This is a genomic window from Rhodanobacter sp. G1 (genome assembly GCF_055397855.1).
Genome location: NZ_AP039674.1, coordinates 3,093,343 through 3,148,684, shown reverse-complemented (window position 1 = coordinate 3,148,684; position 55,342 = coordinate 3,093,343). Strand labels below are relative to the sequence as shown.

General features: G+C 68.8%; 50 protein-coding genes and 1 tRNA gene (2 of these 51 running past the window's edge). 33 read left to right on the top strand and 18 right to left on the bottom strand.

The window, feature by feature from the left end:
* From ACZ5Z2_RS13985 to ACZ5Z2_RS13925, 13 genes are all read left to right on the top strand, one after another.
* Window positions 1–861, top strand: the final stretch of a protein-coding gene (locus ACZ5Z2_RS13985) for a potassium transporter Kup (protein WP_464759209.1). 1,062 nt of this gene lie to the left of the window's left edge; the window shows 861 of its 1,923 coding nt (coding positions 1,063–1,923); the start codon falls outside the window, past its left edge; its stop codon occupies window positions 859–861.
* A gap of 26 nt (window positions 862–887) precedes the next feature.
* On the top strand, window positions 888–2,783 hold the full coding sequence (locus ACZ5Z2_RS13980; RefSeq protein ID WP_464759208.1) for a potassium transporter Kup: 1,896 nt from the start codon (window positions 888–890) through the stop codon (window positions 2,781–2,783).
* 58 nt (window positions 2,784–2,841) lie between these two features.
* Window positions 2,842–3,891: a Holliday junction branch migration DNA helicase RuvB gene (ruvB, locus tag ACZ5Z2_RS13975; protein ID WP_464759207.1), complete on the top strand. Its 1,050-nt coding sequence runs from the start codon at window positions 2,842–2,844 to the stop codon at window positions 3,889–3,891.
* Window positions 3,884–4,294: a tol-pal system-associated acyl-CoA thioesterase gene (gene ybgC, locus ACZ5Z2_RS13970; protein ID WP_464759206.1), complete on the top strand. Its 411-nt coding sequence runs from the start codon at window positions 3,884–3,886 to the stop codon at window positions 4,292–4,294. The genes ruvB and ybgC overlap by 8 nt, the downstream gene beginning before the upstream one ends.
* 31 nt (window positions 4,295–4,325) lie before the next feature.
* Window positions 4,326–5,009, top strand: coding sequence for a protein TolQ (gene tolQ, locus ACZ5Z2_RS13965; RefSeq protein WP_464759205.1), 684 nt, complete (start codon window positions 4,326–4,328; stop codon window positions 5,007–5,009).
* Between the two features lie 12 nt (window positions 5,010–5,021).
* Window positions 5,022–5,483, top strand: a complete 462-nt coding sequence (gene tolR / locus ACZ5Z2_RS13960; protein WP_464759204.1) for a protein TolR — start codon at window positions 5,022–5,024, stop codon at window positions 5,481–5,483.
* A complete protein-coding gene (locus tag ACZ5Z2_RS13955; RefSeq protein ID WP_464759203.1) occupies window positions 5,470–6,414 on the top strand; it encodes a cell envelope integrity TolA family protein in 945 nt (314 codons plus the stop codon). Before tolR ends, ACZ5Z2_RS13955 begins: the two co-directional genes overlap by 14 nt.
* An 8-nt stretch (window positions 6,415–6,422) precedes the next feature.
* A complete protein-coding gene (tolB, locus tag ACZ5Z2_RS13950; protein ID WP_464759202.1) occupies window positions 6,423–7,745 on the top strand; it encodes a Tol-Pal system beta propeller repeat protein TolB in 1,323 nt (440 codons plus the stop codon).
* Window positions 7,746–7,985: 240 nt separating this feature from the next.
* On the top strand, window positions 7,986–8,495 hold the full coding sequence (gene pal / locus ACZ5Z2_RS13945; RefSeq protein ID WP_464759201.1) for a peptidoglycan-associated lipoprotein Pal: 510 nt from the start codon (window positions 7,986–7,988) through the stop codon (window positions 8,493–8,495).
* Between the two features lie 66 nt (window positions 8,496–8,561).
* Window positions 8,562–9,356 carry a tol-pal system protein YbgF gene (gene ybgF, locus ACZ5Z2_RS13940; protein WP_464759200.1) on the top strand — a complete coding sequence of 265 codons (795 nt, stop codon included), beginning with the start codon at window positions 8,562–8,564 and terminating at the stop codon, window positions 9,354–9,356.
* A 10-nt stretch (window positions 9,357–9,366) separates the two neighbouring features.
* Window positions 9,367–10,056, top strand: coding sequence for a 7-carboxy-7-deazaguanine synthase QueE (gene queE, locus ACZ5Z2_RS13935; protein WP_464759199.1), 690 nt, complete (start codon window positions 9,367–9,369; stop codon window positions 10,054–10,056).
* Window positions 10,057–10,126: 70 nt separating this feature from the next.
* Window positions 10,127–10,822 (top strand): 7-cyano-7-deazaguanine synthase QueC, encoded by a 696-nt coding sequence (gene queC / locus ACZ5Z2_RS13930; RefSeq protein WP_464759198.1) that lies wholly within the window; start codon window positions 10,127–10,129, stop codon window positions 10,820–10,822.
* Window positions 10,823–10,883: 61 nt separating this feature from the next.
* Window positions 10,884–10,959, top strand: a tRNA-Lys gene (locus ACZ5Z2_RS13925).
* A gap of 47 nt (window positions 10,960–11,006) precedes the next feature.
* Here the strand turns inward: ACZ5Z2_RS13925 and ACZ5Z2_RS13920 are convergent.
* On the bottom strand, window positions 11,007–11,141 hold the full coding sequence (locus ACZ5Z2_RS13920; RefSeq protein ID WP_464759197.1) for a hypothetical protein: 135 nt from the start codon (window positions 11,139–11,141) through the stop codon (window positions 11,007–11,009).
* Between the two features lie 250 nt (window positions 11,142–11,391).
* Here ACZ5Z2_RS13920 and ACZ5Z2_RS13915 point away from each other — a divergent pair, with 250 nt between their 5' ends.
* A complete protein-coding gene (locus tag ACZ5Z2_RS13915; RefSeq protein ID WP_464759196.1) occupies window positions 11,392–13,440 on the top strand; it encodes an acyltransferase family protein in 2,049 nt (682 codons plus the stop codon).
* A gap of 11 nt (window positions 13,441–13,451) precedes the next feature.
* Here ACZ5Z2_RS13915 and ACZ5Z2_RS13910 read toward each other — a convergent pair whose 3' ends face one another.
* From ACZ5Z2_RS13910 to ACZ5Z2_RS13895, 4 genes are all read right to left on the bottom strand, one after another.
* Window positions 13,452–14,168 carry a TVP38/TMEM64 family protein gene (locus ACZ5Z2_RS13910; RefSeq protein ID WP_464759195.1) on the bottom strand — a complete coding sequence of 239 codons (717 nt, stop codon included), beginning with the start codon at window positions 14,166–14,168 and terminating at the stop codon, window positions 13,452–13,454.
* The gene (locus tag ACZ5Z2_RS13905; RefSeq protein WP_464759194.1) at window positions 14,165–14,725 is read right to left on the bottom strand and encodes a nucleoside deaminase; all 561 of its coding nucleotides are present in this window, start codon (window positions 14,723–14,725) and stop codon (window positions 14,165–14,167) included. The genes ACZ5Z2_RS13910 and ACZ5Z2_RS13905 overlap by 4 nt, the downstream gene beginning before the upstream one ends.
* A gap of 4 nt (window positions 14,726–14,729) precedes the next feature.
* Window positions 14,730–16,484, bottom strand: a complete 1,755-nt coding sequence (locus tag ACZ5Z2_RS13900) for a glutamine--tRNA ligase/YqeY domain fusion protein (RefSeq protein WP_464759193.1) — start codon at window positions 16,482–16,484, stop codon at window positions 14,730–14,732.
* Between the two features lie 78 nt (window positions 16,485–16,562).
* Window positions 16,563–17,621: a diguanylate cyclase gene (locus ACZ5Z2_RS13895; RefSeq protein WP_464759192.1), complete on the bottom strand. Its 1,059-nt coding sequence runs from the start codon at window positions 17,619–17,621 to the stop codon at window positions 16,563–16,565.
* A gap of 86 nt (window positions 17,622–17,707) precedes the next feature.
* On the opposite strand from ACZ5Z2_RS13895, the gene ACZ5Z2_RS13890 reads away from it, so the two are divergent.
* Window positions 17,708–17,986 carry a putative signal transducing protein gene (locus ACZ5Z2_RS13890; RefSeq protein WP_464759191.1) on the top strand — a complete coding sequence of 93 codons (279 nt, stop codon included), beginning with the start codon at window positions 17,708–17,710 and terminating at the stop codon, window positions 17,984–17,986.
* A gap of 14 nt (window positions 17,987–18,000) precedes the next feature.
* Window positions 18,001–18,519 (top strand): adenine phosphoribosyltransferase, encoded by a 519-nt coding sequence (locus ACZ5Z2_RS13885; protein WP_464759190.1) that lies wholly within the window; start codon window positions 18,001–18,003, stop codon window positions 18,517–18,519.
* Between the two features lie 101 nt (window positions 18,520–18,620).
* Here the strand turns inward: ACZ5Z2_RS13885 and ACZ5Z2_RS13880 are convergent, their stop codons facing one another.
* Both ACZ5Z2_RS13880 and oxyR read right to left on the bottom strand, forming a co-directional pair.
* Complete coding sequence (locus tag ACZ5Z2_RS13880) at window positions 18,621–19,253, bottom strand: hypothetical protein (protein ID WP_464759189.1); 633 nt, start codon at window positions 19,251–19,253, stop codon at window positions 18,621–18,623.
* A gap of 28 nt (window positions 19,254–19,281) precedes the next feature.
* Window positions 19,282–20,226, bottom strand: coding sequence for a DNA-binding transcriptional regulator OxyR (gene oxyR / locus ACZ5Z2_RS13875; RefSeq protein WP_464759188.1), 945 nt, complete (start codon window positions 20,224–20,226; stop codon window positions 19,282–19,284).
* 150 nt (window positions 20,227–20,376) lie between these two features.
* Between oxyR and ACZ5Z2_RS13870 the strand changes: the two genes are divergently transcribed.
* The 4 genes from ACZ5Z2_RS13870 (at window position 20,377) to prmC (ending at window position 29,298) form a co-directional block, all read left to right on the top strand.
* On the top strand, window positions 20,377–23,058 hold the full coding sequence (locus tag ACZ5Z2_RS13870; protein ID WP_464759187.1) for a M1 family metallopeptidase: 2,682 nt from the start codon (window positions 20,377–20,379) through the stop codon (window positions 23,056–23,058).
* Window positions 23,059–23,333: 275 nt separating this feature from the next.
* On the top strand, window positions 23,334–24,284 hold the full coding sequence (locus ACZ5Z2_RS13865; RefSeq protein WP_464759185.1) for a hypothetical protein: 951 nt from the start codon (window positions 23,334–23,336) through the stop codon (window positions 24,282–24,284).
* A gap of 51 nt (window positions 24,285–24,335) precedes the next feature.
* Window positions 24,336–28,475 (top strand): hypothetical protein, encoded by a 4,140-nt coding sequence (locus ACZ5Z2_RS13860; RefSeq protein ID WP_464759184.1) that lies wholly within the window; start codon window positions 24,336–24,338, stop codon window positions 28,473–28,475.
* On the top strand, window positions 28,468–29,298 hold the full coding sequence (prmC, locus tag ACZ5Z2_RS13855; RefSeq protein ID WP_464759183.1) for a peptide chain release factor N(5)-glutamine methyltransferase: 831 nt from the start codon (window positions 28,468–28,470) through the stop codon (window positions 29,296–29,298). The genes ACZ5Z2_RS13860 and prmC overlap by 8 nt, the downstream gene beginning before the upstream one ends.
* Before the next feature lie 158 nt (window positions 29,299–29,456).
* On the opposite strand, the gene ACZ5Z2_RS13850 is transcribed toward prmC, so the two are convergent.
* The 5 genes from ACZ5Z2_RS13850 to ACZ5Z2_RS13830 form a co-directional block, all read right to left on the bottom strand.
* Window positions 29,457–29,621: a DUF1328 domain-containing protein gene (locus tag ACZ5Z2_RS13850; RefSeq protein WP_464759182.1), complete on the bottom strand. Its 165-nt coding sequence runs from the start codon at window positions 29,619–29,621 to the stop codon at window positions 29,457–29,459.
* Between the two features lie 144 nt (window positions 29,622–29,765).
* On the bottom strand, window positions 29,766–29,963 hold the full coding sequence (locus ACZ5Z2_RS13845; protein WP_464759181.1) for a CsbD family protein: 198 nt from the start codon (window positions 29,961–29,963) through the stop codon (window positions 29,766–29,768).
* Between the two features lie 25 nt (window positions 29,964–29,988).
* Window positions 29,989–30,327 carry a BON domain-containing protein gene (locus ACZ5Z2_RS13840; RefSeq protein WP_464759180.1) on the bottom strand — a complete coding sequence of 113 codons (339 nt, stop codon included), beginning with the start codon at window positions 30,325–30,327 and terminating at the stop codon, window positions 29,989–29,991.
* A 487-nt stretch (window positions 30,328–30,814) separates the two neighbouring features.
* Window positions 30,815–32,707: a 1-deoxy-D-xylulose-5-phosphate synthase gene (gene dxs / locus ACZ5Z2_RS13835; protein WP_464759179.1), complete on the bottom strand. Its 1,893-nt coding sequence runs from the start codon at window positions 32,705–32,707 to the stop codon at window positions 30,815–30,817.
* Window positions 32,708–32,944: 237 nt separating this feature from the next.
* The gene (locus ACZ5Z2_RS13830; RefSeq protein WP_464759178.1) at window positions 32,945–33,544 is read right to left on the bottom strand and encodes an HNH endonuclease; all 600 of its coding nucleotides are present in this window, start codon (window positions 33,542–33,544) and stop codon (window positions 32,945–32,947) included.
* A 244-nt stretch (window positions 33,545–33,788) separates the two neighbouring features.
* On the opposite strand from ACZ5Z2_RS13830, the gene ACZ5Z2_RS13825 reads away from it, so the two are divergent.
* Window positions 33,789–34,556, top strand: coding sequence for a SapC family protein (locus tag ACZ5Z2_RS13825; protein ID WP_464759177.1), 768 nt, complete (start codon window positions 33,789–33,791; stop codon window positions 34,554–34,556).
* A 233-nt stretch (window positions 34,557–34,789) separates the two neighbouring features.
* On the opposite strand, the gene ACZ5Z2_RS13820 is transcribed toward ACZ5Z2_RS13825, so the two are convergent.
* Both ACZ5Z2_RS13820 and ACZ5Z2_RS13815 read right to left on the bottom strand, forming a co-directional pair.
* On the bottom strand, window positions 34,790–36,760 hold the full coding sequence (locus ACZ5Z2_RS13820; RefSeq protein WP_464759175.1) for a CocE/NonD family hydrolase: 1,971 nt from the start codon (window positions 36,758–36,760) through the stop codon (window positions 34,790–34,792).
* A 55-nt stretch (window positions 36,761–36,815) separates the two neighbouring features.
* Entirely contained in the window at window positions 36,816–37,289 is a 474-nt protein-coding gene (locus tag ACZ5Z2_RS13815) for a GNAT family N-acetyltransferase (RefSeq protein WP_464759174.1), read from the bottom strand.
* A gap of 91 nt (window positions 37,290–37,380) precedes the next feature.
* Between ACZ5Z2_RS13815 and ACZ5Z2_RS13810 the strand changes: the two genes are divergently transcribed.
* Window positions 37,381–38,835, top strand: coding sequence for an RNB domain-containing ribonuclease (locus ACZ5Z2_RS13810; protein ID WP_464759173.1), 1,455 nt, complete (start codon window positions 37,381–37,383; stop codon window positions 38,833–38,835).
* 222 nt (window positions 38,836–39,057) lie between these two features.
* On the top strand, window positions 39,058–42,324 hold the full coding sequence (locus ACZ5Z2_RS13805; protein WP_464759172.1) for an EAL domain-containing protein: 3,267 nt from the start codon (window positions 39,058–39,060) through the stop codon (window positions 42,322–42,324).
* On the opposite strand, the gene ACZ5Z2_RS13800 is transcribed toward ACZ5Z2_RS13805, so the two are convergent.
* The gene (locus tag ACZ5Z2_RS13800; protein WP_464759171.1) at window positions 42,316–43,320 is read right to left on the bottom strand and encodes an Lnb N-terminal periplasmic domain-containing protein; all 1,005 of its coding nucleotides are present in this window, start codon (window positions 43,318–43,320) and stop codon (window positions 42,316–42,318) included. The two genes, ACZ5Z2_RS13805 and ACZ5Z2_RS13800, sit on opposite strands and share 9 nt — an antisense overlap.
* A 115-nt stretch (window positions 43,321–43,435) precedes the next feature.
* Here ACZ5Z2_RS13800 and ACZ5Z2_RS13795 point away from each other — a divergent pair, with 115 nt between their 5' ends.
* Entirely contained in the window at window positions 43,436–45,340 is a 1,905-nt protein-coding gene (locus tag ACZ5Z2_RS13795) for an esterase/lipase family protein (RefSeq protein WP_464759170.1), read from the top strand.
* 109 nt (window positions 45,341–45,449) lie between these two features.
* Here the strand turns inward: ACZ5Z2_RS13795 and ACZ5Z2_RS13790 are convergent, their stop codons facing one another.
* The 3 genes from ACZ5Z2_RS13790 to ACZ5Z2_RS13780 form a co-directional block, all read right to left on the bottom strand.
* Window positions 45,450–46,058: an OmpA family protein gene (locus ACZ5Z2_RS13790; protein ID WP_464759169.1), complete on the bottom strand. Its 609-nt coding sequence runs from the start codon at window positions 46,056–46,058 to the stop codon at window positions 45,450–45,452.
* A 258-nt stretch (window positions 46,059–46,316) separates the two neighbouring features.
* Window positions 46,317–48,092, bottom strand: coding sequence for an acyl-CoA dehydrogenase C-terminal domain-containing protein (locus ACZ5Z2_RS13785; RefSeq protein ID WP_464759168.1), 1,776 nt, complete (start codon window positions 48,090–48,092; stop codon window positions 46,317–46,319).
* A 25-nt stretch (window positions 48,093–48,117) separates the two neighbouring features.
* Window positions 48,118–48,612, bottom strand: coding sequence for a hypothetical protein (locus ACZ5Z2_RS13780; RefSeq protein ID WP_464761712.1), 495 nt, complete (start codon window positions 48,610–48,612; stop codon window positions 48,118–48,120).
* A gap of 141 nt (window positions 48,613–48,753) precedes the next feature.
* On the opposite strand from ACZ5Z2_RS13780, the gene ACZ5Z2_RS13775 reads away from it, so the two are divergent.
* From ACZ5Z2_RS13775 to ACZ5Z2_RS13735, 9 genes are all read left to right on the top strand, one after another.
* Window positions 48,754–49,221: an SET domain-containing protein gene (locus ACZ5Z2_RS13775; protein ID WP_464759167.1), complete on the top strand. Its 468-nt coding sequence runs from the start codon at window positions 48,754–48,756 to the stop codon at window positions 49,219–49,221.
* Between the two features lie 107 nt (window positions 49,222–49,328).
* The gene (locus ACZ5Z2_RS13770; RefSeq protein WP_464759166.1) at window positions 49,329–49,646 is read left to right on the top strand and encodes a type II toxin-antitoxin system RelE/ParE family toxin; all 318 of its coding nucleotides are present in this window, start codon (window positions 49,329–49,331) and stop codon (window positions 49,644–49,646) included.
* Between the two features lie 3 nt (window positions 49,647–49,649).
* Entirely contained in the window at window positions 49,650–49,964 is a 315-nt protein-coding gene (locus ACZ5Z2_RS13765) for a helix-turn-helix domain-containing protein (RefSeq protein WP_464759165.1), read from the top strand.
* 166 nt (window positions 49,965–50,130) lie between these two features.
* On the top strand, window positions 50,131–50,652 hold the full coding sequence (locus ACZ5Z2_RS13760; RefSeq protein ID WP_464759163.1) for an RDD family protein: 522 nt from the start codon (window positions 50,131–50,133) through the stop codon (window positions 50,650–50,652).
* A complete protein-coding gene (locus ACZ5Z2_RS13755; protein ID WP_464759161.1) occupies window positions 50,652–51,332 on the top strand; it encodes an RDD family protein in 681 nt (226 codons plus the stop codon). The genes ACZ5Z2_RS13760 and ACZ5Z2_RS13755 overlap by 1 nt, the downstream gene beginning before the upstream one ends.
* Window positions 51,329–52,306, top strand: coding sequence for a stage II sporulation protein M (locus ACZ5Z2_RS13750; protein WP_464759160.1), 978 nt, complete (start codon window positions 51,329–51,331; stop codon window positions 52,304–52,306). The genes ACZ5Z2_RS13755 and ACZ5Z2_RS13750 overlap by 4 nt, the downstream gene beginning before the upstream one ends.
* Complete coding sequence (locus ACZ5Z2_RS13745) at window positions 52,296–53,798, top strand: DUF4129 domain-containing protein (RefSeq protein ID WP_464759159.1); 1,503 nt, start codon at window positions 52,296–52,298, stop codon at window positions 53,796–53,798. The genes ACZ5Z2_RS13750 and ACZ5Z2_RS13745 overlap by 11 nt, the downstream gene beginning before the upstream one ends.
* On the top strand, window positions 53,795–54,898 hold the full coding sequence (locus ACZ5Z2_RS13740) for a hypothetical protein (protein WP_464759158.1): 1,104 nt from the start codon (window positions 53,795–53,797) through the stop codon (window positions 54,896–54,898). Before ACZ5Z2_RS13745 ends, ACZ5Z2_RS13740 begins: the two co-directional genes overlap by 4 nt.
* A protein-coding gene (locus ACZ5Z2_RS13735; RefSeq protein WP_464759157.1) for an AAA family ATPase crosses the window boundary here: on the top strand, window positions 54,895–55,342 show its 5' end (the start). 554 nt of this gene lie beyond the right edge of the window; 448 of the gene's 1,002 nt are visible here — the first part of the coding sequence; the start codon lies at window positions 54,895–54,897; its stop codon lies off the right edge, out of view. Before ACZ5Z2_RS13740 ends, ACZ5Z2_RS13735 begins: the two co-directional genes overlap by 4 nt.

Below are 55,342 nucleotides of genomic sequence, written 5' to 3'. Positions count from 1 at the left end.
TTCCTGCCGTGGGTGAACCGTTCGCTGATGGTGACGGTGATCGCCACGGTGGTCAGCTTCGGCTCGTCCAACGCACTGGCCGGCGCCTACGGCATCGCGGTGACCGGCACGATGGCGATCGACACCACGCTGACCATGATCGTGGCGCGCCGCATGTGGCACTGGAACCGCGCGCTGGTGATCGTCGTTGCGTTGCTGTTCCTGTGCATCGACCTCAGCTACTTCGGCGCCAACACGCTGAAGATCCCCGACGGCGGCTGGTTCCCGCTGGTGCTGGGGCTGGCGATGTTCGTGATGATGACCACCTGGCACCGCGGGCGCGAGCTGGTGGTGCGCGAGATTAAGCAGGGCGGGCTGGCGCTGGCGCCGTTCATCGAAACCATGCAGAAGCATTCGCCGCTGCGCGTGCCGGGCACGGCGGTGTTCCTCACCGCCGACCAGGATGCGGTGCCGCACGCGTTGCTGCACAACCTCAAGCACAACAAGGTGCTGCACGAGCGCAACGTGCTGCTGACGGTGGAAGTGCTGGAAACCCCGGTCGCCGAGGCCGGGGAGCGTATCCTGATCAAGAACCTGGGCTGCGAGTTCTACGGCCTGGAACTGCGCTTCGGCTTTGCCGAGGATCCGAACGTGCCGCTGGCGCTGTCGCAATGCGCGCGCGCCGGGCTGCCGTTCGACATGATGGACACCACCTTCTTCCTGTCGCGCGAGAACATCGTGGCCGACAAGCGCCGCCCCGGTATGGCGCTGTGGCGCGACAAGCTGTTCGCCTTCCTGGCGCGCAATGCCCTGCCGGCCACAGCGTTCTTCCAGATTCCGGGCAACCGGCTGATCGAGCTGGGCGCGCAGGTCGAGATCTGATCGAACCCAACCGGACTCCGTCCACCATGAACCCCACTGCATCTCCGTCGGGCACTTCGCCCTCGCCGCGCCTGGCCGCGCTGGTGTTGGGCGCGGTCGGCATCGTCTATGGCGACATCGGCACCAGCCCGCTGTACACGTTCAAATCCACCTTGAGCCACGACGGCCTGCAGCCGACCACGGCCAGCATCTACGGCGTGCTGTCGCTGATCTTCTGGGCGCTGATCCTGGTGGTGTCGCTGAAGTACGTGGTGTTCATCATGCGCGCCGACAACAAGGGCGAAGGCGGCATCATGGCGCTGATGGCGCTGGCCCAGCGCTGCGTGCGCGAGCAGCCCAGGCTGCGCTGGGTGCTGGTCACGCTGGGCATCTTCGGCGCCGCGCTGTTCTATGGCGATGGCGTGATCACGCCGGCGGTCACCACGCTGGGCGCCGTGGAGGGCGTGAAAGTCGTCTCGCCGGAGCTGGGCGAGTGGGTGGTGCCGATCACCGTGGCGGTGCTGATCTTCCTGTTCGTGTTGCAGAAGCACGGCACCGAGCGCGTGGGCAGGCTGTTCGGCCCGGTGATGGTGCTGTGGTTCGTGGTCATCGCCCTGCTCGGCGTGAGCATGATCGTGCGCCACCCGCAGGTGCTGCTGGCGCTCAACCCCTGGTACGGAGTGAGGTTCTTCTTCAGCCACGGCCTGCAGGCCTTCGTCGCGCTGGGCGGCGTGGTGCTGGCGCTGACCGGCGCCGAGGCGCTGTACGCGGACATGGGCCATTTCGGCAAGAAGCCCATACGCATGGCCTGGTTCAGCTTCGTGCTGCCGGCGCTGGTGCTGAACTATTTCGGCCAGGGCGCGCTGCTGCTGGTGCATCCGGAGGCGATCGACAACCCGTTCTTCAAGCTGGTGCCGCCGCCGCTGCTGTACCCGATGATCGCGCTGGCCGCCGCCGCGGCGGTGATCGCCTCGCAGGCGGTGATTTCCGGCGCGTTCTCGATGACCCGAGAGGCGATGTCGCTGGGCTATTCCATGCGCATGCCGGTGGTGCACACCTCGCGCGAGATGTCGGGGCAGATCTTCGTGCCGTGGGTGAACAATTTCCTGCTGGTGATGGTGCTGTTCGCGGTGCTGCACTTCGGCAGCTCCGACCGGCTGAGCGCGGCCTACGGCATCGCGGTGACCGGCACCATGAGCATCACCACGGTGCTGGCGCTGATCGTGGCGCGCCGGCAGTGGGGCTGGAAGCTGCCGGCGGTGGTCGCGGCGGGCGTGCTGTTCCTGGTGATCGACCTGTCGTTCTTCGGCGCCAACCTGATCAAGGTCGAATACGGCGGCTGGTTTCCGCTGGTGCTGGCCATGGCGGTGTTCACGGTGATGACCACCTGGCGCCGCGGTCGCGAGCTGGTGGTGCGCGAGATCAAGCAGGGCGGGCTGGCGCTGGCGCCGTTCATCGAGTCCATGCAGAAGCACTCGCCGCTGCGCGTGCCGGGCACGGCGGTGTTCCTCACCGCCAACCAGAACGCGGTGCCGCACGCGCTGCTGCACAACCTCAAGCACAACAAGGTGCTGCACGAGCGCAACGTGCTGCTCACGGTGGAGATCATCGAGGCGCCCGTGGCGGAGGCGGAGGAGCGTCTCCACATCGATACGCTGGGCGGCGGGTTCTACGGGCTCGAACTGCGCTTCGGCTTCGCCGAGGATCCGAACATTCCGCTGTCGCTGTCGCAATGCGGGCGCGCCGGGCTGCCGTTCGACATGATGGACACCACCTTCTTCCTGTCGCGCGAAAACGTGGTGGCCGACAAGCGCCGCCCCGGCATGGCGTTGTGGCGCGACAAGCTGTTCGCCTTCATGGCGCGCAATGCGTTGCCGGCCACCGCTTATTTCCAGATCCCCGGGAACCGTCTGATCGAACTCGGGGCGCAAGTGGAAATCTGATCCGCGAGCGGATCGGATTTCCGTCCCACACCGGAACCCAACCCGCCATAATGGCGTCATGACCGAACCCCGCATCGTGACCCCCGTCTCCCAGCTCGACGACGATGCGCTGGAGGCGACGATCCGTCCGCGCCGTTTCGCCGAATATCTCGGCCAGCAGGCGGTGCGCGAGCAGTTGGCCATCTATATCGAGGCGGCGCGCAGGCGCGGCGGCGCACTGGATCACGTGCTGATCTTCGGCCCGCCCGGCCTCGGCAAGACCACGCTCAGCCACGTCATCGCCAACGAGCTGGGCGTGAACCTGCGTTCCACCTCCGGCCCGGTGCTGGAGCGCGCCGGCGACCTCGCCGCGCTGCTCACCAACCTGCAGGCCAACGACGTGCTGTTCGTGGACGAGATCCACCGGCTGTCGCCCGCGGTGGAGGAGGTGCTCTATCCGGCGATGGAGGACTTCCAGATCGACATCATGATCGGCGAAGGCCCGGCCGCGCGCTCGATCAAGCTCGACCTGCCGCCGTTCACCCTGATCGGAGCCACCACGCGGGCCGGGATGCTCACCGCGCCGCTGCGCGACCGCTTCGGCATCGTGCAGCGGCTGGAGTTCTACACCGTCGACGAGCTCACCGCGATCGTGCGCCGCGCCGCGAAGATCCTCGGCATCGCCTGCGAGATCGACGGCGCGCAGGAGATCGCCCGCCGCTCGCGCGGCACGCCGCGCATCGCCAACCGCCTGCTGCGCCGCGTGCGCGACTACGCCGAGGTGCGCGCGGCCGGCCAGATCACCCTGGCCGCGGCGCAGGCCGCGCTGGACATGCTCAAGATCGACCCCGACGGCCTCGACGAGCTGGATCGCCGCATGCTCGGCACCATCATCGAGAGCTTCGACGGCGGCCCGGTGGGCGTGGAATCGCTGGCCGCCGCGCTCAGCGAGGATCGCGGCACGCTGGAGGACGTGGTCGAGCCCTACCTGATCCAGCAGGGCTACCTGGTGCGCACCGCGCGCGGCCGCATGGCCAGCGCGCGGGCCTGGCGCCACCTGGGCCTGAACCCGCCGCCGCGCCAGCCGCAGGCGGCCGACCTGTTCGCGGGGGATGCTCTGGATGGCTGAGCGCGAACCTTTCCGCTGGCCGGTGCGGGTGTACTGGGAAGACACCGACGCCGGCGGCGTGGTCTACCACGCCAGCTACCTGCGCTTCCTGGAGCGTGCCCGCAGCGAGTGGCTGCGCGCGCTGGGCGTCAACCAGATGGCCTACAAGGAAAGCACCGGGCTGGCCTTCCTGGTGCGCGAGATGCAACTGGACTTCCTGCGCGCCGCCCTGCTGGACGATGAATTGTCGGTCAGCGTGGCCGTCAAGGAACGGCGCGCAGCCAGTATCCTGTTCGCCCAGACGATAGACCGTCCCGATGGCGCCTGCCTGGTTCGCGCCAGCGTGCGCGTGGCCTGCGTGGACACCCGGCGCATGCGCGCCGTGGCCATGCCCGCGGGCCTGTTCCCCGAATCCACCACCTGACCCCCTTGCCGACGCGGAGTGCCCCAAGCCAATGAACGGCGGACTCAATGTTTTCGACCTGATCGCCAACTCCAGCCTGCCGGTGAAGGGCGTGCTGCTGATCCTGGTAATCTTCTCCTTCATGTCGTGGGTCATCATCATCCGCAAGTACGGCCAGACCAAGGCGGCGATGGAGAACGCCGAGGGCTTCGAGGAGCGTTTCTGGTCCGGCGGCGACCTGGCGCAGCTGTTCCGCGAGGTCAGCCACCGCGGCGCCGAGGGCGGCCTGGAAACCATCTTCGAGTCGGGCTTCCGCGAATTCGCCCGCCAGCGCCAGCGCAAGACGCACGACACGCGCGGCGTGATCGAGGGCGCCGAGCGCGCGATGCAGGTGGCCAGCACCCGCGAGATCGGCGCGCTGGAGCGTAGCCTGGAGTTTCTCGCCAACGTCGGCTCGATCAGCCCGTACGTGGGCCTGTTCGGCACGGTGTGGGGCATCATGGGCGCGTTCCAGGGCCTGGGCGACATGAAGGACGTCACCATCGCCGTGGTCGCGCCGCACATCTCCGAGGCGCTGATCGCCACCGCGATGGGCCTGTTCGCCGCGATTCCCGCGCAGTGGGCCTACAACCGCTACGCCACCAAGGTGGAGCGCATCGCCTCGCGCTACGACGTGTTCCAGGAGGAGTTCTCCTCGGTGCTGCAGCGGCAGATCCAGGCCGACGACGCGGCCTGACGGAGCCCTGCCATGCGCAACGCGAAGCGCCCCAAGCGCTACAAGCTGAAATCCGAGATCAACGTCGTTCCCTACATCGACGTGATGCTGGTGCTGCTGATCATCTTCATGGTCACCACGCCGATGCTGAACTCCAACGTCGACGTGAACCTGCCGCAGGCCAACGCCAAGGCGCTGCAGGGCAAGAAGGATTCCCTGGTCGTGCAGGTGGCGAAGGACGGCTCGCTCGCCCTCGTCATCGGCAACGGCAAGCCGCAGCCGGTGGACGAGGCCGACCTGCAGGCCAAGGTCAAGGCCTTCCGGGACGCCAACCAGCAGCTCAGCGTGCTGGTGGCCGGCGATACCGCCGGCAACTACGGCGGCGTCTACAAGGTGCTGGCGGATCTGCAGCAGGCCGGGGTGGACAAGGTCGGCCTGATGAGCACGCCCGGCGACGGTTCCAGCCAGGGTCAGGCTGCCCATGGACGACCGTAAGGGCATCCCGCGCGCGGTGGTGCTGTCCGCGCTGCTGCACCTGGGCATCGTCGCGTTCCTGTTCCTCGCGGTGCTGCCGTGCTCCAGCTATGAAAGCTTCTTCGACACGCTGCACCTGCCGGCGTGGATGAACCCGATCACCTGTTCGCGCCCGCTGGAGCTGAAGGGGCCGGTGATCGAGGCCACCCTGATCGGCCCCACCGGCAGCCCGCCGCCGAAGGCGGTGAAGGTCAAGCCCGTTCCCGACAGCGTGCCGCCGCCGCCCTCGATTCCGCCGCCGCCACCGCCGCCGGTGACGCAGCCCAAGATCGCGCCGCTGCCGCCGCCGCCCGAGCATCCCGACGTGAAGGATCAGGAGCGCGTGGTCGAGCAGGGCGTGCAGCAGGCCGAGGAAAAGCAGCTGCAGGAAGAGAAGCAGCGCCAGCGCCAGGCCGAGCTGGACGCGCAGGCTGCGCAGAAGAAAAAGCAGGAAGAGCTGAAGAAGGTCGACGAGATGCTCGCCCAGATGGACGCGGCATCGGCGCAGACCAAGAAGCAGGACAGCAAGGCAAAGCAGGCCAAGCGGCAGCTTGAAGACCTCAAGAACGCCCAGGACGACGGCCAGCCCGACCTGCCGAACGCCGCACAGCGGCAGACCGGCAACAATGCGCAGAACAACAACCTTGCCGACGAATACGCTGCCGCCATTCAGAATGCGGTCACGCCGAATTGGTTAAGGCCGGATAACATGCCGAATGTTCCGTGCAAGGTTCACATCGTGCAACTGCCCGGCGGTGACGTGATGAGCGCCACGGTCGATCCCAGCTGCCCTTACGACGACGTGGGCCGGCGCTCGGTGGAAAACGCGATCCTGCGCACCAAGACCCTGCCGTACAAGGGCTTCGAGAGCGTGTTTCAGCGCAGTCTGACCATTACCTTCATGCCGCAATGACGAGCCTCATGCGCAAACCGAGCCCGCTGTACGCCTTCCTCCTCCTGCTGCTGGCCGCGCTGTTCGCCGGGCCGGCGGCCGCGCAATCCTCCGGGCTGGATATCCAGGTCGTCGGCGGCGTGAAAACCGCCACGCCGATCGCCGTGGTGCCGTTCGCCCAGCCGGGCCTGGCACCGCTGCCCACCGACGTGGCCGACGTGGTTCGCGCCGATCTCAACCGCTGCGGCAAGTTCCGCGCGCTGGCCAAGAGCGACATCGTGGAGCTTCCGGCCAAGGGCGCGGACATCAACTTCGGCACCTGGCGCCTGCTCAAGCAGGACTACATCACGGTGGGCAGCATCAGCGACGCCGGCAACGGCATGCTGAAGGTCACCTACGAACTGTGGGACGTGAACAAGCAGCAGAACCTGCTGGCTGCCTATTTCACGGCGCCGGCGGGCGACCTGCGCGGCGTGGCCCACCAGATCGCCGACGCGATCTACCAGAAGGTCACCGGCGTGCGCGGCGCGTTCTGGACGCGCATCGCCTACATCACCCAGGTAGGCACCGGCAACAACACCAACTATTCGCTGGTGGTGGCCGACTCGGACGGCTACAACCCGCAGGTGGTGGCCCGTTCGCACGAGCCGCTGATGTCGCCGGCATGGTCGCCGGACGGCAAGAAGATCGCCTACGTTTCCTTCGAGAGCGGCAGCTCGCAGGTCTACGTGCAGGATCTCACCACCGGCGCCCGCCAACTGGTGGAGGCACACAAGAAGGGCATTAACGGTGCGCCGGCGTGGTCGCCCGACGGGCGCAAGCTGGCGGTGGCGCTGTCCTTCCAGGGCAACCTCGAGCTGTACGTGCTCGACCTCGCCACCCGCCAGGAAACCCGGCTGACCCACAACCTCGCCATCGACACCGAACCGGTGTGGGCGCCGGACGGCCAGTCGCTCTATTTCACCTCGGATCGCTCCGGCCGCCCGCAGATCTACCAGATCCCGGCCAGCGGCGGCACCGCCCAGCGCATCAGCTTCCAGGGTACCTACAACTCCAATTCCGACATCAGCTACGACGGCAAGGAGCTTGCCATGGTGCAGGGCAACGGGAACGTGTATCGTATTGCAGTCATGGATCTCGGTCTGGGCGGGCAGGTGCATTTCCTTTCGCCCGGGCCGCTGGATTTCGGCCCCAGCTGGGCGCCGAACGCCAGCATGTTGCTGTACGGCGCCACCGAAGGCCCGCGCGGCGTGCTCTATGCCACTTCGTCCGACGGCATGGTGCGCCAGCGCCTCGCGCTTGCCAACGGCAGCGTGAGCGATCCCTCTTGGGGGCCGTACAGGCAGCAGTAACGATTCGTGCCGCCGCGTTCGCACGCGGCGGTCGATGCCGGGGACGGCCTGCAAGGGTCGCGCCCGGCGTGTTTTGCCGGTCGCGACGCTTTGCGCCACGGCCAGCCATTGAAGGCACGCATCGCACGCCGTTGATTTTGCTAGACCACAACAAACAACAGCCGGCCCACCGGCGACATCGTCCCGTAACCCGTCCGTCACTGTATGCCGGATCTCACACACGTTTGAAGGATCGTCACCATGAATAAGACCGTTCGCGTCGCCCTGGTCGCCCTGCTCTGCGTTGGCGCGGCAGCCTGTTCCAAGAAGCAGGAAACCAAGCCGCAGGCTCCGGTCAGCGAGCCGCCTGCCCCGGTTCAGCCGGCCGAGACCAGCGGCAAGTACACCCCTGCCGACCTCAACACCGACGCCTGCCTGAAGCAGCGCGTGGTGTACTTCGATTTCGACAAGGACGAAATCAAGCCGGAGTTCCAGGCCATCATGGCTTGCCACGCCAAGTACCTGCAGGATCGCCCGATGGCGCAGATGCGTCTGGAAGGCAACACCGACGAGCGCGGCTCCAAGGAATACAACCTGGGCCTCGGCGAGCGTCGTGGCAACGCCGTGTCCAGCGCGCTGCAGGCCAATGGCGCTTCGGCCAGCCAGATCAGCGTGATCTCCTACGGCAAGGAAAAGCCGGTGTGCCGCGAGCACAACGAGGACTGCTGGAGCAAGAACCGTCGCGTCGAGATCGTGTACACGGCCGAGTAAGCGATGAAGCCACTGGCCAGCAAATTTGCAGCCAAGGCGGGCATGGCGGGCGCAATCGCGTCCGCCATGCTTTTCGCGCTGCCGGTGTTCGCGCAGGAGTCGCGACTGAGCCTCGCCGACCGCGTCTCCCTGCTGGAGCAGCGGGCGCAGAACAAGGATCAGGCCGCCGCGGCGCAGGTCAACCAGCTGCAGCAGATGCAGGCGCAGTTGCGCGACATGCAGGGCCAGATCGAGGAATTGCAGCACCAGCTGCAACAGCTCCAGGACAAGAGCAAGGATCAATACGTCGACCTCGACTCCCGCTTGCAGCGGCTCGAGGCCGGCAACAAGGCGGGCGCCGCGCCGGCTTCGGCCAGCAGTGCGCCAGCGGCAGCCGCCGGCACGCCTGCCGCGGGTGCGGCCGCCAGCGCGGGCAACACGGCCGCGCCGGCGCAGGCCGCGAGTGCCGCCAAGCCGCTGTCGGCCGAAGACAAGGCCGTCATGCAGGCCGCCTACGACGCCGCCTTCAAGACGCTGCGCGGCGGCGACTACGTGGGCGCCTCGCGCCAGTTCCGCACCTTCATCCAGAAGTACCCGGATCAGCCGCTGGCCGCCAACGCGTTCTACTGGCTGGGCGAGTCGTACTACGTCACCACCAATTACCAGGTGGCGCTGGAGGCTTTCCAGCATCTGCTGAGCCAGTTCCCGCAGAGCGAGAAGGCGCCCGACGCGCTGCTCAAGGTCGGCTACTGCCAGTACGAACTGAAGCAGGTGCCTGCCGCCACGGCCACGCTCAACGCGGTGGTCAGCAAGTACCCCACCTCCAAGGCCGCCAGCCTGGCGAAGGAGCGGCTGGGCCGCATCCAGCAGTCCGCCGGCTGAGGACGCGGTCGTGAGCGATGTCAGCACCAGCGCGGCCGCCGCCGCGCCTTCGCTCGCCGCCGAGCGGCTTCGCATCACCGAGATCTTCCACTCGATCCAGGGCGAGGCCGATGCCATCGGCTGGCGCACCGTGTTCGTGCGCCTCACCGGCTGCCCGCTGCGCTGCACGTGGTGCGACACCACGTACTCGTTCCACGGCGGCGAGTGGCGCGCCATCGATGACATCCTCGCCGAGGTCGCCAGCCATGGCGCACGGCACGTCTGCGTCACCGGCGGCGAGCCGCTGGCGCAGAAGCGCTGCCTGATCCTGCTGCAGCGCCTGTGCGACGCCGGCTACGAAGTCTCGCTGGAAACCTCCGGCGCGCTGGACGTCTCGGCGGTCGACCCGCGCGTGCGCAAGGTGATGGATCTGAAAGCGCCGGATTCCGGCGAAAGCGCGCGCAACCTGTGGTCGAACCTCGACCACCTGCTGCCGCACGACCAGGTCAAGATCGTGATCGCCAGCCGCGCCGACTACGAGTGGGCGCGCGGCGTGGTGGTCGAGCACGCCATCGCCGACCGCTGCATGGTGCTGTTCTCGCCGGTGTGGGGCCGGGTCGAGCCGCGCGAACTGGCCGAGTGGATCATCGACGACAGGTTGCCCGTGCGCTTCCAGCTGCAGCTGCACAAGCTGCTGTGGAACGACGCGCAGGGAAGGTAGTGCGCGCCGGCCTGTGTTGCCGGTGGCGTTTTCCGGCCGGTGACCGGCCGTTCCGCAATGGATGAAAGCCATGTCTGAAACTTCAACCCGCAAGGCCGTCGTGCTCGTCTCCGGCGGCATGGATTCGGCCGTCACCGTGGCCATCGCGCGTGAGCAGGGCTACCAGGTGCACGCGCTCAGCGTGGCCTACGGCCAGCGCCACAGTTCGGAGCTGGAGGCTTCCGAGCGCGTGTCGAAGATGCTCGGCGCGGTGGAGCACAAGACCGTGCATGTCGACCTGCGCAGCATCGGCGGCTCGGCGCTCACCGCCGACATCGCCGTGCCGCTGGACGACGACGAACACGATGGCGACGGCCACATCCCGGCCACCTACGTGCCGGCGCGCAACACCATCATGCTGTCGATCGCGCTGGGCTGGGCCGAGGTGCTGGGCTCCACCGACATCTGGTGCGGCGTCAACGCGGTGGACTATTCGGGCTATCCGGACTGCCGCCCGGCCTTCGTCGAGGCGTTCGAGACGCTGGCGAACGTGGCCACCAAGGCGGGCGTCGAAGGCGCCGGCATCCGCATCCACGCGCCGCTGATGCGCATGAGCAAGGCCGACATCGCTCGCGAGGGCCGGCGCCTGGGCGTGGATTTCTCTGCCACCGTGAGCTGCTACCAGGCCGACGCCGAAGGCCGCGCCTGCGGTCACTGCGACGCCTGCCGCCTGCGCGCGCAGGGCTTCCGCGAAGCGGGATTGCCCGACCCCACGCGTTACGTCTGATGCCGCCGTTGCTTGTGCGTGCGGCAAGCAGCCCATAAAATTGCGCGCTTGTCCTGACCGTGGGCCGTTAGCTCAGTCGGTAGAGCAGTAGACTTTTAATCTATTGGTCGACGGTTCGAATCCGTCACGGCCCACCAGGATTTCCGGAGCGCCCAAGGGCGCTCTTTTTTGTTTGCATGTCTGCTCAGCGCCCGCCGACCGCCAGCGTCGTGGAGTCCTTCACCCGTGCACCGCGCGGAGCGTGAGCGCCGGCGACCAGCCAGATGCGATGCGTGGCGCGATCCAGCGCCATGGTGCGTGCGCCAGCCCGGATGGGCATGTTCGCCACCACGCATCAGGGATGTCGGATGAACCGCCCAGGAAGCGTACGTATGATTTCGCTTCTGGAGAATTGTTCGCAGGAGGTGCGTGTTAATATTTGATATTCCAGCTCGCGCCTTTCCCAAGTGCGTGGGCCGGGCGGGGGATGCGGCGCGAGCCGTTATCAGGGGCAAAGGGCAGCGACAGGCAGGCGGGGTGGCGCTTTCAACGTGCCCCGGGATGGCTTTTGCGTACAAGGGGCTGGAAATATGAAGTTCAGGAAGGACATTAGCGGTCTGCGCGCTGTCGCCGTCATATTGGTACTCCTGTTTCATGGTGGTTTGACCGCGTTCCCATCCGGGTTCGTCGGCGTGGATGTGTTCTTCGTCATTTCGGGATTCCTGATCACGTCCATCGTGCGTGCCGACCTTGCCGCGGGCACTTTTTCGTTTTCCGGCTTCTATGTGCGGCGTCTGTGGCGCATTCAAGTTGCTTTGCTTGCGGTAATCGCGACTACGCTGCTGGTAGCGACGGTTTTTTATCTGCCTAACGACTTCAACGACTACCTCAAGTCAGCGCTGCAGACGATAGGGGCGTCGTCCAACTATTTCTTTGCCAGAACCACTACGGCTTATGCGGCGACGGGCTCGCAGACTTTGCTGTTGCTGCATACCTGGTCGCTTTCGGTCGAGTGGCAGTGGTACTTGGTGATGCCCATGGCGATGTGGCTTCTGCATCGTCATGCGTCATCATCGCAAACTGGGGTGCTGATGCTCTTGGCACTGCTTGCGCTGTCGGTTCTCGCGCTGCGGCAGCCGATCCTTCATGGCGATGCATCGTATTACTGGTTTTCGAGCCGCACGTTCGAGTTTCTGTCCGGCGCGACGCTTGCCGTATTGGTTGAGAGGCGCGCCCCGCGGCGCTTCGAGGTGCAAGCCCAGGGCTCATTCCTGACACTGTTGCCGAATGCGCTGGGCATCCTGGCAATGGTGTCGATTTTTGGCATATCCATGCACCCAGGCGTGATGACCGATTACCCGAATCGTTATGCCGTGTTGCTCTGCATGGCGTGCGTGGCGGTGTTGTGGATCGGTCAGGACGAGCGTTCGTGGGTCTCCCGTGTGCTGTCACTGGCGCCAGTGGTGTTCGTTGGCGACATTTCCTATTCGCTTTACCTGTGGCATTGGCCCGTCTTTGCCACTTGGCGTTATCTCGCTTTCCCGGAAGGCGGCGCGAACTTGCTATTTTGCTATGCGCTGGCGTTTGCGCTGGCATACTTCTCGTATCGCTTTATCGAACAGCCTTACCGTCGGTTGCGCCCGAGCTTGGGGAAGTCCCTGCTGCTTCTGGTCGTCGCGCCGTTGCTGATTGTGGCGGTTGTGTACGGCATTGCATGGAAATGCGATTTCTTTCCGGCCCGCTTTGGTTCGGAGTTGACTTATGTGGACGGTGCCCTGAACAAGTACGAGCCGCCGTTGCGCCGATATTGTCTGCAAGGGAGGGCCGCCGGCGGAGGAGTGGTCGATCCGCATTACCTCGATGTATGCAAGGTGGGAAAAAAGGGTGCGGCGATCAATGGTTTGATGATCGGCGATTCGCACTCAAACCAGTATTGGAATTTCATGGACGTGCTGGCGAATGCGGCAGGCATATCCGTGACATCGCTGGCTACGCCTTCATGCCTGGTTCTGCCGGGTACGACGCTGGATCATTGGCAGTCGATTGACTACCGGAAATATCGCGTATGCGAAGACCGAGTCAAGCATTACTACGAGATCATACGGTCGCACAAGTTCAAGTACGTGGTCATTGCGGAGAACTGGGTCGGGTATGATTTCGTTGCCGTTGTAAACCGGCCTGGCGATGCGCAGTCCGTGGCGCTCGGACAGGCGCGCGTGGAAGCTGGCGTGCGCCGTGCGCTGGATGCCATCACAGCAACCGATGCGATCCCCGTGTTGGTCAAGCAATTGCCGACCATGCCGCCTGGTTTCCAGGACTGCTTTTTCCAGCATTTCAAGCTGCGCAAGGAAGGTGATGGCGCGGGTTGTACACGGAATAACAGCAAGAGCGAGGCCGAAGTCTGGTACGACCATCTGTTTGAAAGGATGAAGGCGAGCTACCCGACCTTGGTGGTGATCGACCCACGCAGCGTGCTGTGCTCTGGCGAGCACTGCACGACCGCGTACAAAAGGGTGCCCTTCTACCGGGATACGGGCCATATGACCGACTATGGCTCGGACTGGCTCGGCCGCCAGTACCTGCAAAGCCAGCCCAATCCGTTCGTCGGGCTCGCTACGGAAGCGGTGCAATCCCGTTAGGGGGCATGGCGCTAGGTTGGTGGTCGCGTTGAAGAGTGCAAGCGCGCCTTGATCCGTTCCAGCACCAAGGGCACCAGCGAAAGCAGCGCAAGTGCCCCGAGGGATCCCAGTATGTTCGGATCGAGGATCAATCCGATGTCGAGCCGCTGCCCTTGGCTGATTTCGCGCCCCAGCCCCGCCCCTATCGAACTCTCGAACACCAGCGACACGGTGCCTCCCAGCCAGCTGGCGCCGAGGAACAGCCACAGCGGGCAGCGCAGCCAGGCCAGGCCCACGGTCACCGCGCCGAATGGCATCACCGGGATGAAGCGCAGGAACAGCGTGTAGCTCACCGGATGGCGCTCGAAGCCGTGGTGCAGTTTCGCGGCCAGCGGCGGCGGTTCGCGCGTGCCGGCGCCGAATGCGTAGCGGCTGGCGAGATAGAGGATCAGCGAACCCAGCGTGAGCGCGACCGACGAGCACAGCGTGCCGTCCACCACGCCGAAGGCGAAGCCGCCGGCGAGGATGATGAGGATGGTGCCGGGGATGCCGGTGGCCATGCCCAGCGTGAGCAGGCCTATGTAGGCGAGCCGGCTCAGCCATGGATGGGCGGCGATATGCGCGCGCAACTGGTGCTGGTGCGCGACCAGGTGCTGCGGGCTGAAGCGGTCGAGCGTGCCGGAGAGGTACAACACGACTCCCGCGGCGAGCAGCAGGAGCAGCGGCAGCGCGGCGCGCAGGCGTTTCAATACGATGCGCCGCGGGCGCCGTAGGTGGCGAGGACGTCGCGCGCCTCGTCGCGCCGGATGTCGCGGCGCACGGCGATGCCGCGGCGTTCCAGTTCACCGATCCAGTCGGCGGGCAGCGGGCCCTCGTCGAACTCGGTGAGTTCCTCCACGTCCTCGGCGCGCGCGCCGATCAGCAGTTCGTCGATGCCGGCCCACACGGTGGCGCCGAAGCACTGGCAGCAGGGCTGTGCGCTGGTGGCCAGCGTGTAGCGGCCGCCGCCGGCGTTGATGCGGAAGCTGGCGAGGCGCTGCTGCGCACTCATGTAGGCCATCATCTCGGCATGCGCGACCGAGCAGGTCTGCGGCACCACGCGGTTCACGCCCACCGACACCACGCGGCCTTCCTCGTTGAACACCGCGGCGCCGAACGGGCCGCCCTCGCCGTGCTCGATGTTGCGGCGGGAGAGCGCGATGGCGAGGCCAACGCGCTCCTCGTCGGCGACGTAGTGGCGGCTGTCATCGACGAATTCGTCGATCCACGGCGGCAGGGTGAGATGGATCTGGCGAAGCACGAACATGGCGTCAGGCCTTGGCCGCCCAGGTGTCGCGCAGCGTGACCACGCGGTTGAACACCGGCGCGTCCGCGCGGTGCTCCACGCGGTCGGCCACGAAATAGCCGAGGCGCTCGAACTGGTAGCGCTGCTCGGGCTCGGCCTGCGCCGCGGCCGGTTCGAGCCAGCCGTGCACCACGCGCTTGGCCTCGGGGTTGATGTGCGACGTCCACGGCTGGCCGTCGTCCTCGGCGTCCGGCGCGGCCACGTTGAACAGGCGGTCGTACACGCGCAGCTCGGCGGCCACCGCGTGCGGCGCGCTCACCCAGTGGATGGTGCCCTTCACCTTGCGGTCGGCGCCCGGCAGGCCGGCGCGCGATTCGGGATCGAGCGTGCAGCGCAGCTCGGCGACGTTGCCGGCGGCGTCCTTCAGCACTTCCTCGCACTTCACGATGCCCACGCCGCGCAGGCGCACTTCGCCGCCGGGCACCAGGCGCTTGAAGCCCTTGGGCGGTACCTCGGCGAAATCCTCGCGTTCGATCCACAGCTCGCGCGCGAACGGCACGGCGCGCGTGCCGAAGCTGTCGTCCTTGGGATGGTTGGCGAAGGTCAGCGTTTCTGTGTGCCCTTCCGGCAGGTTGGCGATGACGAGCTTGAGCGGATCGAGCACGGCCATGCGGCGCGGCGCGCTCGCGTCGAGATCCTCGCGGATGCAGTTCTCCAGGATGGCGTAGTCGATCACGCTGTTCTGCTTGGAGATGCCCACGCGCTCGATCAGCAGGCGCAGGCCAGCCGGCGTGAAGCCGCGCCGGCGCATGCCGCGCAGGGTGTTCATGCGCGGGTCGTCCCAGCCGTCGACGAAGCCTTCGGCGACGAGCTGCGCCAGCTTGCGCTTGCTGGTGATGCAGTAGCTGAGGTTGAGGCGCGAGAACTCGATCTGGCGCGGCTTGGCCGGCTTCGCCTCGAGGCCGGCGGCGACCACCGACTGCCATAGCTCCGGATGGTTCGGCAGGTCGACCTTGTCCACGCACCAGTCGTACAGGGGGCGGTGATCCTCGAATTCCAGAGTGCACAGCGAATGGGTGATGCCTTCCATCGCGTCGGAGAGCGCGTGCGCGAAGTCGTACATCGGGTAGATCGGCCACGCGTCGCCGGTGTTCTGGTGGGTGACCTTGCGGATGCGGTACAGCGCGGGGTCGCGCAGGTTGATGTTGCCCGCGGCCATGTCGATCTTCGCGCGCAGCGTGCGGCTGCCGTCGGCGAACTCGCCCGCGCGCATGCGCCGGAACAGGTCGAGGTTCTCCTCGATGCCGCGCTCGCGGTGGGGCGAGTTGCGGCCCGGCGCGGTGAGCGTGCCGCGGTATTCGCGCATCTCGTCGGCGCTGAGGTCGTCCACGTAGGCCACGCCGTCGGCGATCAGCTTGAGCGCGGCGCGGTAGAACACGTCGAAGTAGTCCGAGGCGTGGCGCAGCTCGTGCCACTCGAAGCCCAGCCAGCGCACGTCGTCCTTGATGCCCTGCACGAACTCCGGGTCTTCCTTGCCGGGGTTGGTGTCGTCCAGCCGCAGGTTGCACCAGCCGCCGAATTCGCGCGCGATGCCGAAGCTGAGGCAGATCGCCTTGGCGTGGCCGATGTGCAGGTAGCCGTTCGGCTCGGGCGGGAAGCGGGTGTGGATGGCGGCGTGCTTGCCCGTGGCCAGATCCTCGCGGACGATCTGCCGGATGAAGTCGCGCGGGCCGTCGGTCGTGGTGGCGGTGGGCTCGGCGTGGCTGGACGGGCTGGACATGCAACGGCTCGCGGACTGGGTGGAAAGTCCGCAAGTTTACCCTGTACCCGCCGGCACGGCCGCCCTGTGCGGACAAGGTCAGGGCGCCACGGCCTCCGGCGAGCTGGTGCACACGCGGTTGCGGCCCTGCGCCTTGGCCAGGTACAGCGCCACGTCGGCCTGGCGCACCCAGGCATCCACGTTGGCGTGCCGCGGCCCCACCTGCGCCACGCCGAGGCTGAGCGTGTACGGCCTGGCCGGGGCGTCGCCGCCGGCCTGGCCGAGCCGCTCCACGCGCTGGCGGATGCGTTCGGCCACTTCGCGCGCGTGCTCCAGGTCGGTTTCCGGCAGCACGATGCCGAACTCGTCGCCGCCGAGGCGGCCGGGGGTATCCACGCTGCGCAGGCTCTCGCGCAGCACCGTGGCCAGTTGCTGCAGCAGGGCGTCGCCGGCGGCGTGTCCACGGCTGTCGTTGACCTGCTTGAAACCGTCGATGTCGAGCAGAACCAGCGCGGCCGGCCGCTGGTTGCGCAGGTAGCGGTGCATCTCCCGCGCGGCGGTGTCCAGCCAGTGCGCGCGGTTGGCGAGGCCGGTCAGCGTGTCGGTGCGGTTGAGCTGTTCCAGCAGGCGGTTCTGCCGGCGGATCTGCTGCCCCTGCCGGAACGTCACCGTGCTCAGCCAGATCGGATAGACCGCCAGCATCGGCAGGCAGGCGACCGTGACCAGCATGTCGCTGGCCGGTTCGCAGGCCGCGCCGGTGGCCCAGGCCACCAGTGCGCAGGCGGCCACTCCCGCCGGCAGCGCCTTGCCCAGCAAGCGCCAGCCGCCGGCGCTGACGCGATCCATGCACATCATCGCGGCCAGCAGCACGCTGGGCAGCAGGGCGAAATGCATCGCGGCGATCCAGCCGCCCAGCATCGCGACATCGGCCAGCAGATTGAGCTGCTCGCGACTGGCCGGCCGGGTGCCGCGCAACGCGAACAGCCAGGCCAGGTGCGGCCAGGCCAGCCCATTGCCGGCGAGCAGCAGCCACTCCCACGCCGGCGCCTGTTGCCGGTACAGCACGGCGGCCACCGGCAGCATGCCCAGCGCCAACCCCAGCGTGCGCAGGCGATGGATCAGGCTCACGAACCGCAGGCCTTCGTCGCGCGTACGCATGCCGCATATCTCCCCGGATCGCCCCGGCGCGACGATAGAGCAGAAAGCCCTTGCCCTGCCACTGGCAACGGGGCTAGCGTGCGGCCATGCACACCGTCTACCGCGCCGAAAACCTGTTCGATGCGCACCTGGTGAAAGATGCGCTGGAGCACGCGCAGATCCCCGCCTTCATCGCCGGCGAATACCTCACCGGCGGCGTGGGCCAGTTGCCGGCGCTGGACTACCTCGCGGTGATGGTGCCCGACGCCGGCGCGGAAGCCGCCGCAGGCATCGTGCGCGAGGTCGAGGCGCAGCTGGCCGAGGCGCGCGAGGCGCTGCGCGAATGGGGTGACGACCCCGGCATGCCGTTGGGCGTGCCCGGTTGACCGTGCAGGACGCGATGCACGCATTTGCCGCGCTGATCCGCATCGTGCCGGATTTTCCCAAGCCCGGCGTGCTGTTCCGCGACGTCACGCCGCTGCTGGCCGACGCGCAGGGCTTCGCCGATTGCGTCGCCGCATTGGCCGAACCGTGGCGCGATGCCGGCGTGCAGGCGGTGTGCGGCATCGAGGCGCGCGGCTTCATCTTCGGCACCGCATTGGCGCAGGCGCTGGGCGCCGGCTTCGTGCCGCTGCGCAAGCCGGGCAAGCTGCCGCCGCCGGTGCTGGCGATGGAGTACCAGCTGGAATACGGCAGCGACCGGCTGGAGGCGCGCAGCGACGCGCTGCAACCCGGCACGCGCGTGCTGCTGGCGGACGACGTGCTGGCCACCGGCGGCACGCTCGCCGCTGCGCAGGCGCTGGTGGCGTGCTTCGGCGGAGACGTGGTTGGCGCGTCGGTGCTGATCGAGCTGGAAGCGCTGCGTGGGCGCGAACGCTGGCTTGGCGATCGACCGTTGTACGCCCTGTTGCGGTACTGAGCGCGTCGTGGGCGCGCTTGCTTGCGGCCTGATGTTCCGGCGAAGGCCGTGACGACGGCAACGCCATGCATGGGCAGAGCGGTTGGGCCTGGAACCGGCGGCTATGGCGGGCCGGGTGACGCGGAGTCTTCCTGCCCGGTCGGCACGCCGACGGCCATCACGTAGAACAGTTCGCAGGCTCCCGCGCCGGTGTCGTCGCGGGTCAGCGAGGTGCGCCAATGCCATCCATCGGCACGGTCGGCGTCCACGAGGAGGCCGTCCAGCGCCACCACCTGTCCCACGCGCACGCGTTCCAGCGCGCGGTGCACGCCGGCGTCGGCGGGGATCAGGTGCATGTTGGCGCTGTGCGTCTCGATCTCGCGGCGGGGTATCGGAAACTGTTCCACGTGCCAGTAGTAGAAGCGGCCGGATTGCGAGATGTCGATGTCCTTCAGCACCGCGCTGTCCGACATGCGGCCCCAGCCCAGCGCGAAATCCTCCGGCACCAGCGCCGCGCCGGCGTCGGCGTGGTAGTGCTCGGTGGAGAGCACACGCGCCACCAGCTCGAACTTCGCGCGTGCGGTGAGCGTGAAGTCGCCGAGGCGGATGGGTTCCACCGGTTCGTCCAGCGCGGTCTGCACGGGGTCGTTCGGCGCCAGCTCGCCCGGCCCCGGATGCAGTGGCCGCGCGTGCCACCACGACCAGCCGCCCCACAGGGCCAGCAGCAGGGCGGCGACGAGCCAGGGGCGCCGCATCAGTGGAAATCCATGGCGGCGAGCGTCGTCATGCGATGACGGAGCGCTTGCCCGGCGTCGCCGCGTCGTGCGGATCGAGCAGGCCCTTCGGCAGTTCGCGGAACACGCCGGCGAGCTGCTTGAGGAAGCCGCCCATGGCCGAACTCTTGCGCCACAGCATCGCGATGCGCCGGCTGGGCGGGTGGTTGCCGCGGAACTCGATCAGTCGCACGTTCGGCGCCTGCGCCACCGGCGGTTTCACCGCGAGCGTGGGCAGCAGGGTGATGCCCACTTCGGCGGCCACCATCTGGCGCAGCGTCTCCAGGCTGGTGGCTCGGAAGCCGCTCTTCTCGCCCGCGCCGGCGAGCTGGCAGACCTCCAGCGCCTGGTCGCGCAGGCAGTGGCCGTCCTCCAGCAGCAGCAGGCTCTGGTCGCCGAGGTCGGCCAGCTTCAGCGAGGTTCGCTTCGCCAGCGGATGCGATTGCGGCACCGCGAGTAGGAACGGTTCCTCGAACAGGAATTCCGCGTGCAGGCTGTCGTCGTGCACGGGCAGGGCGAGGATGCCGGCGTCGAGCCGTCCCTCGCGCAGGCGGCGCAACACTTCCTCGGTCTTCTCCTCGACCAGCAGCAGTTCCAGCCGCGGGAAGCGCTGGCGCACCCGCGGCACCACGTGCGGCAGCAGGTAGGGGCCCAGGGTGGGGAAGATGCCCAGCCGCACCGTGCCGGACTCGGGATCCAGCGTGCGCCGCGCGATGCCCTTGATCTGCTCCACCTCGTTCAGCACGTCGCGCGCGCGCGCCACGATCTCGCGGCCCACGTCGGTGAGCAGCACCTTGCGCGGCGTGCGTTCCACCAGCGCCACGCCGAGTTCCTCCTCCAGCTTCTTGATCTGCGTGGACAGGGTGGGCTGGCTGACGAAGCAGGCCTCCGCCGCGCGGCCGAAATGGCGCTGCTCGGCGAGCGCCACGAGGTAGTGCAGGTCGCGCAGGTTCATGGCGTGCTCGTCATAGATGATGGCTATGGAATGGCATGGTAGCCATCGAGCCGGTATGCGCAAGCGAGGGTGCGCATGCCTTATGGCACTGGGTGGAAAGTCATGCCGGGCCTAGCGTGCGGGATTGCCTTCACTCCATGGGGAACCGCCATGCGTCGTCACATCCGCCCACTCCTGCTCACCGCGCTGGCCGCCGGCTGCGGCATGGCCTTCGCCGCTTCCGCCGACCAGGCGCCTTCGGGCCGCCTGCCGTCCTGGGCGGTGCCGCAGTCCTACCGGATCGCCTTCAAGGTGGATCCGGCGCAGGCCGATTTCTCCGGCACCACCACGATCAAGGTGAAGCTGGCTAAGGCTTCCGACCACGTGTGGCTGGACGGCGCCGAGTTGAAAGTGTCCAAGGTGACGGTGACCGACGCCGCCGGCAAGGCGCACGACGCGAAGTACGTGGAAGCCGACCCCAAGGCCGGCGTGGTGCGCGTGGATTTCGGCAGCACCTTGCCGGCCGGCGAGATCACGCTGCAGTTCGACTACACCGCGCCGCTCAACGCGCAGCTGCAGGGCCTGTACAAGGTCACCGCCAAGGGCCAGCCCTACGCGATGACGCAGATGGAGCCGATCAGCGCGCGCTTCGCCTTCCCGAGCTTCGACGAGCCCGGCTTCAAGACGCCGTTCGACATCTCCATCACCTTGCCCGACCACGACGTGGCCGTGGCGAACACGCAGCAGGTGAGCGAAAAGCCCGCCGGCCAGGGCTGGAAGACGGTGAGCTTCGCGCAGACCCTGCCGCTGCCCACCTATCTGGTGGCTTTCGCCGTGGGCCCGTGGGACATCACGCCGACCGCGGAAATCTCGCCCGATGCCTACCGCAGCAAGCCGCTGCCGCTGCGCGGTATCGCTTCTGCCGGCGAGGCGCACCGCATGAGCCACGTGATCTCCGAGACGCCGAGCATCATCCACGCGCTGGAGAACTACTACGGCTTCGGCTACCCGTGGGACAAGCTCGACGTGCTCGCCGCGCCGGACTTCGCCGCCGGCGCGATGGAGAACGCGGGCCTGGTCACCTTCCGCGACTGGCTGCTGCTGCTCGACAAGGATTCGCCGGCGCGCGACGTGCGCGGCTCGTTCAACGTCACCGCGCACGAGCTGGCCCACCAGTGGACGGGCGACACCGTGACGCTTGCCTGGTGGAACGACATCTGGCTCAACGAGGCCTTCGCCACCTGGATGCAGCAGAAGGTGACGATGGAAGTCCATCCCGAGTATCGCGCCGACCTCGATCGCGTGCGCGGCGCGCAGGGCGCGATGTCCAACGACAGCCTGGTCAGCGCGCGCAGCATCCGCCAGCCGATCACCGGCAACGGCGACATCATGACCGCCTTCGACGGCATCACCTACCAGAAGGGCGCCGCCGTCATCGGCATGTTCGAGAACTACGTGGGCGACAAGACCTTCCAGAAGGGCATGCACGCCTACATCGAGGCGCACAAGTTCGGCAACGCGAACGCTGACGACCTGGTCAACGCCATCGCCGCCGCCGCGGGCAAGGGCGACGCGTTCAAGCATGCGTTCAAGAGCTTCCTCGACCAGAGCGGCGTGCCCTACGTGCAGACCGCGCTGGAGCAGAAGGACGGCCAGACCGTGCTGACCTTGAAGCAGAGCCGCTACCTGCCGCTGGGCAGCCACGGCGACAGCCGGCGCATCTGGGGCATCCCGGTGTGCGTGCGCTATGGCACTGCCGACGGCAGCAAGGTGGCCTGCGAGATGCTCGACAAGGCGACCGGCTCGGTGGCGCTGCCCGGCGCCAGCAACCCGACCTGGGTGATGCCGAACGCGAACGCCGCCGGCTACTACCGCTTCAGCCTCGGCAAGAACGAGCTGGCCGCGCTCACCAAGGAGGTCGCCAAGCTCAGCGACACCGAGCAGCTGGCCTATGCCGACGCGATCAGCGCCAGCTTCCAGCATGGCGATCTCGACGCCGGCCAGGTGCTGGCTGCGCTTGAGCCGCTCACCGCGTCCAAGACCCGCCAGGTGTCCACCGTGCCGCTGGGCCAGCTCGAATGGATCTACCGCCACGTAGCCAAGACCGACGCCCAGCGCGCGCGTATCGCCGACTGGGTCAAGGCCGCCTACCTGCCCAAGCTCGAAGCGCTGGGCTACCAGCGCAAGGCCGGCGAGTCGGAAGACGACTCCCTGCTGCGCAGCACGCTGGCCGGCGCGCTAGGCCTCGACTTCAAGCTGCCGGAAGTACGCGCCGAGCTGCTCAAGCAGGGCGAGGCCGCGCTGCAGAAGAACGCGAACGGCCGCCTGAACCTCGTCGCCGCCAACCCCGATCTGCTCGGCGACGCGCTGGCCGTGGCGGTGCAGACGCAGGGCAAGGGCGCGGTGGACGCGCTGGTCGCCGAGCTGCCGCAGACCAGCGATCCCGCACTGCGCAACGGCATCCTCGGCGGCCTCGCCGGTGTCGAGGAACCCGCACTGGCCGAGCAGGTGCGCAACTTCGCGATCAGCAAGCCGGTGAAGGTAGGCGAGATGGCCTCGCTGCTGCGCGCTGGCCGCGACACGCAGGCGCAGCGCGACGCGATGTGGACGTGGTTCACCGGCCACTATCCGCAGATCCTCGCGCGCACCGGCAGCTTCGCCGGCGGCTACCTGCCGATGCTGGCGGGCGGCGGCGGTTGTTCCACCGGCGAGGCGCAGCGCCTGCAGGCGTTCTTCAAGCCGCGCATGAACGATGCCGCCGGCATCGCACGCGGCCTGGCGCAGACCACCGAGTCCATCGAACTGTGCGCGGCGCAGGCCGCCAAGCAGGATCCGGCCTCGATCACGCGCTGAGCGGTTCCGCGATCCGGAAGGCGACAGGCCCCGCTTCGGCGGGGCCTGTCGTTTCCGGTGTTGCTGCGCCTCAAGGCTGATCCGCCGATTTGAATTTGTTTGTCATCCCGGCGCAGGCCGGGATCCAGTTACCGTGCGTTTTGAACGAGCGTGATCGCTACTGGATCCCGGCCTGCGCCGGGATGACGGGCCGAAGCGGTTTCAAGGTATTGCCGCAGCCGTTGTCGTAGCATGAACGTCCATTCAACCCATCGACATCGTCTACAGGGGGACGCATGATCGAGCTGGAAATCCAGGCGCTCGCGTTGCAACGCGAGGGCCTGGTCATCGAGGTCGGCCGGCTGGCCGGCACCTGCGGCTACACGTTGGTGCGGCAGCGGCTGGTGCAGGATCCGCACGGCATCCTGCTCTCCATGGTCGTGCGCGGCTCGTGGTTCAAGAAGCGCGCCTTGCGCGCGGCGCTGGCGTCGTGCGACCGCCTGGTCAGCTTCGAGCTGCACGGCGTCGCGGAGGGCGAGCAGCGCGAGCATTTCGCCGCCACCAGCAAGGCCGTTTCCAACTACGTGCCGCCGCCGGCGCCCGAGCCCGAACCGGTCGAGGAAAAGGTCGAGGAAGTCGCCGAGGTGGCACCACCGCCACCGCCGGCCAAACCTGTGGTGGAAGCGCCCGCGCCGCCGCCGCAGGAATCGTTCGAGGAGTTCATCGTGGAGCACCGGCGCCCGCCCGCGCCGGCACCCGTCGAACCGCCGCCCGCGCCCTTCGTCGAAGTGGTGGCGCTGGATGCGGACACGGCGGCGGTGGACAAGGCGCTCGCCTCGCTGGAATACGATTACCCGCGCCTGGTGCCGAACCTGCTGAAACTGGATCGCGCGGTGGCCGAGGGCGCGCGCGAATCCTCGCTGCAACTGGCCGGCCAGCGCGTCGGCGCGTGGCTGCACGCGCGCGGGCACGTGCAGGGCGGCCGGCAGCCGCTGGCCGCCGCGCTCGCCGCCATCGGCGCGCCGGCCTTGCAAGGCATCGTCGAGGTCGATCTGCAAGGCGACCAGCTGCACATCCGCCACAGCCCGCTGTGCGCGGAAGAAGGCCGCTCCGGCTGCAGCTTCTACGGCGGCTTCCTCGAAGGCCTGCTGGCACCCGTCATCGCGCCGCAGGGCCTGTCGATCTTCCCCGTCTGCTGCCGCAGCTTCGGCGCCGACGACTGCGTGCTCGCCATCTCCGAATCGTAGCCGCCGCAATTCCTTACACTGTGCCCGCCACTTGGGCACAGGGAGACCGGAATGCTCGCTCGACTGATCGGATGCTTTGCGCTTGGCCTGCTGGCGATCGCGCCGCTGCACGCGCAGGACGTGCCGCCGCCCTTGCGCGACTGGCAGGACTGGGTGCTGCACGACGTGCCGCAGCACGCCTGCCCCTTCCTCGCCAACCAGTCGCCGGGCGCGGACAGCTACCAGTGCGCGTGGCCCGGCCGCCTGGCGCTGGACGCCGGCAAGGACGGCGCCAGCTTCAGCCTGGCCGTGCACGTGGACGCGCCCAGCTGGGTGGCGTTGCCGGGCGACGAACACGCGTGGCCGCAATCGGTGACCTCGAACAACCAGCCCGCCGTAGTGCTGCAGCACGACGACCAGCCGATGCTGCGGCTGGCGCCCGGCGACTACCAGTTGCGCGGCACGCTGCCGTGGTCGGAGCGGCCCGCGCGCCTGCGCGTGCCCACGGAAATCGGCCTCGTCGCGCTGAGCGTGGACGGCGCGGCGGTGTCGCGCGTCGAGCGCAACGGCGACGAGCTCACCCTGGGCGAAGCCGCCGCCGCGCAGCGCGCCGCCGACGCGCTGTCGCTGCGCGTCTATCGCGAACTTGCCGACGGGCTGCCCGCCACGCTGCAGACGCAACTGCAGCTCGACGTGGCCGGCAGCGCGCGCGAAGTTCTGCTGGGCCCGGCCTTGCCCGCGGGCTTCGTCGCCACGGCGCTGGCCGGCGACCTGCCGGCGCGGCTGGAAAGCGATGGCCGCCTGCGCGTGCAGTTGCGGCCGGGACACTGGCTGCTGACCCTGGACGCGCGCGCCACCGCACCGCTGGAGAAGGTGGCGCTGAAGCTGCCCGCCGCGCCCTGGCCGCGGCAGGAAACCTGGAGCTACCGCGACGATCCCGCCTTGCGCGGCAGCCGCGCCGAAGGGCAGGGCATCGACGCCGCGCAGGCCGGCGTGCCCGGCGAGTGGAGCGACCTGCCCGCGTTCGCGCTGAACGATGGCGCGGGCCTGAGCATCGTCGCCGGCGCGCGCGGCGACGAAGGCGGCAAGGGCGACCAGATCCGCCTGCAACGCGAGATGTGGCTGGACTTCGACGGCGGCGGCCTGCGCACGGCCGACCACCTCACCGGCGCACTGCGCCACCACCAGCGGCTGGACACCACCGCGCCGTGGCAACTGCAACGCGCCAGCGAAGGCGGCACGCCGCTGCTGGTCAGCAAGGGCAGCGACGGTCGCAGCGGCGTCGAACTGCGCACGCGCCAGCTCGATCTCGATGCCGGCCTGCGCCTGCCCGCGCGCGGCGGCGCGATTCCCAGTTCCGGCTGGCAACTGCCGCTGGAAGGCATCAGCGCCAACCTGCACCTGCCGTTCGGCTACCGCCTGATCGCGGCGCCCGGCGCGGATTACGCGCCGGATACCTGGGTGGCGCAATGGAGCCTGCTCGACCTGTTCGTGCTCGCCCTGGTCGCCTTGCTGGCCGGCCGCCTGCTCGGCTGGCGCTGGGCCGTGCTGGCGGCGTTGTACCTCGCGCTGGGTCGCCATGAAGAGGGCGCGCCGCTGTGGACGCTGGCCGTGGTGTTGCTGCTGGCGCTGCTGCTGCGGGCCCTGCCGGAAGGGCGATTGCGCGCCGTGGCGCGCGGCGCCGCGATCGCGGTGTTTGCGCTGGCAGTGCTGTGGAGCCTGCCGTTCGCTGCGCGGCAGTTGCAGTACGCCCTGCATCCGCAGTTGGAGCAGTCGGAGAGAGGGGAGGTCGTGCGGGTGGAGTTCGTACAGCCGCCGCCGAAAATGGTTTTGCGAAAAGAACCGCCTCCGGTGGAAGAGGAGGTTTCCGCCAATGCCGCACCACCGCCGCCACCCGCGCCTCCCGCGCCACCTTCGGACATTCGGCAGCTCGCCGAGCCTGTGGCTCCGGCACAGCCGTCACCCCGCATGAACGCCAAGGCGAGCGTACTTTCGTCCGTCGTCGTGTCCGGATCGTCCATGCAAACCCCGGGCCTCAACGACTTCGACAGCCGCAGCACGATCCAGGCCGGCGCAGGCACGCCGAGCTGGGATCAGGGCAACGACTACGAGCTTGGCTGGTCCGGCCCGGTGAGCGCGGAGCAGACCACGCGCCTGCTGATCGCGCCGCGCTGGCTGGTGCGCCTGCTGCGCGTGGCGATGATCGCTCTGCTGGCGGCGCTGCTCGCCAGGCTGCTCGCCAGCCTGCGACCGTGGCGCCTGCCCTGGCCGGCGGCGCGCGGCGCCAACGTGGCTGGCGCGCTGCTGCTCGCCGTCGCGCTGTTGCCTTCGCTCTCGCACGCGCAGAGCTTGCCGAACCAGCAACTGCTGGATCAGTTGAAGGCCCGCCTCACCGAGCCGCCGAAGTGCGCGCCCGACTGCGCCAGCGTGGCGCGGGCGCAACTGCAGGCCAACGGCGACGCGCTGGACGTGGCGCTGGACGTGGATGCCGGCGCCACCGTGGCCTTGCCGCTGCCGCAACCCGACGCCGCGCTGCAACTGCTAGCCGCCAGCGTGGACGGCCATCCCGCCGCGCTGGCCCGCGACGGCGACGATGCGCTGCTGCGCCTCGACCGCGGCGTGCATCGCGTCGACTTGCGCTACCGCATCGGCGCGGCGGACAGCGCCAGCCTGGACTTCGCGTTGCGCCCGCAGCTGGTGGCATTCAGCGGGCAGGGCTGGTCGCTGGATGGCGTGGACGGCGGACGCATGCTGGGCGACAGCCTCGCGCTGCAACGCGTGCGCGTCGCCGACGACGGCGCGCCGATGGTGGCCACGCAGGACTTCCCGCCCTACGTGCGGCTGACCCGCCGCCTGCTGTTGGGCGTGGACTGGCAGGTGGAGAACACGGTCGAGCGCATCGCTCCCGCCAACGGCGGCTTCAGCCTCAGCCTGCCGCTGCTGCCCGGCGAGCATCCGCAGGGCGACGGCGCGCTGGTGAAGAACGGCCGCATCGACGTCACCTTCAATGCGGGCAGCAACCAGGTGCGCTGGATCAGCCGGCTGGATCATTCGCCAAAGCTGGCGCTCACGGCGCCGGCGCTGGGCGAGCGCGCCGAAGTGTGGGAGGTCGTCGCCGCGCCGATGTGGCACGTCGACGCGCAAGGCGTGCCGACCAGCGCCAGCGCCGCGGGCCTGCGCTTCCAGCCGCTGCCCGGCGAGACCCTGCAACTCGGCTTCAGCCAGCCGGCGGCGGTCGACGGCGGCAGCCTCGCCTTCGACAACGTGCGGGTGCATAGCAAGGCCGGCGAGCGCAGCACGGAAACCACGCTCGCGCTCACCGCACGCAGCACGCGCGGCGGCGAGCACGCGATCGTGCTGCCGGCCGGCGCGGAACTGCTGGAGGCGAGCCGCGACGGCGAACCGCTGAACCTCGCCGTGCGCAACGGCAAGCTTGGCCTGCCGCTGCTGCCCGGCACGCACGACTACCGCGTGCGGCTGCGCGAACCGCACGGCATCGCCACGCGCGTTTCCACGTCGTCGTTCGCACTGGATGCGCCCACGGCGAACATCGCCAGCGAGCTCGACCTGCCGCAGGATCGCTGGGTGCTGTGGACATGGGGGCCGACCACCGGCCCGGCGGTGCTGTACTGGTCGCAACTGGCGGTGCTGCTGCTCGTCGCCTGGCTGCTCGCCCGCCACGCGCCCACGCCGCTGCGCCTGCGCCACTGGCTGCTGCTGGGGCTGGGCTTCTCCGCCTTCGCGTGGGGCGCGTTCGCGCTGGTGGTGGCCTGGCTGATCCTCACCGGCCTGCGCGCACGCTGGACGCCTGCGGAGCGACTGCCATCGACGCGCTTCAATCTCGTGCAACTCGGCCTCGCCCTGCTCACCGTGCTGGCGCTGGCCGTGCTGGTGGCCGCCGTGCCCAAGGGCCTGCTCGGCCTGCCCGACATGCACGTGGCCGGCAACGGCTCCGACGCGTGGCACCTGCGCTGGTTCGCCGACCAGGGCAACGGCGTGCTGCCTGCCGGCGGCGTGCTCAGCGTGTCGCTGTGGTTCTACAAGCTGGCCATGCTGGCGTGGGCGCTGTGGCTGGCCTTCGCCCTGATCGGCTGGCTGCAATGGGCGTTCGCCGCGTGGACGCATGGCGGCTACTGGCGTCGCCGCGAGCCCCGGCCCGGCGTGACGCCGCCGCCGCTGGCGCCACCGTCGGACGAGCCGCCGCATGCCTGACGTGCGCGGGACACTGGCAGTCGCGATGGCGCGGCTGGGCGAGCGCGCCGATGCCGAGGCGCTGCTGCTTCACGTGTTGGGAAAGCCGCGCAGCTGGCTGTTCGCGCATGCCGACGACGTGCTGGAGATGGACGTCCAGACGGCTTTCGAGGCCCTGGTCGCGCGGCGCGCGGCGGGCGAGCCGGTGGCCTACCTCACCGGCCGCCGTGGCTTCTGGACGCTGGAGCTGGAAGTGACGCCGGCCACCTTGATCCCGCGGCCCGAAACCGAGCTGCTGGTGGAGCTGGCGCTGGAGCGATTGCCGCGCGATGCGGCGGCGCGCGTGGCCGACCTCGGCACCGGCAGCGGTGCGGTCGCGCTGGCGATCGCCAGCGAGCGTCCGCAGGCCCGCGTCGTCGCCAGCGATGCGAGCGCAGATGCGCTGGCGGTGGCGCGGCGCAACGCGCAGCGGCTCGGCATCGGCAATGTACGTTTTGTGCAGGGCGATTGGCTGGCGCCGTTGGCGGGCGAGCGCTTTGCGTTGATCGCCTCCAACCCGCCCTACATCGAGGCGGCCGATCCGCATCTCGCGCAAGGCGACTTGCGCTTCGAGCCGGCTTCGGCACTGGCCTCGGGCGCCGACGGCCTGGACGACATCCGCCGCATCGTCGCCGATGCACGCGGGCACCTCGAAGCCGGCGGCTGGCTGTTGTTCGAGCATGGCTGGAACCAGGGCGACGCCGCCCGCGCGCTGCTGTCCGAGGCCGGCTATGCGCAGGTGTTCACCGCGCAGGATCTGGAAGCGCGCGACCGGGTCAGCGGCGGAAGAAAAGCCGATGGCTGATCCCGGACGCCGCCGCGTGTCCCGGCATCGCCGGCGCGCGGACAGGATGGCGGGCACATCGATCCTGGAGATTTGAAGCCGCCGCCCCGGTGCGTACCGGAGCGGCGGCTTTGCGCGATCCATCGGGAATGGCGGATCGCAAGGTTGTGGCGGCTTGGTCAAAGCGGCCGGCGGCGCCCGAAGATCAGCGACACGATGAACAGGATGATGAAGACCACGAACAGGATCTTGGCGATGGTCGCGGCGAGGCCGGCAATGCCGAAAAATCCGAAGAAGCCGGCAATCAGCGCGATGATCAAGAAGACGACTGCGTAATAGAGCATGATTTTCTCCCTTGGCCCATCAAGGCGGGTTTCGGTGCCGTAATCGTGGATCTGTGCCCGTCCGTGCCGGCAACACGGGGGCTCTGCGGCGAGCAGTTGGGATCGCCACAGAGCCTCCCGGGCGCCGCTGGGCAGGTGGCTGCATCACAGGCCGGAATTGAAGTCCCGCAGCTGTTTCATCGCTTCGTCCTTGGCGATGCCGTAGCGTTCCTGCAGTTTTCCGACGAGATATTCGGCATTGCCGTCGGCCACGTCGATGTCGTCGTCGGTCAGCTTGCCCCAGCGGGATTTGAGCTTGCCGTGGAGCTGTTTCCACTGGCCCTTCAGCTTGTCTTCGTTCATCGGGTTCTCCATGTCTGGGAGTGGGTCATTTCACTTTCAGGCCTGAGGCGTCGACGCTCTTCACGCCCTTGATGCTTTTGGCTGCGGCCACCGCCTTGTTCACCGCGATCCGGGTGGGAAGCACGCCGGTGAGGGTGACGACGCCGTCGACGGTCTGGACGGAAACCTCGCTGCTGGAGACTCCCTTGGTGGTCGCCAGCTCGGTTTTCACCTTGGTGGTGATCCAGGCATCGCTGCCGGACTGGCTCATGCTGCTGGAGTGGTCGCTGACCGGCTTGTCTTGCGCTTGTGCCATGCCGGCGAACGAGCCAAGGGCGATGGCAACTGCAAAGGCCAGGGCTGGCATGGCGGCTGAGGTTTTCATGATGACCTCCATCTCGAAGTGGATTTTCCGGCGACGCGGAAGGCGGCGGCACGAGCCGTTGGCGAGGCGATGCCGGTGGCATCGGAGCCGCCTTGCGAATGCTCTGTTTCGCGGCCGACTTGCGTGCACAGCGAAACGGAACGGTTCCAGTGATAGAGGGCGGGGAGTTAGGTAAGGGTGAATTATTCGTCGAGTGAGGCCGGCGGCGTTCATGCGCGGAGGACTCATCGAAATCGACGTCAGGCATGCGTGGCGTGCGGGATGCGCGAAGCTCGCCGCCGCGCCATTGCGCGGATCGGCGTGTTCGCGTTGGCGATCACGCGATGCCACGCGTGTCGTCGTCGCGCGCGTTTGCGCGCCATGCGGGCCGGTGCGATGGCCGCACGGCATGGCCGCCGGTGAGCATGCGGCCACGCGGCGCTTAAAGCCTGTTCAATGTCTCCACGAAGCGCCTGCAGCCGGTGCCGCGTCGTGATTCGCCGGGCCTCTAGCCCGCGCTGGCGAGGCTGCCGCCGGAAAGCTGCGGGAAGCGCGCGTGGATGGCACGGCGGATGCCGGGCAGGTCGAGGCCGGCCATGCTGAGCACTTCCTCGCGGCTGCCGTGTTCCAGATAGACGTCCGGAAGGCCGAGGTGGAGGATGGGCTTGACGATGCCGTGCGCGGCGAGGCATTCGGCCACGGCCGAACCGGCGCCACCGGCGATCGCGTTGTCTTCCAGCGTGACGAAGGCGTCGTGGGTCTTCGCCAGTTCCACCAGCAACGCCTCGTCCAGCGGTTTCACGAAGCGCATGTTGACGAGGCTGGCGTCGAGCTCGCCGGCGATCACCGTGGCGGGTGCCAGCATCGCGCCGAAACTCAGCAGGGCGAGGCCGCGGCCGCGCCGGCGCAGCTCGGCCTTGCCGATCGGCAGGGTGTCCAGTTCCTTGCGGATGGCGATGCCGGGGCCGGTGCCGCGCGGGTAGCGGATCGCGGCGGGGCCGGCGTATTGGAAGCCGGTCGAGAGCATCGTCCGGCACTCGTTCTCGTCGGCCGGCGCCATGATCACGAAGTTGGGCAGGCAGCGCAGGAAGCTGAGGTCGAAACTGCCCGCGTGGGTGGCGCCGTCGGGGCCGACCACGCCGGCACGGTCGATCGCGAAGGTGACGTCGAGGTTCTGCAGCGCCACGTCGTGGATGGCCTGGTCGTAGGCGCGCTGCAGGAAGGTGGAGTAGATCGCCACCACCGGCTTGGCGCCCTCGCAGGCCATGCCCGCGGCCAGGGTCACCGCATGCTGCTCGGCGATCGCCACGTCGAAATAGCGCTCGGGGTATTCCTTCGAGAAGCGCACCAGGCCGGAACCCTCGCGCATTGCGGGGGTGATGCCCAGCAGGCGCTCGTCGGCGGCGGCCTGGTCGCACAGCCAGTCGCTGAAGATGTCGGTGTAGCTGGGCTTGGCGGGTGCGCCCTTCTTTACCAGCCCGGCTTCGGGATCGAACGGGCCCACCGCGTGGTATTCGATCTGCGCCTCTTCGGCGGGGGCGTAGCCCTTGCCCTTGGTGGTGATCACGTGCAGCAGCTGCGGGCCGGGCAGGTTCTTCACCGTGCGCAGCGCGGCCAGCAGCTGCGGGATGTTGTGGCCGTCGATCGGGCCGGTGTAGTGGAAGCCCAGTTCCTCGAACAGCGTGCTCGGCACGAACATGCCCTTGGCGTGTTCCTCCCAGCGCTTGAAGAAGCGACCGGCGAAGGACTGCTTGGGGATCGCGCGCTTGGCCTTCTCGCGCACTGCGTTCAGGCGGCGGCTGGCGAGCGCGCGCGACATCATGCGGGTCATCGCGCCCACGTTCTCGCTGATCGACATGCCGTTGTCGTTGAACACCACCAGCATGTCCGGTTCCACGTCGCCGCCGTGGTTCAGCGCCTCGAACGCCATGCCGGCGGTCATCGCGCCGTCGCCGATCACCGCCACCACCTTGCGCGGATCGCCCTTGCGCTGGTTGGCGATGGCCATGCCCAGCGCGGCGGAGATCGAGGTGGAGGAGTGGCCGACGCCGAAGGTGTCGTACTCGCTTTCCTCGCGGCGCGGGAACGGGGCGAGGCCGTCCTTCTTCTTGATCGTGGTGATGAGGTCGCGGCGGCCGGTGAGGATCTTGTGCGGGTAGCACTGATGGCCAACATCCCACACCAGGCGGTCGGCGGGGGTGTCGAACTCGTGGTGCAGCGCCACGGTGAGCTCCACCACGCCCAGACCGGCGCCGAAGTGGCCGCCGGAGCTGGCCACGGACTCGATCAGGTAGGCGCGCAGCTCGTCGGCGACGGCGGGCAGCTCCTCGTCGGGAACGCGGCGCAGATCGGCCGGCGCCTCGATGGCCGCCAGATGGGGGTAGCGTGCAGGATCTTTCATCTGCGTATTGTTGGCCCGGCGGCGGGGCAGGGCAAGGGCAGGGCTGTGGCGACGGGATGGTGGCGCGGATTCACCCAGCGCCATCCATTGAGCTTGTCATCCCGGCGAAGGCCGGGATCCAGTGGCGGTCACGCTCGTTCAGGCCGCACGGTCACTGGATTCCGGCCTGCGCCGGAATGACGAGCAAAGCCAGGGCACCGCGACCGTAGGCGTCGGTCTAGGGACGACAGGCATCTCTCAGCCCATCGCCCGCCGTCGGTCGCGCGGCAGGTGGCTGACCAGGAAGTCCATCTGGTCGCTCAGGATGTTGCGGTTGGACAGGATCAGGTGCTCGACCCAGCTCGGCCGGTAGGGCACCGCCAGCAGCGGCATGTGGGCCTGCTGCGGGGTGCGGTTGCTCTTGCGCAGGTTGCAGGCGACGCAGGCGCTGACCACGTTCTCCCATTCGTCGCGGCCACCCCTGGACACCGGCTGCACGTGGTCGCGGGTCAGCTCGCCGCGGCTGAAATGCTCGCCGCAGTACAGGCACAGGTGGCGGTCGCGGGCGAACAGCGCGGTGTTGGTGAGCGCGGGCGCAGGGTCGGCCGCCTGTTCGTGGCAATGGCCGGTGCTGGCGATGATGGGGTGCAGGTCGAGCCGGCTCTGCGCGTCCAGCGCGCGGTTGTGGCCGCCGTGCACGGTGAGGCAGGGATCGCCCAGCGTCCACGCCACCACCCCGCGCACGTAGAGGCACGCGGCATCCTGCCAGCTGATCCAGTCCAGGATGCGGCCGGCGGCGTCCAGCGACAGCACGCGGGTCGAGTGCAGGTCGGCCCGGTGGGCGACTTCCATCAGCATGCGGTTCGTCCTTCCTTGCAGAAGAGAGCGGTACAGCGTTGCCCGGATGCACCGCAGCATAGACCAAATCCGTGGCGCGGCGCACGCGAAACTCTTTGCGCTCAACCAGATAGGCCTTGCGGCACTGGATTCGCGGCCAGGCTCGGGCGCTGATATAGTGGTCGTTCGTCTGTAGACCCGACGCCGGGTTTGGGAGGGGAGGCCGATGGTGGCCGCCCCGGCACGGCGGGGCAGAGGTAATAACGTGGCTGAAGTTCTTTTCTACGAGCGCCCGGTGCCGCTCAACCGCAACGCCCACAAGGATCTGCGCCTGAAGCCGATCCCGAACATGAAGTTCGCGCTGGATGCCCATTCGGTGCCGTTGACCGGCGTGGAGTTCGGCCTGGCCGCGCGCGACATGCCCATCGTGTTCGCCGGCAACGACATCGGCGACGCCGGCCCGGTGGCCCTGCTGGGCCTGCGCCAGAACGAAAACCTGTTCGTGGACGCCAGCGGCCAGTGGGCGCCGAACGTCTACATCCCCGCCTTCGTGCGCCGCTATCCGTTCGTGCTGGCCGAGAAGCCGGCCGGCCAGGAAGGCGACGACTTCGCCGTGTTCCTCGACGAGGGCTACGAAGGCTTCAACGCCAGCGAGGGCGACCGCCTGTTCAACGAGGATGGCAGCGACAGCGAGATGCTGGCCCGCGCCGTGGGCTTCCTCGGCGAATTCCAGCAGCACGTGGCGCGCACCCGCTGGTTCATGGATCAGCTGCGCAAGCACGACCTGCTGGAGTCGCGCAACGTCAGCATGCGCCGCGGTTCGCCGGACGGCCAGGGCGGCAACGTCATCAACCTCAACGGCCTGTTCGTGGTCAACGAGGAAAAGCTGCGCCAGCTCGACGAGAAGACCGCCCAGGAATTCCTGCGCGAAGGCATCTTCGGCTGGATCTACGCCCACCTGATCTCGATGAACAACCTCGACCGACTGGGCCTGCGCCTGGGCGAGCGCGAGGACGGCGTGACCAGGAACTGAGCTCGTCCGGGCGCCTCGCGTGCCTGAAAAGCAAAACGCCGCGGCAGGTGACTGCCGCGGCGTTTTGCGTTTGCGATCGCCCTTGATCGCGGAGATCAGATGGGCATCCATCCATGGCCGCACTTTCGATTGCGTTTGCGATCGTCCTTGACCGTGGAGATCAAACGGGCGGCCATCCGTGGCCGCACTTTTCGATGGCCTGAAGGTTGGCGGCAGCGCGACGCCTGCCGGGATCAGTGCGCCACCACCGGCAACGCGATGTAGCTGGCCTCTCCGGGCGCGTGGTAGACGCGCTGGGTGGCCTTCACGTAGTCCGCCGGTTTCGCCTCGAAGATGCTGGGCACGAAGGTCTGCGGGTTGCGGTCGTACAGCGGGAACCAGCTCGACTGCACCTGCACCATGATGCGGTGGCCGGGCAGGAACACGTGGTTGGCGGCGGGCAGGTCGAAGCGGTAGGCCAGCGGCTTGCCCGGCGTCAGCGCTGCGGGCTTGTCCCAGCCGTTGCGGTAGCGGCCGCGGAAGATGTCCATGGCCACCGCGAGCTGGTAGCCGCCCATCTCCGGCTGCTCGGCCACCTGGTCGGGATACACGTCGATCAGCTTCACCACCCAGTCGCTGTCGGTGCCGCTGGTGGAAGCGACCAGGTGCACCACCGGCACGCCGGCGATGGCCACCGGCGCGGTCAGCGGCGCGGTTTCGTAGCTGAGCACGTCGGTGCGGCCGGAGGCTTCGCGCTGGTCGTCCACCAGCCATTGCGACCAGGTGAGGCCGTGGTCGTAGCCGATCGGCTGGATCGGCCGCGCGCGGAACGGCACCGGATGCGCGGGATCGGAGACGTATTCGTCGTAGGGAGTGCCGTCCGTGGGGGCGTCGAAGCCGAGCTGCATGCCGGGCTCCAGGTACAGCGCGCGGCTCTTGTCGGGACAGCCGCCGTCGCAGGAAACCGGCCAGCGATCCAGCCGCTGCCACTGGTCGGTGCCGGTCTGGAAGGCGGTGACCGGGGCGAGGTTCGCCTTCGGCGCGCCGTCCTTGAGGTACTGCGCGAGGAACGGGCGCAGGATGTGCTCGCGGAAGTATTTGGCGGTGTCGCTGCCGAAGCGGATCGCGCCCAGCGAGCTGCCCTCCTCGATCTCCTGGCCGTGGTGCCACGGGCCCATCACCAGCTTCACCATGTCGCCGGTGGTGTCCTTCGGCTTGATCGCGCGATAGACGGCCAGCGCGCCGTAGATGTCCTCCTGATCCCACAGGCTGTGCACCAGCATCACCGGCACGGTGAGCGGCTGCGCGGCGAGCACCTTGTCCACCGCCTGCTGCTGCCAGAACGCGTCGTAGGCGGGATGGGCGAGGATCTTGTTCCAGAAGCCGAGCTGCCGCATGCCGTAGGCGTCGCCCATCGCGCCGGCGGAGCCGTAGTGCATGAACAGGTCGTACTCGTCGTGGTAGTTCGTCCACCACTTCGCGCTGTTGTCGCGGGTGGCCTCCTGCTCGTAGATGTAGCTCATGTTCTGTTCGCGGAAGGCGCCGTGGTGGAACCAGTCGTCGCCCATCCAGCCGTCCACCATCGGGTTCATCGGCACTGCGGCTTTCAAGGCGGGATGCGGGTGCACCAGCGACATCAGCGGCTCGAAGCCATCGTAGGAGATGCCGATGGTGGCGACGCGCCCGTTCGTTTCCGGGATGTTCTTCACCAGCCAGGCTATGGTGTCGTACGTGTCGGTGGCGTCGTCCACCGGCGTGGGGTTGAGCGGGCCGTGCACCGGCCGGTTCATCACGTAGTCGCCCTCGGAACCGTACTTGCCGCGGATGTCCTGGATCACGCGGATGTAGCCGTCCTCCGCGATCACGTCGGCGGCGTTGTCGTAGCCTTCGAGCAGCGGCTCGATATGGCCGCTCATGAAATTGTGGGTGAGCTGGTGCGCGTCGTAGGGCGTGCGGGTGAGCACGATGCCGGCATGCGTCGCGCCCTTCGGCACCAGGATCACGGTGTTGAGCTTCACGCCGTCGCGCATGGTGATCATCACGTCGCGCTCGACGTAGTCGAAGCTGCCGGTGGCCGGCTTGAAGCTGGCCGGCGTCTCGCTGGGGTAGTCGGGGTACTTGGCCTGCGCCTGCGGCGCATCCGTGGCGGCCAGCGCGCCGCAGGCGGCGAACAGGGCGGCGAACAGGGCGGGCTTCAGGTCCGCGGCGATACGGCGTGGCGTCATGGCATCGGCTCCCCTGTGGCGAATCGTCGCAGCAGCTTACTGCGGCGCGGCCGGCTCAGCGCACCGGCTTGGCCAGCCGCAGCAGGTCGGTGGCGTAGCCCGCCGCTTCGTACAGCGCGCGTGCGCGCTCGTTGCCGGGGAACACCGCCAGCGTCACCAACTGGCAATGGTGCTCGCGCGCCCATTGTTCGGCATGCGCCAGCAGCGCCTTGCCCACGCCGCGGCCCTCGTGCGCGGGCGCCACGGCGAGGTCGGTGACGTGGCAGTTGGCGCGGCCGGTGAAGAAATCCTCGGTGCGCTGCAGGTGGATGAAGCCCACGCGCGTGCCGTCGGCATCCTCGGCCACGAACAGGTGGCTGTTCGCGGGCTGGTCTTCCAGGTGCCTGAGCAGTTCGTCGCGGATGCCCTCGATGCACTCGTGCCGTCGCCGCCACGCCGGTAGCGGGAAGCTCGCGAAACGCGGCACCAGCGAGAGGATGAAGTCGTCGTCGTCTTCGGCCAGACGGATCAGCAGGGACGGGTCGCTCATGGTCGTTGCGGCTGCGTAAGGTTTCGCGGTTCTACACCCGTACGGCGGGCGCCGTATAGTGCGGGCTTCACATCCCGCAGAGGAGCGCTCCATGCCCGCCACACGCATCCGCCTGCAGAGCGGCGACGACGGCACGATCGCGCAAGGCATCGCCGCGATCCAGAGCGAGATGAAGCTGCCGCTGGCGTTCCCGCCCGAAGTCGAGGCCGAGGCGGCGCAGGCGGCCGCGCAGCCGCGCCTGCCCGAGCTGGATCGCACCGACATCCCGCTGGTCACCATCGACCCACCCGGCTCGATGGATCTGGATCAGGCGCTGCACTTCGAGCGGCGCGACGGCGGCGGCTACCGCGTGCACTACGCCATCGCCGACGTGGCCGCATTCGTCGCGCCGGGCGGCGCAATGGATGCGGAGGCGCACCGCCGCGGCGAGACGCTGTACGGCGCCGACTCGCGCATCCCGCTGTATCCGCCGGTGCTGTCCGAGGGCGCCGCCTCGCTGCTGCCGGATCAGCTGCGGCCCGCGCTGCTGTGGACGATCGACCTCGACGCCGATGGCGAGATCGCCGCCATCGACGTGCGCCGCGCGCGGGTGAGAAGCCGCGCCCGGCTCGACTACGACGGCGTGCAGCAGCAGCTCGACGCCGGCACCGCCGATCCGCTGTGGACGCTGCTGCGCGAGGTGGGCGAGCTGCGCCAGAAGCGCGAGCAGGCGCGCGGCGCCGTCAACCTCGCGCTGCCCGAGCAGGAGATCGGCGTGGTGGATGGCGAATGGCGGCTGGCGTACCGCGCCAACCACCCGGACGAGGACTGGAACGCGCAGATCTCCCTGCTCACCGGCATGGCCGCGGCGCGGCTGATGGTGAAGGGCAAGGTGGGCATCCTGCGCACGCTGCCGCCGCCGCAGCCGCAGGACATCGCGCGGCTCAGGCGCACCGCGCAGGCGCTGGCCATCGCATGGCCGGACGGGCAGGGCTACGCCGATTTCATCCGCGGCCTCGATCCGTCGAAGGCCACCCACGTCGCGATGCTCACCGCCTGCACCACCGTGCTGCGCGGCGCTGCCTACGCGGCCTTCGACGGCGAACTGCCCGCGCAGCCGCTGCAGTCCGCGGTGGCGGCGGCCTACGCCCACGCCACCGCGCCGCTGCGCCGGCTGGTGGATCGCTACGTGGGCGAGGTGTGCGTGGCGCTGTGCGCGAACCAGCCGGTGCCGGACTGGGCGCGCGCCGCGCTGCCCGCGCTGCCCGACGTGATGGCCGAGTCGGATCGCCGCTCGAAGCATTACGAGCGCCAGGTGCTCGACCTGGTCGAAGCCGCCTTGCTGGCGCCGCGCGTTGGCGACACTTTCACGGGCGCCATCGTCGAAATAGAGGGCGACCACGGCAATGGCCGTGAAGGCGTGGTGATGCTGCGCGACCCGGCCATCGAGGCGCGCGTCGATGCCGCATCGCCGTTGCCGCTGGGGCAGGACGTGACGGTGCGGCTGGCGGCGGCCGACCCGTCGAGGCGGCAGGTGCGTTTCGAGCTGGCGGCCGGCGCGGCATGAGGGATTGAGCCGCCGGCCGAAGGCTTCAATTTGTGCCCGGCCTGCCGATAAAGACCCAATGCAGATCGCAGGAAGGAAGCAGGGAGCCACAGGCAGCGAAGGCGGCATCGCTTGCGCCCGCCGCATCGTCGACGATGCGGCGGCATGCCGGTGGTCGCGTGCAAAGGGGATATGCGCGTGAGTGGACGGTGGGCAGCATGCGTGGCCTGGTTGTTCTGCTGCATGGCGGCGGTCTCGGCCGCGCCTGCGCCGGCAGACCAGGCCGCCGCGCCCGCCAGCATCCGGGTGGCCAGCAACGACAACTATCCGCCGTTCATCTTCCTCGATGCCGATGGCAAGCCGCAGGGCTACGAAGTCGACATGTGGAAGCTGTTCCAGCGGCACACCGGCATCCGGGTCGAGCTGGTGCTCACGGACTGGGGCGGCGCCATGCGGAACATGCAGAGCGGCCGCGCGGACGTGATCGACATGCTCTACCGCACGCCCTCGCGCGAGGCGCTGTACGACTTCTCCGGGCCTTACGTCGGCCTGCCGGTGGGCATCTACGTGGATCGGCGCATCAGCGGCATCCGTAACGTGGCGACGCTGCGCGGCCTGCCGGTGGGCGTGCAGCGCGGCGACGCCTGCGCGGAACGGCTGCGGGAGGAGGGTGTCGCCAACCTGCAGCTCTACGCCAACTACCAGGACATCATGCAGGCCGCGACCAAGGGCGACCTGCGCGTGTTCTGCATGGATCAATATCCGGCGGACTACAACCTGTACCGCTACTCGGCGCTGGATCGTTTCTACGAAGCCTTCGTGCTGTTCACCGAGCAGTCGCACTGGGCCGTGCGCAAGGGCGACAAGGCGCTGTTCCTCGCGATCCAGCAGGACATGGCGCGCATCTCGCCGGCCGAGCGCGACGTGCTGCGCAAGCGCTGGCTGGATCGCCCGTACCTGACGGTGAGCCATCAGCGCGCCGTGGTCGCCGCGCTGGCCGTCGTCCTGCTGCTGGCCACGCTGATGGCGTTGTGGGTGTGGACGTTGCGCCGCACGGTGGCGGCGCGCACCTCCGCATTGCAGGCGGAGGAAGGCAAGCTGCGCGCGGTCTTCGACGCCAGCCCGGACGCGATGTGGGTGAAGGATCTGCAAGGCGTCTACCGCGACGGCAACGACCGGGCGGTGGCGCTGTTCCGCGCCCCCTGCGAGGCGCCGATAGGGCGCCGCTGCGACGAGCTGTTCGATGCGGCGTTCGCGGCCGGGATGTGCGCGCTGGACAGGGAGGCGACGCGGCTCGGGCGCAACGCCAGCGCCCTGCTGCCGCTGGACGCCGGCAACGGCCGGAGCCGGCAGTTCGAGGTCATCAGCGCCCCGCTGTTCACGCCGCAGGGCGAGCTCTACAGCGTGGTGAGCGCGGCGCGCGACGTCACCGAGCGGCAGCTGGCCGAAGCGCAGCTGCAGCTATGGGCGCACGCGTTCGAGAACGCCGCGTTCGGCATGTACATCTGCGATGCGCGCAGCAAGACCCTGATCTCCGCCAACCCCACCTTCGCCGGCGAGCGCGGCTACACGCCGGAGGAGATGGTGGGCATGCCGGTGGATGCGCTGTATCCGCCCGAGCTGGTGGCCGAGCGGGCGACGATGCGCGCGACCGCGGATCGGTTGGATCACTACGTGTGGGAAACCGAGCACATGGCGAAGGACGGCCGGCGCTTTCCGGTGGTGCTGGACTGCTCGGTGTTCCACGACGCCGACGGCAACGCGCAGTACGTGTTCATCCATGCCCAGGACATCACCGAGCGCAAGCGGGTGGAGAACGAGCTGCGGTTGGCCGCCGTAGCGTTCGAGACGCAGGAGGCCCTGATGGTGCTGGATGCCGACCGCATCATCCAGCGGGTCAACCAGGCCTTCACCACGCTGACCGGGTACCGGCCCGACGAGGTGGTCGGGCAATCGATCTCCCTGCTGCGCTCGCGGCAGCATGCGAAGGACACCTACGACAACCTTTGGGAAGCGGTGCAGCGCGACGGCTATTGGCAGGGCGAGCTGTGGATCCAGGTTCAGCAGGGCCAGCCCAGGGTGGCGCGCATCACGGTTTCGATCGTCCCCGGCGTCGCCGGCCAGCTGAGCCACTACGTGTGCTCGATGATCGACCTGACCGGCGAACGCGAGGCGCATGCGAGCGTCGACCGCATGACCTATTTCGACCCGCTGACGGATCTGCCCAACCGGCGCTTCCTGCTCGGCCAGCTGCAGCACCTGCTGGGCGGGGCCGGCACCTGCATGGGTGCCCTGCTGCTGTTCGACCTCGATCATTTCAAGCGCGTCAACGACCTGCGCGGTCACGCCGCCGGCGACCGCCTGCTCGCGCTCATGGCGCAGCGCCTGCTCGGCATGCTGGACGACGAATACGTGCTGAGCCGGTTCGGCGGCGGCACGTTCGCGCTGCTGTTGCCCAGCCGCGCGGAGGATCCGCAGGCGCTGGCCGGGGAGGTCATGGCCTGCGCCGAGCGCATGCGCCAGGCGTTGCGCGAACCGTTCCGGCTGGACGGCAAGGTGCTGGCGGGCATGACCGTCAGCCTGGGCTGGACCGAGCTGGTGTCCGGCTGCGACTCGGCGGAAACGGTGCTCAAGCAGGCGGAACTGGCGATGTACGCCGCCAAGGCCGCCGGACGCGACCAGATGCGCCGCTTCGAGTCGTTCATGCAGGCCGAACTGGCGCGACGCGAGCTGCTGGCCGGCGACCTGATGCATGCGATCGCCGACGAGGCGCTGGAACTGCATTTCCAGGCGCAGGCCGACCGCCGCGGCCACGTGATCGGCGCCGAGGTGCTGCTGCGCTGGACGCGCCACGACGGCACGCCGGTGGCGCCGGACGAGTTCATTCCCATCGCCGAGGAAAACGGCCTGATCTTGCCGCTGGGCGACTGGGTACTGCGGCAGGCTTGCCTGCGGCTGGCCATCTGGGCCGCGTGGCCGGCGGCGAGCGGGCTGTCGCTGGCCGTCAACGTGAGCGCGCGGCAATTCGCCCAGCCGGGCTTCGTGGACGACGTGCAGCGCGCGCTGATCCTGTCCGGCGCCGACCCCACGCGGCTGATGCTGGAGATCACCGAGACGGCCATCATGAACGACCTCGACGAGGCGGCCGACAAGCTGGGCCGCCTGCGCGCGCTGGGCCTGCGCGTCTCGCTGGACGATTTCGGCACCGGCTATTCCTCGCTGGCCTACCTGTCGCGCCTGCCGCTGGACGAGCTGAAGATCGATCAGGCTTTCGTCGCCCGCCTGCCGGAGAACCATAGCGACGCGATGGTGGCGCAGACCATCATCGGCATGGGGCGCGGCCTGGATCTGCAGGTGGTGGCCGAGGGCGTGGAAACCGAGGTGCAGCGGAACTTCCTGATGTCCCTGGGCTGCGACATCTTCCAGGGCTATTTCATTTCGCGGCCGATGCCGCTGCGCGCGTTCGAGCGGATGCTCGCCGAGCGGCCGGCAAGCATGGCGTCAGCGTAGCGGCGTGCGTATCGCCGCCGAGAAATCCTCGCCGGGCCTGCTGGCGAGTGCGCGACGGGTGATGCGCGCTCGCTCGTTCCATTGCCGCAGGGTGAGCCGGTGATCCAGCGCGCCTATCCTGTAGAGGTAGCCGGGCAGGTAGCCGGTGAGCAGCAGGCGCGCGTCCAGCGGCAGGCCGGGATCGAACTGGCGCGCCATGCGGTACACCACGGTGGCGCAGTTCGAGGTGACGGTGTTGTAGAACTCGGGCGCGGCCGCCAGCCGGTTCGCGGTGTCCACGTAGGAGAGGAACAGCGCGCGCATCGCGGCGCGGCTGACGGCCAGCGGATAGAGGTAGTCGTCCTCGCCGCGCACGTTGGTGCGCACGCGGATCAGGTCGCTCTCCGGCGCGGCGACCAGGGTCGTCTCGAAATCCTTGAAGAAGCCGCCGATGGAGGAGAACTCCTGTCCGCGCCGCCTGCGTATCTCCACCGAGAAGACGAGGTGGCGGCCGTCGTCGAAGCCGAACGAGATCATGGCGTGCGCAATCGCATCGCTGCCCCAGTGCGACAGCACGGCATCGGCGGAGACGAGGCGGCCGAGATCGTAGCTTTGCGTTTCCCAGCGCGCGTCGTAGTCGCTGTCGCTGCGCCAGTCGAAGTCGCGCACGTTGTGCAGCACCACCACGTTGCCCCGCACCTCGCCGGTGAGCTGTCGCGCGACGTCGTCGGCCCAGTCGTGGGTGTTGCCGGGCTGGATGGTCGCCCACCACGCCAGCAGCAGCGCGTACATCAGCACGTAGCCGGACAAGGGACGCCACCTGCGGCGGCGGATCGCCAGCGCGAACAGCGCCAGGGCCAGCGCGATCCACAGCGCGGCGCCCAGCGCGCGCACCGCGCCGCCGCCGGGCAGCTGGTACCACAGCGCCAGCGTGCCCCACGCGATGGAGAGCAGGGCGATCGGCCCGCCCAGCAGCAGCGCCAGGCCTCGCCCCAGGATGCGCAGCGGTTTCGCCATGTGTGTCGTCCCCGTGTGGCCGGTGCGCCAGCCTGCCGCGGCGCGCGCGCCATGGCAACGGGCGCGGCGGCCGTGACTACAATCGCGGCAGCTCGGGCGAAGGAGGCGACGGGGAATGCGGGGCGATCCGATCAGGCAACTGTCGTGGCTTGCGATGGCGGCGCTGCTGCTGTGCCTCAATGCCTGCGCCATGGTGGGTGTGAGCCGGCTCAAGCCCGGCGACGTGGTGAGCGAGCGGCGCGCGGACGTGATCGGCAGCGGGCAACTCAGCGACGGCACGGTGCAGGTGCTGAACGGCGTGGCGCTGACCGGCAAGCAATGCGCGAAGTCCTTCGGCGATTGCGTGGGCATCGTCGCGCACGCCAGCGGACTGGACGAGGAGCGCCGGCTCTCCGCGTTGTCCGAGCTGTGGCTGGGCCGCGCGTTGCGCGGCGACCGCCAGCCCGCGATGGACGACGCCACGCTGGATGCCTACCTGCAAAGCGCGCGCTACGCCTATGCCTACCTGTTCTACACGCGGCGCACGCCGGCCGAGCGCGTGTTCGACCAGCGCCAGGCCAAGGTGGTCGGGTTCTACGACTACGCGGTGGAGCGCGTGGTCGGGCGCTGGTTCCAGGAGCTGCCGAAGCTCGACACCGGATGGGATAGGACGGAGCTGGCCGGCTGGACGGTGCTGCGGCCGGATACCGACCTGCACCTGCGCACCGCGCCGACGGAGCTGCTGCCCGCCTCGTCGCTGCGCTTCAAGGGCCTGCGCAACGTGTACCGGCGCGACGGCTTCGGTTCGGAATTCGTGGCGGTGACGCCGCGCGCGGCGGACGCGGCTGCCGTGCCGTGGCGCGAGCCGCGCTACGTGGCGATGACCGGCGTGCTCGCGTTCGGCGGCAGCACGCTGGACGAAGTGCTGGACACGCGGCAGGTGCAACTGCTGGCGCGCGACCCGTACCGCGACGGAGACGTGCGCATCGCCGGGCGCAGCGTGCCGCTGGGCGCCAACTTCACCGCGCCCTACGGCCTGTGGCTGGCGCGCTCGGGCTTCGCGATGCAGTCGATCCGCTCGCTGCTGGGGCGGCAGGGCGGGCTGGATTCGCCGCGCGTGCTGCTGATGCAGCCGTACGATCCGTCTCGCCGCACCGTGGTGATGCTGCATGGCCTCGCCAGCAGCCCCGAGGCGTGGGTGAACGTGGCGAACGAAGTGCTGGGCGACGAGGAGCTGCGCCGCCACTACCAGGTGTGGCAGGTCTACTACCCCACCAACGCGCCCATCGCGGTGAACCTGATGCAGATCCGCCGCGCGCTGGACGACACCATCCGCCACTTCGACCCGAAAGGCACCGCGCCCGCCATGCGGCACATGATGCTGGTGGGGCACAGCATGGGCGGCGTGATCGCGCGCCTGCTGGTGTCGTCCAGCGGCGACAAGCTGTGGAGCCTGGTGCCGGAAGGCGCGCGCCTTTCCGCCGGCAAGCGCGCGAAGCTGCGCCGGCAGCTGGCGCCCTACCTGCAGTTCTCGCCGATGCCGCAGGTGGATGCCGCGGTGTTCCTCGCCGCGCCGCATCGCGGCACGCCGGTGGCGCGGCATCGCCTCGCGCGCTGGATCGCCGAGCTGATCCGCCTGCCCTTCAGCGTGCTCAAGGAGCTGGCCAGCGTCGCGGATCTGCTGCAGGAGGACGGCGGCAAGGGTGCGCCCATCCACGTGTCGAACAGCGTCGGCAACCTCAGCGACGCCGATCCCTTCATCGTCGCCACCGAGAACCTGCCGATTTCGCCCGCGGTGCATTACTACTCGATCATCGGCCTGTACAAGCCGACCGGGCCGTTGCAGCAGAGCAGCGACGGCGTGGTGCCCTACGCCAGCGCGCACCTCGCCGGCGCGGATTCCGAAGTGGTGATCCCCTCATGGCACAGCGTGCAGGAAACGCCGGCGGCGATCCTGGAACTGCGCCGGATCATGCGGCTGCACCTGCAGCGGACGGATGGCGGCGGAGCCACGTCGGGCAAGGCTCCGGATACGGATTGACCGGCGTCTCCGCACGGCGCATCGGTGGCGATGACGCGGAAGCCGGCATGCACGGAAACGCCCGGGCGATCCGGGCGTTTCCGCGCGGACGATGCCTCGCGGGGATACGTCAGGTCGTCGCGGGCGTCGTCGAAGCCGTCGCGCCGGCGCCGGTGGAATCCACCGTCAGCGAGACGCGGCGGTTGTCCGCGCCGCGGTCGCGGCTGGCGCCCTTCACCACTTGGCGGTTCGCATCCTTGCCGTAGCTCACCGCGCGAACCTGGTCGGCGTTGATGCCGCTGGAGACCAGGAAGTCGCGCACGGCCTCGGCGCGCTTCATCCCCAGGCGCTTGTTGTAGGCGCGCGAGCCGGCCGGGTCGGCGAAGCCTTCCACGGTGATCAGCACGTTCGGGTGGTACTTGCCGATGGTCTCGGCGAAGTTCTGCAGCGCGGGCTTGTCCTGGTCGCTGAGCTCGGCGCTGTTGAAGGCGAAGTGCGCCACGGTGTCCACGCTGACGCGGCCCTGCATGGCGGTGATCTGCGAGTCGTACTTGGAGAACTGCGACTGCATCTGCTGCTTGATCGCGTCGATCTGCTGCTGCTGATCCTGCTGCTTCTGCTTGAGCCGCTGGACGGCGGCGTTGAGGTCGTCCTTCTTCACGTATTGCGAGCAACCGGCCAGGCCGATGGCCAGGATGCCCGCCGCGAGCATGGCGATTCGTGGGGTTCGGATGTGCATCGATGTTTCTCCCGATGTGCGTGCCGGCATCGCGGGCGACAGCGGCGATACCGGCCCTTCATGGATACCCCCTGCATGTGCTGCCTTCTGGAACCTAACCCATGCGGTGTGGAATCGTGCATGTCGGTGGGCCATCGCTACGGTTGCGTTCAGTTTTTTCTGTGGCTCGCCGCGACGACGGCGCGGTCGCACGCATGCCGCAAAAAGCGAAGCCCGGCGTTTGCCGGGCTTCGCTGCGATGCAGGCGTGGGGCGTGCGTCAGACGATGTCGGCGATCGTCCCGGCGCCGGCCACCATGGCCGCCTTGTGCGTCAGCGTGCGCGGCAGCAGGCGGGCGAAGTAGAACGCGGCGGTGTCGCGCTTGGCCTGCTTGAACGCTTCGGACTGCGAGCCTGCCTCGGCGGCGGCCACGGCGCGCGCCCAGAAGTAGGCCAGCGTGACGTAGCCGGAGTACCACAGGTAATCCGTCGCGGCGGCACCCAGTTCCTCCGGGTTGGCCTGCACGCGCTGCGCGAGCGACTGGGTGAGTTCGCCCCATTCCTTCGCCAGCGCGCCCAGCGGTGCGATCAGCGCAGCGAGCTTCGCATCGCCCGCATGCGCCTTGCAGAACGCGCCGATCTCGGCGAGGAAGTGCTTGAAGCCCACGCCCTGCAACTGGAGGATCTTGCGGCCCAGCAGGTCGGCGGCCTGGATGCCGGTGGTGCCTTCGTACAGCGTGATGATGCGCGCGTCGCGCACGAACTGCTCCATGCCGTTCTCGCCGATGTAGCCGTGGCCGCCGTACACCTGCAGCGCTTCCTTGGTGCATTCCTGCGCCAGCTCGGTCACCACGCCCTTGGCGATGGGGATGAGGAAGGCCGCCAGTTCGCCTGCCTGCCTGCGTTCCTCCTCGCTGGCGCCGCGCGCTTCGACGTCGGTCTGCAGCGCGGTGTAGTAGAGCAGGGCGCGCGAGCCTTCCACGAAGGCGCGCTGGGTCAGCAGCATGCGGCGCACGTCGGGCTGCACCAGCAGGTTGTCGGCGGGCTTGTCGGGGAATTTCGCGCCGGACAGCGCACGGCCCTGCAGGCGTTCGCGTGCGTAGTTCAGGCTGTTCTGCCACGCGCGCTCGGCGAGCGCCAGGCCCTGCACGCCCACCGACAGGCGCGCGGCGTTCATCATGGTGAACATCGCGGCCAGGCCCTTGTGCGGCTGGCCGATCAGGTAGCCCTCGGCGCCGTCGAAGTTCATCACGCAGGTGGCCGAGCCCTTGAGGCCCATCTTGTGTTCGATGGCGCCGGCGTAGGCGGCGTTGCGTGCGCCCAGCGCGCCGTCCGCGTTCACCTTGAACTTCGGCACGATGAACATCGAGATGCCGCGGCTGCCGGCCGGTGCGTCGGGCAGGCGCGCCAGCACCAGGTGCACGATGTTCTCGGCCATGTCGTGCTCGCCGGCGCTGATGAAGATCTTGGTGCCGCTGATCGCGTAGCTGCCGTCGGCATTGGGTTCGGCGCGGGTCTTCAGCAGGCCGAGGTCGGAGCCGGCCTGCGGCTCGGTGAGGCACATCGTGCCGGTCCAGCGGCCTTCCACGATGGGCATCATGTAGGTCTTCTGCTGCTCGGCGGTGCCGTGCAGTTCCATCGCGTGGCAGGCGCCCTCGCTGAGCAGCGGGTACAGGCTCCACGACAGGTTGCCGGACTGGAACAGCTCGGTGGTGCTGGTGCCGAGCACGTTCGGCAGTGCCTGGCCGCCGAAGGCTTCCTTCGCGGTGAGGCCGGCCCAGCCGCCTTCGGCGAAGGCCTTGAAGGCCTCCTTGAAGCCCTTGGGCGTGGTCACCGCGTGGGTGGCCTTGTCGTAATGGCAACCCTCGGCGTCGCCCGATGCGTTGGTCGGCGCCAGCACCTGCTCGGCGAGCTTGCCGGCTTCCTCCAGCACCGCGTCGAGCAGGTCGCGGCTGTGTTCCGCGCCGCCCTGCAGCTTGGTGAGGACGGCCTCGGCGCCCAGCAGGTCGAAGAGGGCGAAGCGCTGGTCGTCGAGCGGAGCCTTGTAGATCGTCATGGTCGTTCTCTCGGGAAGAAGAAGGTCAGCGGAAGGTGTTGGCGATGCCTGGCACCGGCGACAGGAAGTCGCTGTGCTGGAAAGGGAAGTCCTGCGGGTCTTTCTTGTCCGGGTGGTCGGCCAGATCGGGCTGGGCGTGGATCGTGCCGTTGATGGCATAGGCCAGCGAACCGGCGCTGCCCTTGGCGGCCACGGCGGCAAGCGCGCTGCCCATCGCGGGCGTGGGCAGCACGTCGATGGTGGTCACGTCGCCGGCGAAGGAGGGAATGTCGCGGTCGAACGTGGCATGCAGGCGCACCGGCACCCCGTTCGCCACCTGCAGCGAGCCATCGATGGCGCTGAAATCCATGCCGCCGTAGCTGTTGTTCTGGATGCGCATGGTGAGGCGCCACGCGCCGTTCGGCAGCACCTGCATCTGCTGCACGGTGAGCGAGGGCGGGAACACGCTCTTGCGCTGCGGGCCGCAGGCGGCAAGGCAGGCGGCGAGGGCAACGAGTGCGAAGCAGCGGATCAGTCGCATCACGGCCGGAACCTCATGGCTACGATCTCAAACGATTGTTTGAATCTTGACCCGGGCCGCCGCGCGCGTCAATGCCGGGCGGTTTCCACGGCTGCGCACTGCAGGCATCATGCGGAGTTCCACCACCATGCCAGCACGCCAATGACCCGTCGCATCGTCGCCCGTCGCTCCCCCATCCACGGCAATGGCGTGTTCGCCGTCGAGCCGATCAAAAAGGGCGAGGAGATCATCCAGTACAAGGGCACGCTGATGAGCCACGACGAAGCCGACGACATGTACGGCGACGGCGGCGAAACCGGCCACACCTTCCTGTTCACCCTCAACGACGACTACATCGTCGACGCCAACCGCAAGGGCAACACCGCGCGCTGGATCAACCACAGCTGCGCGCCCAACTGTCGCGCCGTGATCGAGGAAAGCGCCAGCGGCGACCCGCGCAGGGACAGGGTGCTGATCGAGGCCATCCGCAACATCAAGCCGGGCGAGGAGCTCACCTACGACTACGGCATCACGCTGGACGTGCCGCACACGGCGCGCCTGAAGAAGCTGTGGAAGTGCCTGTGCGGCTCGAAGGATTGCACGGGGACGTTGCTCAAGCCGAAGAAGTGACGCGCGGAACGACGGGACTCCGGCCACCCGCGGCCAAGAGAAATCGTCGCGGACGTATCTACCGGATGGTTCTTGCGTAAATATGCAAAAATTTGCATCATTGCCGCATGAAGCCCCTCGTGTTTCTCGGTAGCAGTCAGGACGATCTGCGCGCGATGCCGGCGTCGGTACGCCATGCGATGGGCCTGGAGTTGATGCGCGTGCAGTTCGGCGGCGATCCCGTGGACTTCAAGCCCATGCCGTTGGTCGGGCCGGGTGCGTATGAGGTGCGCGTGCGCGAGGCCGATGGTGCATGGCGCACGATCTACGTGGCCAAGTTTTCGGACGCGATCTACGTGTTGCACGCCTTCCGGAAGAAAACACAGAAGACGGCCAAGGCCGATCTGGAATTGGCCGCACGGCGCTACAAGTTGATCGGAGGTTGAATCATGGGCCTGAAGAAGAGCGATCCCCGCCTGGACGACACGCGCCGTATCGAAGGCAGCGGCAACGTGTTCGTGGACATGGGCTTCGATCCGGCCGAGGCGGAGGTGATGAAGCTTCGGGCCGAGGTGATGCTGCGCATGGAACAATTGCTGCGCGAAAAGGGCTGGACGCAGGCCGAGGCCGCACGCCGGCTTGGCGTGACGCAGCCGCGCATTTCCCGGCTGGTGAAGGGGCGTTGGGAGGATTTCAGCCTGGACATGTTGCTGACCCTGGCAGCCCGTGCGGGCCTGCATCCCAGACTTCGGTTGGCTGCCTGATTCCCGCGAGGCTCTTTCGCCTTCTCGCCTACTGCGCCGAGGGAACGAGGGTGCTCCGACCGCCACGCTCCCGGCCCCTGTTCACGCAACAAAATGCGCCGCATACTCCGTGGGCGCACCCGTGTTTTGGGGACGGGTGGCGATGGACTGCAACCGGGGGGGAAGCATGGAAAACAATCCTTACGCGGCGCCTGCCGCGGTGGTCGGGGACGTGGCCGGCAGCGATGCCGACGATCTGGAAAGCCGCAAGGCCAGTCGCGGCAAGCGGCTGGGCGCGGCGCTCCTTGATGGCCTGGTGAATCTGGTCTGGCTTGCGCCCGCCGTGATCGGCTGGGTGCTGCAGGTCAACGCTGCGCGCGAAGGCCTGACGTCGTCGCACACGAGCGCCGTGCTGTATGTCCTGGCCATCCTGCTTGCGCTGGCGGTGATCGTGGTGAATTGCGTGATGCTGGCCCAGAGCGGCCAGACCATCGGCAAGCGCGCGCTGGAGATCGCGGTGGTGCGTGGCGACGGCAGCCCGATCACCCTGGTTCGCTACATCTTCCTGCGGGTGATTCCGGTCGGCCTGCTCGGCATGATCCCGGTGGTGGGTCGCCTCGTCGGCCTGGTCGATCCGCTGCTGATCTTCGGCAAGGAACGGCGCTGCCTGCACGACCTGATCGCCGACACCATCGTCGTCGACGTTTGATGCTGGACTCCGTCCGCGAGATCGAGACGCCCGAAGGCATCTCGCTGCGCCTGCGCGCCGCCGGCCCGCTGCCGCGCGCACAGGCGTGGATGATCGACGCATTGATCCGCCTCGCGCTGCTGATGGTGGCGATGATCCCGCTGTCGCTGCTGGGCAAGGGCGGCAACGGCCTGGCGATGCTGGCGATGTTCGCCCTGCTGTGGGCGTACTGGGTGATCTGCGAGCTGTGGCTGGACGGGCAGAGCCTGGGCAAGCGCGCGCTGGGCCTGCGCGTGGTCAACATGGACGGCACGCCGGTGACCTGGCTGCCGTCGGTCACGCGCAACTTGCTGCGCGTGGTGGATGCCTTGCCTGGCGTGTACGGCGTGGGGCTGGCCAGCTGCATGATCGACCCCTGCGCGCGCCGGCTCGGCGACATCGTGGCCGGCACCCTGGTGGTGCATGCGAAGGAGCCGCCGCTGGGCCACCGCGTGCCGATGGCGCCGCCGCTGCCCTTGCCCGTGCCGCTGTCGCCCGAGGAACAGGCCGCGCTGGTGGATTTCGCCGAGCGCGCGGAGCAGTTCACCGTGCAGCGCCAGGAGGAACTGGCGAACCTGCTGGAGCCGCTGACTGGCTACCGAGGCATCGGCGCGGTGGCGCGCCTGCTCGGTTACGCCAACGGCTTGCTGGGGCGCTCATGAAGCAGGAGCGTTTCGTGGCGCTGTACGCCAAGGAGTGGGACAGCCTGCAAGGCTGGCTGGTCGCGCTGGATCGCAACCCGCGGCGCGGCATGCGCAGCGAGCAGGCGCTGGATTTCCCCGCCGCGTACCGCCGCGTCTGCCATCACCTCGCGCTGGCGCGCGGGCGCGGCTACAGCCACGAGGTCACCGAGCGGCTGCAATGGCTGGTGCAGCGCGGGCACCGCGTGCTGTACCGCCCGCCGCCGCCGCGCTGGCATCGCGCGGCGGCTTTCCTGGTGGCGGATTTCCCGCGGCTGGTGCGCGCGCAATGGCGCTGCATGGCGCTGGCGGCGGCGCTGTTCTACGTGCCGGCGCTGGCCTTGCTGGCCTGGCTGCAGGTGCATCCCGAGCTGGCGCACACCTTGTTCAGCAGTGCGCAGCTGGCCCAGTTCGAGCGCATGTACGACCCGGCCAATCCGCACCTGGGCCGCAGCAGCGGCACCAACCTGCAGATGTTCGGCTTCTACGTGTTCAACAACGTAGGCATCGCCTTCCGCACCTTCGCCTCGGGCCTGCTGTTCGGCGTGGGCGCGATCTACGTGCTGGGCGCCAACGGCGTCATCATCGGCGGCGTGGCCGGGCACCTCACCGCGATCGGCTACGGCGGCCCGTTCTGGCGTTTCGTGGCGACGCATTCGGCGTTCGAGCTGAGCGCGCTGGTGATCGCCGGCGGCGCCGGCCTGCAGCTCGGGCTGACCCTGTTGATGCCCGGCCGGCGGCGGCGCGGGCCGGCGCTGGTGGAGGCCGGCTGGATCGGCGCGAAGCTGGCGCTGGGCGCCTTCGCGATGCTGGTGGTGGCGGCGTGCATCGAGGCGTACTGGTCGTCGCAGGCATGGCTGCCCGACGCGCTGCGTTTCGGCGTGGCCGCGTTGGCGTGGCTGCTGGTGCTGGGCTGGCTGGGTTTCGGCGGAAGGGCGGGGCGGCATGGAGCTTGAGCGCATCGGCGTGGTGCTGCGCCCGCGCGAATCGCGCGAGGCGCTCGACCTGGGCACCGCGCTGCTGCGCGCGAACGCGGGCGCCGTGTGGTCGGCGTGGTTCGCCTTCAGCGCGCCGCTGTTCCTGCTGTGCAACGCGCTGGGCCTGCTGCTGGGCAAGCCGTGGCTGGGCCTGCTGCTGACGTGGTGGCTGAAGCCGCTGTTCGATCGCGTGCCGCTCTACGTGTTTTCGCGCGCGGTGTTCGACCGCACGCCGCGCTGGCGCGAAACCCTGCGCGGCCAGCGCGCCATGCCATGGCGGCCGACCGTGGCCGGGCTGAGCTGGCTGCGCGTGGACAGCCACCGCGCGCTGCGCCTGCCGCTGGATCTGCTGGAAGGCGCGCCGCGCAAGCAGCGCGCCGCCCGCTGGAAGGTGCTGCGCCGCCGGCTGGTGGGCGAGGCCAGCCTGCTCGCCTACGGCTGCCTGCAGTTCGAGCTGGTGCTGTTCCTCAGCGCCTGGCTGCTGGCGTGGTGGCTGCTGCCGGTCGAGTGGCGCCCCGCTTCGTTCGCCGGCTTCTTCCGCCACGACGTGCATCTCGGCAGCACGGGATGGATGCTGGCGGCGTCCGGCGTGGCCTACCTCGCGATGAGCGCGATCGAGCCGCTGTACGTGGCCTGCGGCTTCGCGCTGTACCTCAACCGGCGCACGCAGCTGGAAGGCTGGGACATCGACCTTGCGTTCCGCCGCCTGCGCGCGCGCCTGCTGGCCGCGGGCAAGCTGCTGTGCCTGCTGCTGTGCCTGGGCCTGCCGCTGGCGAGCCATGCGGCGACCAGTCCTGCCGCGCGGACGTCGGCGGTGAACGTGCCGCAGGACGTCTTCCACCAGCCGCTGGACGACGACGACCGGCGCTTCGCGGCGGCGGCGGCGCAGGTGTATCGCGATCCGCGTTTCGGCGGTGAGCGCCATGCGCGGCGCTGGGCGCTGAAGTACCACGGTTCGTCCGCGCCGGCGCCGGTGAACGCGCTGGCGCCGCTGCGCATGCTGTCCGGCGTGCTGAGTCTCCTGCTGTGGCTGGCGCTGGCGGCGGCCGTGGCGGCGCTGGCGTGGTTCGCGTGGCGCTGGAGTGCTCGCCTGCGCGAGCGCGAGCCGCCACTGCCGGACGCCGCACCGTTGGCGACCGAGGACGAAACCCCCGAAACCTTGCCCGCCGATGTGGCCGGCGCCGCTCGCGCGCTGTGGCAGGCGCAGCGTCGCCGCCAGGCGTTGGCCTTGCTCTATCGCGGCTGCGCCGAACGCGTGGCGCAGCAGTTGCAAATGCCTTTCGCCGCCGACGCTACCGAGGCGGACTGGCTACGCCACGCCGCCGCGCTGGACGATCCGGCGCGCACGCAACGCGTCGCCGCCATCGTGCGCACCTGGCAGTTCGCCGCCTATGCCGGCCGCTATCCCGACCAGTCGGCGTTCGAGCAACTGCTCGAAGGCTGGCCGTTGCGCGCGGGAGCTTCGGCATGAAGCGCGGCCTGCTGATTGCCGGCCTGGTGCTGCTGGGCACGGCGATGCTCGCGGGCCTGTTCTTCGCCACGTTCGAGCGGCGCGACGTGGTCGAGCCCGTGCCGCCCAGCGGCGCCGCGCAGACCGATCCGTTCTTCGCGCTGGAGCAGACGCTGCGCGACATGGGCGAAGCGGCGGCGCCGTTGTCCGCGCTGGCGCCGGGCAAGCCGCTGCTGCAGGCGGGCGATACCGTGCTGGTCGGTGCCGACGCGGGACGCATCGATGCGGACGCCGCAGCGCGCCTGCGCAATTGGGTGCGCGGCGGCGGCCACCTGCTGCTGTCGCCCGGTGCGGCCAGCGCCAGCGTGCGCATGCCGGTGTTCGCCGCGCTGGATCTGCTCGATCCGCGCGAGGCCACGTTCGCCTGCCGCCGCCTCGGCGACGCGTCCGACGCTGCCATGCTGTGCGGCCAGCGCTTCCGGTTGAAGCCTGCCGCCGCGCAGGCGGTGGACGCGGGTATCGGCAACGCGGACGACGGCTATCTCTTCGCGCGCGTTGCGCTGGGGCGCGGCCACGTCAGCCTGCTCGCCAGCTTCGCACCGCTGGAACGGCTGCAGTTGAAGCAGGCCGATGCGCAGAGCTTCGCCTGGCGCCTGCTGGCGCCGAATCGCGGCCGCGGCCAGATCTACCTGATCCATGCGCTGGACGGCCAGCCGTTCCTGAAGCTGCTGGCGATCCGCGGCTGGCCCGCGCTGCTGGCGCTGGCCGTGCTGCTGGCTGCGTGGATGGCGCGCAGCAGCCAGCGTTTCGGCCCGCTGATGCCCGCGCCCGCGCCGCATCGCCGCGCCTTGCTGGAGCACGTGCAGGCCGCCGGCGAATTCCTCTATCGCCGCGACGCCGGCCGCAGCCTGCACCAGCTCGCCAGCCAGGCCGTGCTGGCGCGCCTGCGCCTGCGCGATCCCGTCTGTGCGCGCTTGAGCGGCGATGCCCTGTACCGGCGCCTCGCCGAGCGCGCCGGCATCGACGCCGCGCAGATCGCGCAAGCCTTCCAGTCACCCGCGAGCGCGCAGGCGTTCCGCGCTTCCCTCATCACCCTGGCGCGACTCAGGAGCCGCCCATGACCGCTGAAACCACCGCCGCCCCGGCCGCCGCGACGGCGATGCCGATTGACGAACTGGGCCAGCGCGCCCGCGCGTTGCGTGAACAGGTGGGGCGTGCCTTCGTCGGCCAGCCCGAGGTGTTCGATCAGGTGCTGCTGGCGCTGCTCGCCGCGGGCCACGTGCTGATCGAAGGCGTGCCGGGGCTGGGCAAGACCCTGCTGGTGCGCGCGCTGGCTGCCGCGGTGGGCTGCGACTTCGGGCGCATCCAATTCACCCCCGACCTGATGCCGGCCGACGTCACCGGCCACGCGGTGTACGACCCCAAGGCCGAGAGTTTCCGCCTGCGCCGCGGCCCGGTGTTCGCCAACCTGCTGCTGGCCGACGAGATCAACCGCGCGCCGGCCAAGACCCAGGCCGCGCTGCTGGAAGCCATGCAGGAGGGGCAGGTCACCATCGAGGGCCGGC

Excerpts from the sequence above, each read along its gene's own strand:
- ACZ5Z2_RS13890 (WP_464759191.1), top strand. The coding sequence starts at position 17,708 with ATGCACACCGTCTACCGCGCCGAAAACCTGTTCGATGCGCACCTGGTG.
- tolR (WP_464759204.1), top strand. The coding sequence starts at position 5,022 with ATGCGCAACGCGAAGCGCCCCAAGCGCTACAAGCTGAAATCCGAGATC.
- ACZ5Z2_RS13765 (WP_464759165.1), top strand. The coding sequence starts at position 49,650 with ATGGGCCTGAAGAAGAGCGATCCCCGCCTGGACGACACGCGCCGTATC.
- ACZ5Z2_RS13810 (WP_464759173.1), top strand. The coding sequence starts at position 37,381 with ATGCCCGCCACACGCATCCGCCTGCAGAGCGGCGACGACGGCACGATC.
- ACZ5Z2_RS13780 (WP_464761712.1), bottom strand. The coding sequence starts at position 48,612 with ATGCGACTGATCCGCTGCTTCGCACTCGTTGCCCTCGCCGCCTGCCTT.
- ACZ5Z2_RS13750 (WP_464759160.1), top strand. The coding sequence starts at position 51,329 with ATGAAGCAGGAGCGTTTCGTGGCGCTGTACGCCAAGGAGTGGGACAGC.
- ACZ5Z2_RS13790 (WP_464759169.1), bottom strand. The coding sequence starts at position 46,058 with ATGCACATCCGAACCCCACGAATCGCCATGCTCGCGGCGGGCATCCTG.
- ACZ5Z2_RS13905 (WP_464759194.1), bottom strand. The coding sequence starts at position 14,725 with ATGTTCGTGCTTCGCCAGATCCATCTCACCCTGCCGCCGTGGATCGAC.
- ACZ5Z2_RS13760 (WP_464759163.1), top strand. The coding sequence starts at position 50,131 with ATGGAAAACAATCCTTACGCGGCGCCTGCCGCGGTGGTCGGGGACGTG.
- ACZ5Z2_RS13885 (WP_464759190.1), top strand. The coding sequence starts at position 18,001 with ATGCACGCATTTGCCGCGCTGATCCGCATCGTGCCGGATTTTCCCAAG.
- ACZ5Z2_RS13895 (WP_464759192.1), bottom strand. The coding sequence starts at position 17,621 with ATGCGTACGCGCGACGAAGGCCTGCGGTTCGTGAGCCTGATCCATCGC.
- ybgF (WP_464759200.1), top strand. The coding sequence starts at position 8,562 with ATGCTTTTCGCGCTGCCGGTGTTCGCGCAGGAGTCGCGACTGAGCCTC.
- tolQ (WP_464759205.1), top strand. The coding sequence starts at position 4,326 with ATGAACGGCGGACTCAATGTTTTCGACCTGATCGCCAACTCCAGCCTG.
- ybgC (WP_464759206.1), top strand. The coding sequence starts at position 3,884 with ATGGCTGAGCGCGAACCTTTCCGCTGGCCGGTGCGGGTGTACTGGGAA.
- ACZ5Z2_RS13860 (WP_464759184.1), top strand. The coding sequence starts at position 24,336 with ATGCTCGCTCGACTGATCGGATGCTTTGCGCTTGGCCTGCTGGCGATC.
- pal (WP_464759201.1), top strand. The coding sequence starts at position 7,986 with ATGAATAAGACCGTTCGCGTCGCCCTGGTCGCCCTGCTCTGCGTTGGC.
- ACZ5Z2_RS13805 (WP_464759172.1), top strand. The coding sequence starts at position 39,058 with ATGGCGGCGGTCTCGGCCGCGCCTGCGCCGGCAGACCAGGCCGCCGCG.
- dxs (WP_464759179.1), bottom strand. The coding sequence starts at position 32,707 with ATGAAAGATCCTGCACGCTACCCCCATCTGGCGGCCATCGAGGCGCCG.
- ACZ5Z2_RS13840 (WP_464759180.1), bottom strand. The coding sequence starts at position 30,327 with ATGAAAACCTCAGCCGCCATGCCAGCCCTGGCCTTTGCAGTTGCCATC.
- queC (WP_464759198.1), top strand. The coding sequence starts at position 10,127 with ATGTCTGAAACTTCAACCCGCAAGGCCGTCGTGCTCGTCTCCGGCGGC.
- ACZ5Z2_RS13980 (WP_464759208.1), top strand. The coding sequence starts at position 888 with ATGAACCCCACTGCATCTCCGTCGGGCACTTCGCCCTCGCCGCGCCTG.
- ACZ5Z2_RS13915 (WP_464759196.1), top strand. The coding sequence starts at position 11,392 with ATGAAGTTCAGGAAGGACATTAGCGGTCTGCGCGCTGTCGCCGTCATA.
- ACZ5Z2_RS13775 (WP_464759167.1), top strand. The coding sequence starts at position 48,754 with ATGACCCGTCGCATCGTCGCCCGTCGCTCCCCCATCCACGGCAATGGC.
- ACZ5Z2_RS13880 (WP_464759189.1), bottom strand. The coding sequence starts at position 19,253 with ATGCGGCGCCCCTGGCTCGTCGCCGCCCTGCTGCTGGCCCTGTGGGGC.
- ACZ5Z2_RS13865 (WP_464759185.1), top strand. The coding sequence starts at position 23,334 with ATGATCGAGCTGGAAATCCAGGCGCTCGCGTTGCAACGCGAGGGCCTG.
- ACZ5Z2_RS13850 (WP_464759182.1), bottom strand. The coding sequence starts at position 29,621 with ATGCTCTATTACGCAGTCGTCTTCTTGATCATCGCGCTGATTGCCGGC.
- ACZ5Z2_RS13815 (WP_464759174.1), bottom strand. The coding sequence starts at position 37,289 with ATGAGCGACCCGTCCCTGCTGATCCGTCTGGCCGAAGACGACGACGAC.
- ACZ5Z2_RS13845 (WP_464759181.1), bottom strand. The coding sequence starts at position 29,963 with ATGAACGAAGACAAGCTGAAGGGCCAGTGGAAACAGCTCCACGGCAAG.
- ACZ5Z2_RS13870 (WP_464759187.1), top strand. The coding sequence starts at position 20,377 with ATGCGTCGTCACATCCGCCCACTCCTGCTCACCGCGCTGGCCGCCGGC.
- ACZ5Z2_RS13785 (WP_464759168.1), bottom strand. The coding sequence starts at position 48,092 with ATGACGATCTACAAGGCTCCGCTCGACGACCAGCGCTTCGCCCTCTTC.
- oxyR (WP_464759188.1), bottom strand. The coding sequence starts at position 20,226 with ATGAACCTGCGCGACCTGCACTACCTCGTGGCGCTCGCCGAGCAGCGC.
- ACZ5Z2_RS13740 (WP_464759158.1), top strand. The coding sequence starts at position 53,795 with ATGAAGCGCGGCCTGCTGATTGCCGGCCTGGTGCTGCTGGGCACGGCG.
- ACZ5Z2_RS13820 (WP_464759175.1), bottom strand. The coding sequence starts at position 36,760 with ATGACGCCACGCCGTATCGCCGCGGACCTGAAGCCCGCCCTGTTCGCC.
- ACZ5Z2_RS13900 (WP_464759193.1), bottom strand. The coding sequence starts at position 16,484 with ATGTCCAGCCCGTCCAGCCACGCCGAGCCCACCGCCACCACGACCGAC.
- ruvB (WP_464759207.1), top strand. The coding sequence starts at position 2,842 with ATGACCGAACCCCGCATCGTGACCCCCGTCTCCCAGCTCGACGACGAT.
- ACZ5Z2_RS13770 (WP_464759166.1), top strand. The coding sequence starts at position 49,329 with ATGAAGCCCCTCGTGTTTCTCGGTAGCAGTCAGGACGATCTGCGCGCG.
- prmC (WP_464759183.1), top strand. The coding sequence starts at position 28,468 with ATGCCTGACGTGCGCGGGACACTGGCAGTCGCGATGGCGCGGCTGGGC.
- ACZ5Z2_RS13795 (WP_464759170.1), top strand. The coding sequence starts at position 43,436 with ATGCGGGGCGATCCGATCAGGCAACTGTCGTGGCTTGCGATGGCGGCG.
- ACZ5Z2_RS13830 (WP_464759178.1), bottom strand. The coding sequence starts at position 33,544 with ATGCTGATGGAAGTCGCCCACCGGGCCGACCTGCACTCGACCCGCGTG.
- tolB (WP_464759202.1), top strand. The coding sequence starts at position 6,423 with ATGCGCAAACCGAGCCCGCTGTACGCCTTCCTCCTCCTGCTGCTGGCC.
- ACZ5Z2_RS13745 (WP_464759159.1), top strand. The coding sequence starts at position 52,296 with ATGGAGCTTGAGCGCATCGGCGTGGTGCTGCGCCCGCGCGAATCGCGC.
- ACZ5Z2_RS13955 (WP_464759203.1), top strand. The coding sequence starts at position 5,470 with ATGGACGACCGTAAGGGCATCCCGCGCGCGGTGGTGCTGTCCGCGCTG.
- ACZ5Z2_RS13800 (WP_464759171.1), bottom strand. The coding sequence starts at position 43,320 with ATGGCGAAACCGCTGCGCATCCTGGGGCGAGGCCTGGCGCTGCTGCTG.
- ACZ5Z2_RS13755 (WP_464759161.1), top strand. The coding sequence starts at position 50,652 with ATGCTGGACTCCGTCCGCGAGATCGAGACGCCCGAAGGCATCTCGCTG.
- ACZ5Z2_RS13920 (WP_464759197.1), bottom strand. The coding sequence starts at position 11,141 with ATGCCCATCCGGGCTGGCGCACGCACCATGGCGCTGGATCGCGCCACG.